The following is a 52360-nucleotide window of genomic DNA, read 5'->3' as shown; positions in this document are numbered from 1 at the left end:
ATTTTCAGAAGTTTTCAAAGTTTCGCTTGGAAATCTTTAACAACTTCAACCACTTGCGCTTCCGATCACTCGGTAGCGGGAGGCGAATTCTACAGTGATTCAATACTGCGTCAAGCCTCTTTTGAAACTTTCTTCACCACTTCAAACGTTTGTACATTAAGGACCTTTCCAGCCCTGCTTCAGCAAGGCTGCATCACTTGAAACGGCAGCCCTCCCAACCCGCCTTCGACTGGCGACCCCTACTCGGTCGTCCAGTCAAGATCGTCGTCCCACTCCTCATCATCCTCAAAGTCTTCCTCATCAACCTCCTCTTCTTCTGGGTGGTTAAGGAGAAAATCCTTACGGCTCTCAGTAATTGCCCGTCTTAGTTCCTCCCCCTTTACGGGGCAGTTGAGCATTTGGGCGATGCGATCGATTTTTTTCGCCACGGCTTCCTCCAACGCATCGGCTATGGCCCGATAGTGCGCGCTTTCGGGCCTTGATGCCAAATGGCTGACCACCTGGCAACTCAGTTTTTGCGTAAATCTCCGAGTCGCCCGATGAGGTTTTCGGTTGGGAAGCGAAGATGCAATGCCTTTAACAAAGCATCTGCCGCCGGGGCCTGACCGGCATCCTGCAGGCGAATCACCTCGCGCAATTGTTCATCCAGCTGATTCGGTGGCACCGCGGTACGTTTGCTGACTTTTGATTCCTCAGCCATTCCGGCGTTGATCGATTCGCTCTGCGCGGGCGCAGCAATATCCGCCATCGGCGCAGGGGCCGCCAACGCGCGAGCAGCAGGCGCCGCCTCTTTTTTGGCAACCGGCGCGGACATTTTGGGCGCAGGGGCGAAGTCATAGCTCGGCGCTTGCTCCGGCGTACGTTGCACCAATGCCACCATCAAGGCGACACCCACCAGACTGGCAAACACCACCTGCCAGCGAGGCTTCTGGCAAACCTGAACCCAACGTTGCCAGACGCTTGGCTTCGGCATCGGGGTTTCCCTGTGGGCCACGCCAAGGATCAATGAATCCAGATGAGCCGACGGTTCACCCACCGCATGTTCACGGTAGTGCTTCACCACTTCGTCTTCCGGTGTAGTACGGGCGTCAGTCATGTCAGTACCTCCTCGGCCAGCAGCCGACGCAGTTTTTGCTGGGCGTAGCGCAAACGGCTTTTGACCGTTTCCAGCGGTGTTGCGGTGAGTGTGGCGATCTGCGGCAGGTCGAGATCGCCATGTGTACGCAGCAGGAAGACCTCACGCTGTTCAGCAGGCAGATTTTGCAGGGCCGTTTCAAGACGCTGACTGTCGCGGCTCAGGCTCAACAGAAGCTCCGGATCGGTCGCCTCATCAAATAAGGCGTGAGCCTGTTCGTCATAGCTGTCGTGCAACGGATGGTGGATACCGTGTTTGCGCCAGTGATCGATGAGTCGGTTGCGGGCGATCTGATAAAGCCACGTACGAAAATTCGCCCGACCTTGTGGCTGACTGATACTGCGTATCAGGCTCAGCCAGGTTTCCTGATAAACCTCTTCGGCCAATTCGGTTTTACCGCTGAGGCCGAGCAGGAACCGGTAAAGTCCCTGCCGATGACGGGCGTATAAAATCTCGAACGCCGGCCCTTCGCCTCCGCGATATCGGGCCAGCAGCGCTTCATCGCTCGGTTCCGGCGCTGACATGTCAGTTGTAGCCTCCTTTAAGTGGCTCGCTGTTCAATGCCGTAGTGGTACGCAGGCTTTGCGCCAGCTCCACCAATTGCACGAACTCTGCACGCAGTCCGAATGGGTCCTCACCCCGCGCACCGCGAGCCAGCGCTTGCGTGTCCTTCAAACTGAAATCACCGGTGTACCGTCCATCCTTGAGTTGCTGGGAAAATGCCGCCACGGCCGCCGCAAATCTCAGGTCATCGCTGGCTTTGGCCGTTTGACTGTTAATGATAGGCCGCTCGATCAAACGACTATTCCCACCCTCCGGTAGCTGATACCGCACTCGTAATATCGCCAGTTCTGCGGTATTCGCCGAAACAACTGCCTCAGGCTGCCCATAACGCAGCGGCTCCAGCCAGCCTTTCTCGCCTTTGGGTACGATTTCATACAGCGCCGTTACCGTGTGTCCTGCACCGATTTCGCCTGCATCGACTTTGTCGTTGCTGAAGTCCTCACGCTTCAACGCCCGATTCTCATACCCCAACAACCGATATTCGCTCACCTGCGCCGGATTGAATTCCACTTGCAGCTTGACGTTCTTCGCCACGACCGCAAGGGTCGAGCCCAGCTGATCGACCAACACCTTGCGCGCTTCACGCAAGTTGTCGATGTAGGCGTAGTTACCATCGCCGGCGTCGGCCAGTTGTTCCATCAGGTGTTCATTGTAGTTATCCACCCCAAAACCCAAGGTCGTCAGAGAGACGCCGGACTTGCGTTTATCCACCGCCATCTGTTTGAGGCTGTCGAAGTCGCTGATGCCGACATTGAAGTCACCGTCGGTGGCCAGCAGGATGCGGTTGATTCCTTTGGGGATAAACGCTTGTTGTGCCATTTGATAGGCCAACTCGATGCCCGACGCTCCAGCGGTCGAGCCGCCGGCGGTCAATTGATCGATAGCTGTACGAATTTTCGCCTTTTCGCGTCCGGAAGTCGGCTCCAGCACCACGCGCGAATCACCGGCATAGACCACCAATGAAACCCGGTCCTGCTCGCGTAATTGATCGACCAGCAATTTCAGGGTGCTTTTGACCAGCGGCAATCCTTCGCGACGATCCATTGAACCGGAGACGTCCACCAGAAACACCAGGTTCGCCGGGGCCAGTTCCGCCACCGCGCGGTCCGACGCCTTGATACCGACGCGCAGCAGTCGGGTATGCGGGTTCCATGGCGACGGCGCCAGCTCAGTGGTCACCCCAAACGGTGAGCCATCAGTGGGTTGGGCGTAGTCATAGGGAAAATAATTGACCATTTCCTCCAGCCGTACCGCGCCTTCGGGGGGCAATCGCCCCTGATTCAACAAACGCCGGACGTTGGCGTAAGCGCCGGTATCCACATCAGCACTGAAAGTCGAGACCGGTGCCTCGGTCACGCTGTGGATGGGGTTGTCCGCCAGCGCTTGGTATTGCTCTCGCTGTTCATCCCGATACCCGGGCGGGAACGACTCAGGTGCAAAACTCGCAACCGGCGCCGGGCGAACGCTGCGCTTGGCCATTGACGCATCCGCCATGCCCACCTCGCTGCGCACCAACTCTTCAAGCTTTACCTCGCTTTGAGCCGGTGGCGACACGTGCGCGGAATCAGGTGTGGAGGAAACGCCGCAACCGGCAACAGCCAATAGCAATCCGCTGACGAATCCCAGGGCTGCCGGGCGAAGGTAAAGCAGAGGGAGGGACATGGGGGGCTGACCTCAGGAGGAAATTGATCCATTCATCCTCTGAGACGAGCCCCCTTTCAGGTTCGGGTTAAACCGGCTGAAAATTAAACTCAGCGGTGATAACGACGTACCACGCTGCTGTTTTTCAGCACATGACCTTTGATCTTTTCCAGCAGTTGCGCGCGCGTAAGCCCGGCGGGCAGGGCCTCTGGAGCAAGGTCCAGTGCGTACAGCTGAATTATGTAGTGATGTGCACTGTCGCCAACCGGCGGGCAAGGCCCGACATAACCGGTGGTGCCTTTGCTGTTGGTGCCACCGACGCCTTCGAGTGCCGACTTTGCCCCGACACCGGCGGGGATCTGGTGAGTGGTGGCCTTGATGCCGTAATGCACCCAATGATCGGCACCCTGCCCCTTCTGCCCATCGGGGTCGTGCATGACCACGGCATAACTCAAGGTACCCTTCGGCCCGTCGTTCCAGTTCAATGCCGGTGACGCGTTGTGTCCGCCACAACCCGGAGCATCGCTGGCCGCGGCCGAGGTAAACAGCCGGTCATCCGTGACACCTGGAATGTTCAGGGTGAAACGTTCTTGGGCTTGCGCCGGAAATTGCACACAAATGGCGACTGCAATGGCCGCCAGCCAAGGGTTCAGAGAGGTCAATCGGGTCATTCCGGAGCACCTTGTGGGGTAGGGCCGTCGTCGGCTTGCGAACTATAGCTGTACCGTTCGTGCGGTGGCAGTGGGAATTGGCTGAACCTCGCATTACGCACCAAACTCTTAAGTGAAACGTCTGTCTGGAGAGCCGTCATGGCACTGCATCGTGTCGCCCGTTTCGCCGATGTGTCTGAAAACCGGGGCCTCGAAGTCCAGATTGAAGACACCAAAATTGTTTTGCTGCGGGTGGGCGATCAATTACGCGCCTATCAGGGTGAGTGCCCGCATGCCGGGGCACCGCTGGCGGAAGGTGCGCTGTGCCACGGACGTTTGATCTGCCCGTGGCACAAAGCGGCGTATCGAATCGAGGACGGTGCGTTGTGCGAGCCGCCGGCTCTGGACAGCCTCAAGCGTTATCCGTTGGAAATACGCGATGGCGACATCTGGGTCGATGACCAGCCGTTTGCAGATGCACACACTCCACCGGCAGACGACGAGCGCACGTTTGTGATCATCGGTGCCGGGGCAGCCGGTACGGCGTGTGCGGCGGCGTTACGCGAAAAGGGCTTCGGTGGCCAAGTGCTGCTGATCGACCGTGAAGCCGACGCCGGATACGACCGCACCGTCCTGAGCAAATTTGTGATTGCCGGGCAGATGCCACTCGAAGAAGTCCCGCCGCTGCGCGATGACGCGTTTTATCGCGAACAGCGGATCGAACGCATGACCGGTGAAGTCGCCAGCCTGGATTCGTCGAATAAAACCGTGCGGCTAACCAATGGTCGATCGCTCAACTATGACGCGGCACTGCTTGCCACCGGCGGCAAGCCCAATCAACTCACGCTGCCTGGCGCCGATTTGCCGCAGGTGTTCGTACTGCGTTCAAAAGATCAGGCAAGCCAGATTCTGCAAGTGGCGAAACCTGGCCAGCGAGTGGTGATCATCGGTGACAGTTTTATTGCGCTGGAGTCCGCCTCAGCCCTGCGGGAGCTCGGGTTGGACGTCACGATCCTGGCCCGGCATGCCATTCCCTTTGCCGCACAATTGGGCGAAGCCGTCGGCAACGCCATTCGCGCCTTGCATGAAAGCAACGGCGTGGTGTTTCACACCGATGGCGAAGCCTTCTATATAGAAGGCACGGACCACGTAGAGGCGGTGTGCCTGGACAACGGTCAACGCTTGCCGGCGGATCTGGTACTGGCCGGCATCGGCGTCAGCCCCGCAACCGAGCCGTTTACCGATTTGCCCAAGGAAAAAGACCGGTCGCTGAAGGTCGACGGCGGCATGCGCGTCACCGACGGGTTGTGGGCGGTAGGTGATATCGCGACGTTCCCGCTCAACGGCCAGCCTCAGCGCATCGAGCATTGGCGTCTGGCCCAGCAACAGGCGCGGATCGCCGCCGCGAATATGCTGGGCGCTGACGAGCATTACCTCGACGTGCCGTATTTCTGGACCTGGCACTTCGGCAAAAACTACGACTACCTCGGCCACGCCGAAGCCTGGGACGAGGTCGAGTTCAAGGGGGATCCGAACCATCCACCCTTTATCGGCTTGTTCGGCAAAAACGGCGTGGTGGCTGCCGCAGTTGCCTGCGATGAAGAACGGGCGATGGCGCTGCTGGCCGAACGCATGAAACAGCCACTGTCGGTGGACGAGGCGTGGCAGTTGATTCGGGACATTGGGTAGCGGGCACACACCCGACAGCAAAACGCCCGAACTGCGGGAGTCGCAGAGGTCGGGCGTTTTATTCAGCCGTGGGATTTATTCCTGGATTTCGGCACCGCCACCGAGCTTGCTCATCACGAAACCGACAAACTCTTCAACGGTCATTTTCTGGCCATTGAATTCCACCTGATTGTTGGCGTAATGCAACTTGCTGACAACGTTGTTGCCGTCCAGTTTGGCGAGCTGCGTGCCGACCGCCATGCTGCTGAACATGTCGGCAGTGGCGGTGGCCTGGTCGGCGATGAGCTTGGCATCGGTCTGACCGTCCAGTTGGCTTTGCACGGTGAGTAAATCGACGAGCATCGGCTTGGACACCTGCACGTTGATATCCAGCAGTGCGATCAACTGTTGGGTCAGTTGATCAGGCGGCAAGTCCATGGACTGCGGTTTGGTCAGGTCAAGCACCAGGTTGGCGCGGCTTTCACCATTGGTCGTGTTGAACGACAGGTTTTCCAGCGCCACTTGCGGGCCAGCAGCCAATAGCTTTTCGAGACCGGTTTTGACTTGCGCCTCCTCGGCCGGAGTCAGGACCAGTTCAGGAGAGGGCAGACCCGCAGCAGCAGCCTCTGCGGCCGCTTTCTCGTAAGGCTGCAGTTTGGTCTGATAGATCTGCATCAGCGACATGGTGGCCGGGATATCGAGGTTCTTCAGGCTCATGGCCATTTGCGCAGAGCCGACGGTCTTGCCGTTCAACGACACTTCACCCACCTTGTAGTCGGCACGTCCCGAAGCGCTGGTGCCCGACTCCTCGGTCTGGTTCTTCATTTCAAATTTCTTGATGCCCAGTACCGATTGCTTGGGGCCGAAAGTAGTTTTGCTGTCCGTCAGCTCAAGGGTGTTCTCGCCGGTGTAGTAGCCGTAGGTGCTTTTAACCAGGTTGCTGGCCAGGGTCAGGCCAGTGAGCTCGACCTTCACCGGGGTTTGATCTTCAGCCACGGTGCTCAGTGTCAGGCTGTCCATGTAGCCGTTGGCCTTGAGCTTTTGGACCTGGGGGCTGGCGTCGACGTCGAGGTTCAAACCGGTGAATTTCAGGTTGGACTTGTCATCCAGCGCAACGTCCAGCGGCTGCAACTGGAGGGTGCCGCTGGTGGAGTTGTCGTAACCGATGTTGACCACGCCGGTGAGCGGCGATTTGTCTTTGGCGGCGGCAAACCACTTTTCGGTGAGCGACGTGCGTTCAAGTTCGTAGTGACTGGTGGCCATGACCGGCAACCACTTCAACGCGACCAGGCGCGAGAACGGCAGCGGACCGTGTTCGATGTGGTCGACAAACTGCAATTCAACCGGGGTTTCACCAAACATCTCGCCTTCGCCTTTAAGGCGGTAGTGCGCGGTACTGCTGAACACGTGGCGCTCAAGCGACACCAGCTCCAGCGATGCCGTGCCATTGGAACCTACCAGCGCGGCCTTCAGCTCTTTGTTAGCGTCGGCGATCGAGGTGTTCAACACGCCTTCGATTTTGCTCCCGGTGAACCAGGCACCCCCCGCGCTGATTGCGCCGATGGCTACGACAATTCCAAGAAGCACGCCTGCTGATTTATTCATGAATGACCCAGTCAATATCCGTTGTTTGAAGGTGTGGTCGTCTTCCCTGAACCCATGACGGGTTGCGGCTCGACTCCGCTAAATAGCTAAATAAAAGTGGAGTGGAGATTAGCACTCGGCGCGACGGGCGGCCCAATGATTAAAGGTTAAAGAGTGTCTATGGACTACTCAGGACGGTTGAGCGTTTCGACGGATATGAAATCGCCATCGCGAGCAGGCTCACGCCTACAAAGGTTATGTGTCGTTCACAGAACCCTTGTAGGCGTGAGCCTGCTCGCGATGGCGTCACTCCCGCCAACAAAAACTCAGGAATACTGCACTTCCATCTCATCCAGCTGATGATCAAAGCTCTTGAGCCGTGCCGTCCACGTATACACCAGCACTTCAAAATCCCGATTGATCACCGCCCCGCCCGTCACTTCGGCGCGCGGGTCGCAAACGTCCAGTTGATAGCGTTCTCGCGCCATGGCAGTGGCGACATCCGAGAGTTCACGGGCATTGTTCAGCCAGTGCCAGTCCTCCTCGGACACCTGTTTATCCAGTGCCAGGCATTGTTTCTTCAAGGTCTCGAGGCTTTTTTCCAACGGTGTGCCGGTGAGCTCGCCCATGACTTCCTGGAAGGTGCGCCCCGGCTGCCAGTAGCTGCCCCAGAAATATTGGTCAAACACCGTTTCGACACGACGCAACGCCACCTTGGTGTCCCAGATCAGCACCAGGGTTTTGCCTTGTTCGAGTTGTCTTTTTTTGATGCGCTGGCCCTGGACTGAAGCCCAGGCCACCACCACGATTGCCATCACGGCAATCAGCGCACTGGCGCTGTCGAGAAACACCAGAGCCTTGTCGATCTGGTGGGCCAGCATGATGCCGTAGAAATAGGTGGCCGACAGCAAAACCAATGCCGCAATAGCGCACCAAAAGCCAGGAGCATAAGGGTTTTTCATTATTAGAGTCCCCATGACCAACGCGAGCCTTGATTGATGAAATCAGAACGTGACTTCATCAAATCAAAGCATAGCAACGGCCTCAGGGTTTGCTGGTGTTCGAACCTTGCGTTCGTCCGCTTTCCCAGCCACCGCCCAGCGCGAGGAACAAATCGATCTGGCTGGCGGCAACCTGGGTGTTGGCCGCGGCCAGTTGCGCCGTGACATCCGTGTAGGTGCGGGTCGCTTGCAAGTCCGCCAGGAACGAAGCGCGGCCGGCCTGGAAGAAACGGTGCGTCTGGTCCGCTGCCAGTCTTGCCGATTGCTCGGCGTCTGCCAGGGCGTCACGACGCTGCAACAATGCGGTGTACTGGACCAGGCTGGTCTGGGTTTCGCGAATGGCGTTGAGCACCACCCCATCGAAATGCGCCAGTGTCGCCTGGGTCACCGCTTCGGCTTCGCGGATGCGTGCCCGGGCGCCGTTGGTCGGCACGTTCCAGGTCAGCGACGGACCAAAGCCCCAACGGTTGGTGGACGGGTCACCGAGATCGTCGAGGATACCGACGGTGCCGATGGTCGCGCCGATGCTGATGTTCGGGTACAGCTCACCCGTGGCGACACCAATCCCGGCCGTCGCGGTCGCCAGCCGGCGCTCGGCCTGCCGCACATCGGGACGACGCTTGAGCAACGCGGCGCCATCGCCCACCGGAATCAATTGCGCGATTTTCGGCAGCTCGTCGCAGGTGGCGGTGCCGGCCGGCAGTTGATCCACCGGCTTGGCCAGCAACATTGACAGGCGATACAGCCCGGCCTGACGCGAGGCCTCATAGCGCGGCATGTCGGCGCGCAAGGATTTGAACTGGGTTTGCGAACGGGTGACCTGTGTTTCATCACCACGTCCGGCATCGCGCAGACGCTGGATCAGCGTGGTGCTCTGGGCCTGCAGGTCGAGGGAGTGCTGGGCAATCTCTCGCTCTTCATTGGCGGCGCACACCTGGGTGTAGGCCCGGACCACGTCGGCCACCACGGTGATGCGAGCCGTATCGGCCGCTGCCTGCGTCGCATCGGCGTTGGCCTTGGCCGCTTCGATGCCGCGCTGCAACGTGCCGAACAGATCGAACTGGTACGACGCGCTGATGCCGATATCTCCGACGTTGGCCACCGGCACTTTTTCCGGAATCAGGAACGCCTGGCCGGACTCCTGCAATCTCTGGGCGCCCATCTTCACGCCGCCGCTCCAGCCACCCGCCGCTTCTGCCTCATCGACCTGAGCGCGAGACCGCAACAGACTGGCCGCCGCCACGCGCAAATCGGTGTTGGACGCCATGGCCTGCTGCACCAACTGGTCGAGTCGCGGGTCCTTGTACAGGCGCCACCAATCGGCCGGCACCGGTGCGGACACCACCGTTTTACCGTCGACCGCCAAATCACCCTGCAAATCGGGTCGATGGACCGCCGCCTCTTCGGGCAAATGATAATCCGGCCCGACCATCTGACACGCCGACAGCAGCAAGCCTAATCCGGCGACCGCCAAACCCGAGGCCTTGCTCATTGCGCCGGCTCCCGCTTCTGATCGTCGATGATCGATACCGTGGCGGTGCGCCCGGCGATCATGCGGAAATCTTCAGGTACATCATCAAAGACAATTCGCACCGGAATCCGCTGTGCCAGGCGCACCCAACTGAACGCCGGGTTGACGTTGGGCAGCAGGTTATTGCCGATGGTGCGGTCGCGGTCTTCGATGCCGGCGACGATGCTTTCCACATGGCCGCGCAGGCGCGCGCTGTCACCGATTACGCGGATGTCGACACTCTGGCCGACGTGAATGCCGTTCAGCTTGGTTTCTTCGAAATAGCCGTCGATGTGGAAAGAATTGCTGTCCACCACCGACAACACCGGCCGCCCGGCCGTGACGAACTCTTGCGCACGCGGCGCACGGTCGTTGATGTAGCCGTCGACCGGGCTGCGGATGGTCGAGCGGTCCAGGTTCAATTGAGCACTGTCCACCGCCACTTGAGCTTCCATCAACGCAACTTCAGCGCGCGCCACCCGGGACTGGCTTTCTTCCAGCTGTTCGCCAGGCACCAGATTGCCCAAGCCACGGTTACGCTTGGCTTCGCGTTGCGCCTGCGCCAGGGTTTCCTGACGGTCGGCGACTGCCGCTTTGGCTTGGCGCAGGGCCAGTTTGAAACGGTCTTGATCAATGCTGAACAGCACCTGGCCGCGTTTCACCCACTGGTTGTCGCGCACGTCCACTTGCTGGATCAGCCCGGAGACGTCCGGGGCGATTTGCACGATGTCGGCACGGATATGCCCGTCGCGGGTCCACGGCGCAAACATGTAGTACATCACCATGCGCCAGACCACGACGACGGCGAAAGTCACGATCAACAGGGTCAGCATCACGCGACCCAGGGTCAGAAAAGGTTTTTTCATGTCATCAGGTATCGACTGAGTGAGTCCACGGCGCCGAGCAGCAAAGCGTAGAGAGCCACGTTGAACAATGCCCGGTGCCAGACCAGACGGTAAAAGTGCAAGCGCATCAGCAACCCGTGCACCAGCAGGAACAACACATACGTAATGCCCATCAATACCAGCAGCGTGGGCAAAAACACCCCGCTGATGTCCACATCACCGATCATAAAGGCGCTCCATCGATGCCATGGGGCAGCGGTTCTTCGAGTTCACCCGCGCTGACGAATTCCACACCCGGCAACAACGCCAGACGCAGGCCGCTCAGGGCATGCAGCAAATTCAGACGGGTGTCCTCATCACAATCCACATCCAGCGATCGGCGGGCGCGGTCGAGGGTCATCAGCAACGGGCCCGGTGCCGGCAGACGCTCCCCGGCCTTCAGGCAGGCCTTGAAATACTCGCCGACTTCCGTCACTACCTGATGCAGCAGCGCTCGCGGCACTCCGTCCACTCGCGGTGTGTAAGCCAGCAGATCGAGCACGTTCAGCGCCACACGCACCTCACGCAACGCGATGCCGGTGTCCTGGCCGGTCATGGCCAGACGCGGCAAGTGCTGCATCAAACGATCGAGCACCTGTACGCCCAATTGCCGGTGCTCGGCCAGATTGGCCGGTTCTGTGAGGCTGACGATGTCGCGCCAACTGAACCGGGTCAGCCGCTTGGCCGCCAGCTCCGCACCGAACGGCCGGGCGATCAGGGTCCAGATAAAGGCAAACAACAGCCCGATGGGGCCGGCCAGGTTGGAGTTGGCGAAGCTGAGGAAGTCCGCATCGTAGGCGCCCTGAATACTGATAAAGGACGAGGTGTTGACGAGGGTCAGCAGCATGCCCAGGTAAAACTGCGGCTTGACCGTCAGGGTGCCGATGCAGATAAACGGCACGGCAAACGCCAGCACCAACATCGGGAAGTCGTGCAGGTTGGGCAGCACCAGAAACAGGTAAAGGCTGGCCAGCACCACCGACATCGCGGTCCAGAAAAAGAACCGGTAAATCTGCGGCGCCGGGTCATCCATCGAGGCGAAAAAGCTGCACGCCACGGCGGCGAGAATCACTGCCGAGCCGCCGTCGGTCCAGCCCAGCAGAATCCACAACACTGAAGCAACGATGATGGCCAGGACCGTGGATGCCGCCGAGTAGAGCATCAGGCCACGGTCGAGAAACGGCGACAGGCGACCGAGGCGCCAGTGGCGATACACCGCGCGCCAGCTGTCCTGGCTTTCGCACTCGATGGCGTATTGCAGGCTGCGGCAGTCCTGCCACACATCGATCCACTCGCCGAGGCGATACAGTGCGTTGGAGAACAGCAACTGCTTGCGATCATTCAGGGCTTCGGCGGACGGTTGCAGGGCTTCAAGTTGGTCTTTCAGCGCCTGCCAGCGCGCCAGATCGGCGTCTTTGTGATTGAGCCATTCGGTGGTGGCGGCCAACAGCGGCGCGAATTTTTCGACCAGCTCCGGCGTGCGCCGCTCAAGGGCATACAGGGCATCGTCGAGGGCGTCGATCACCGGTAACAGGTGAATCATCCGCCCGCGCAGCTCTTTGGTATTACGTACGGTCTGCGCTCGCGCGCCCTCGTGCGGCAGCTGGCCGATCATCAATTCCAGCGTGTTGAAGGTCGTCACCATGGCGGAACGCAGCGCGCTGACTTCGTCTGGCTGCACCGTGCGGCTAAGGAACCGCAAACTGTACGTCGAGGCATCGGCAAACCATTTGCTCACCGCATCGTTGAACACCGGCGCCAGCCGCCGAGGCCAGAACATGGCACCGACCACCGCCGCCACGGCGATGCCAAGAAAGATCTCTTCAGTACGCGCTTCCGCCACGTCCCAAACCCCCAGCGGGTTGTTCACCACCGGCAGGGCGATCAGCGGCAAGGTGTAACCGGCGAGCATCAAGGCGTAGTTGTTGGCGGTACGCAGGTGCAAGGACAGGAACAGCAGGATCCCGGTCCACAGCGCGATGACCACCACCAATACGTAAGGGCTCTGGACGAACATCGGCACGAAAAAAACCGCCGCCGCCGCCCCGAAAAAAGTACCGATCGCGCGGTACAGAGCCTTGGAACTGGTCGGGCCGACAAAGGGGCTGGAAACAATGTAAACCGTGGCCATCGCCCAATAGGGACGCGGCATTTGCATGAGCAGGGCGATGTACAACGCGATCATCGAGGCGGCAAAGGTGCGCACACCGTAGAACCAGTCCCGCGCCGAAGGCATACCGGTGAAAAATCCGCTCAAGGGTTGACCACCGACGGCGCATTGGCCGCTTCAAAGGCTCTCAATACCCGTAGCGTAGCTTCCAGATCGCTTTGGTCGATGCCTTCAAGCACTTCATGGCGCAATCGCACCAGCTCGATTTCGACGGCCTGCACCAATTCACGTCCGGTGTCGGTCAGGCTCAGGCACTTGGCGCGCCGGTCATGGGCATCTTCGGTGCGGCAGACATAACCGCTATGACACAACTGATCGAGCAACCGCACCAGGGACGGGCTCTCCATCCCGGCGGCATGGGCCACCGTCACCTGCCGCACACCCTCGCCCAGACGCCCGATCATCAAGAGCGGAACGGCGCAGGCTTCGGAGATTCCATAGTTGACCAGCGTGGTCTGGCAGATTTTTCGCCAATGCCTGGCGGCCACCACCATGGAGCTGCTGATGTTCATCTGGAGAGCGTCGAGGTTCTTCGGCACGAGGGAAAACACACACTGTTAGTTTGCTAACTATCAATATGGCATTTGGAGGGAAAGGCGGTCAAGTTTTGAAACAAATTGATGGTCATCCGTCGCAGGATGTTGAGCATGAAATCAATTTAGTACTGACGATGTATATACTTCGTCAGTATGTGATTTGAGGACATAGCGATGTCAAAGCAAGCCGTTTTTACGATGAAACTTGAATCTGAACTGCGCGAACAATTTATGGCCGAGGCAGAAGCCTCTCATCGCCCCGCTTCGCAAATCGTCAGAGATATGATGCGCCAGTACGTTCAAACACAACGAGAGTCGCGCGAGTACGAGGCGTTCCTGCAAAGGAAAGTCGACAGCGCGCGTATTTCCATGCAGGCCGGAGAGGGCTTGAGCAACGATGAAGTCGAAGCGCAGTTCGCGGCCAGGCGTGCACAGGCGGCCAAAAAAGGATGAGGATAATCTGGACGCCCGCAGCAGCACAGGATCGTGCAGAGATTTGGGATTACTTGTATGAACTCAATCCGATTGCCGCCATTGACATGGACAACCGCTTGCGCGATGCCATTGCTCGCCTTGCGCAACACCCCGAAAGCGGGCCAGCCGGAATCATTGCAGGTACTCGTGAGTTGATTCCCCACCAGAGCTATCGTGTGGTTTACCAACCAGAATCGGACGCTATCTGGATACTGGCACTGGTCCACACCTCCAGACTGTGGCCACCCAACAGTTAGATCTTCACACCCCCCGCCCCTTCCTCAACAACACATCCAGTTGATCCACCACTTCCGCCCAATCCGCGTCATCCAGAATATCGTCCCGCAAAAACTGCGCCTGGCTCTTGCTCCAGAAAAACGCATCCGCCAGGTGCAATTCGGGCTTGAGTGGTGAGTGGGTGGCGATGAATTTATCGATGCTCTCGGCGTCATCCGCCAGGCCGAGTTGTTTGAACAGATTGGGCAGTGTGTGGATGGGGGATTCCATGTCGGGCTCCTTTAGAAATGAATAGCTCGCTCCCACAGCAATTGCGTGAACCCTGTGGGAGCGAGCTTGCTCGCGATGACGGCAGCATTGACGACACAACACTCAATCACTCAATTCCCGCACCTCGGCATGCGGCACCATTCTCAGGAATTCCGGCATGTCCATGCGCAGCAGGTTGATGTGGTTTCCGGCTTCCACATAGACGTCTTTCTGACGGGTCAGCAGCGGGTCGATCACCACGTCCAGCCCATAGGCCTCGCCCAGGGCAGGTATGGCACCGCGTTCACAATCATCAAACAGGTGCGGCAAGTTGCTTTCCCGCGAGACCTGCCATTCGCCGCTGTTGCGGACTTTGCTCAGGTCCAGGTGACGGCTGGCGGGCAGCACCGCCATCAGGTAATGACCGTGGTGGTCGTCGAGGATGACCGACTTGGCCACCCGTTCTGCTGGAATGCCCGCAAGCCGTGCTGTTTCCAGGCTGCTGGCCGAATGGGGGTGGGCGACGATGTCATATTCACATTGAGCCGTTTCAAGGCTTTTCTGCACGGTTCTTGCCATTCGCATGATGCACCTCGGTGTCCGCACCCGTGACGGGCGGACGATGGTTAATGCTTTTCTCCGTAGTGAAAGTCTAGGCCCGCCGGCACAAACCGGGGTGAAATCCGCCCATCGGACGCCGTCCAAAACCGTGCAGAATCCAGATAAGCCGCAGCTCTACTAAACTGTATACAGAGCCACTTCAAGACTCTCGCGGAGGGTCACGTGAATACGCGTTGCTTCGCCGTTGCACTGCTGTTGGCGTTGAGCGGATCGGTGTTCGCCGCCGATACCGTCGTGCTGCTGATGCCAAACCCCATCGGGATCTGGCTGATCACATTCGGCATCGCGTTTCTGATTGCCGAGGCGGCGTTGCCCAATTACGGCGTGATCGGTTTGGGCGGCATCGTCATGTTCGTGATCGGTGCGGTGATTCTGACCAATACCGAGGTGCCTGTACCTTTGATGATCGGCCTGGGACTGGTGAGTGCCCTGTTGCTGATTTTCCTGCTGATCCACGCCCTGAAAACCCGACCGCGCCGCACGGTCAGCGGCGATGCGGGGTTACTGGGCAGTGTGACGCCGGTCCTGTCTTTATTGCCCGGCAATGCGTGTAGTGGCTGGGTGCATCTGCAAGGGGAGCGCTGGCAGGTTTCAAGCTCGACTCCGCTACAGCCGGGACAACACGTGCGGGTGGTGGCGCGAAAAGGACTACTGTTGCAAGTGGCCGCGACTGACGCGGCGCCAGCTGGAGAATAGTCATGGGCCTGCAAGTAGGTTTCGCCGCACTACTGCTTCTGGTGATTGCACTGGCGGGGTCAACCTTCCGCATCCTGCGCGAATACGAGCGCGGCGTGGTGTTCCAGCTCGGGCGCTTCTGGCAGGTCAAGGGCCCGGGGTTGATCCTGCTGATCCCGGTGGTCCAGCAAATGGTCCGCGTCGACTTGCGGACTATCGTCCTCGATGTACCGCCGCAAGATGTCATCACCCGCGACAACGTTTCGGTCAAGGTCAACGCGGTGCTGTATTTCCGCGTGCTCGACCCGCAGAAGGCGATCATTCAGGTCGAGGACTTCCTTACGGCCACCAGTCAATTGGCCCAGACCACGTTGCGGGCGGTGCTGGGCAAGCATGAGCTCGACGAGCTGCTGGCCGAGCGCGAACGGTTGAACATCGACATCCAGCAAGTGCTTGACGCCCAGACCGACGCCTGGGGCATCAAGGTCGCCAATGTCGAGATCAAACATGTGGACCTTAATGAATCGATGGTCCGCGCCATCGCTAAACAGGCCGAAGCCGAACGGGAGCGCCGGGCCAAGGTGATCCACGCCGAAGGTGAATTGCAGGCCTCGGAAAAACTCATGCAGGCCGCCGAAATGCTTGGCCGGCAGCCGGGGGCCATGCAGCTGCGTTACATGCAAACGTTGAGTTCGATTGCCGGGGACAAGAGCTCGACCATCGTCTTCCCGCTGCCGATCGAATTGCTCAAGGGGATGGCGGATTTGTCCTCGAAGCCATAAATACTTGCCATCGCTTCAATGCAATACGAACAACTGCGCGTCAGCCCCGCCTGCCCGCGTTTTGTCAACGCTCTGCCAGCCAGCGGGCAACGGCGAGAATTCGCCCGGCACATCGACGGTACTGATCAACCACACGCGATGAGTGCCTTTGGGCAAACTGTCGAGGCGGTCCAGATAAATGTCCTGGGTTACCAGCGTGCCAAAACCATAGGCATTCGGCCGACCCGACTTGCCATTGGCGTGCGGTGGGGTATACAGCAGTGGTTGAGTGGGCGCGCGGTTGTAATAGACGTAGCTGAGGTACCAGAGCATGTCGCTGGTCACGATTCGGTCACCCGCCACAAAGTGCCGGTTTACGTAATCGACCATAACGTTGATCTGATCGTTGGTGTCGACCCTGGTGTTGTTGTTCAAACCCACCAGTTCGATGCCGACAAACAGCATCAGCACGGTCAACGCCAGCACCCGCAAACCTGAATAGAGGCGATCAATGGCTAACGCGACAATCATCGGCAACCCCAGCATATAAGCCGTCAGGTAGCGTTCGACGAAGACGGGGGTGATGAACGAAACGCCAAACACCAACAGTAACGGCAGCGCCGCGTAGCTCACCAGCAGAACACTGCCGCGAATGACGCTACGGTCCCGCGCCAGCGCCACGCCGGTGATGGCCAGCAGCGCCAGCGGCATCGTGATAAAAATCGGCGTCGGCAGGGTTTCACCGTCGTCCTGGGTCAACATCGACCAGATCATCGACGGCAACGAGCCCAGCGTGACCGGCAACTCCCACCCCACATCGCCATTGGCCTTGAGCTGATCCAGGTGCTGGATCAGATCGATCAGGTTCGGCACCCAAGGCAGGTAAAGCAGCACAATCGCGCCATTGGCCAGCCACCAGCCGGGGCGTTGAATCACACGCAATCGGTACATTGGCAGGACACGAATCAGCCCAAGGTACAGCCAGTGGCACAACACGCACAGGGCGGTGAAATAGTGGGTGTAGAACGCGGCACTCATCAACAGCACGTACGCCACCAGATAGCGCGTGCGCCGGGGATACCTGATCCAGTAGACCAGCGCGATCGTGGCACCGATCAGCCACAGGCCCAGCAGCGAATACATCCGCACTTCCTGGCTGTATCGCACCGCCGTCGGCAGCAACGCCAGCAGAAAACCGGCCAACAACGCGGCACGCCGGGTGGCGATCAAGTCCATCAACCAGACGCCAAGCCACACCGTAACGATGCCGGGCAGAGCGCTGAGGCAGCGGATTGAGAAGATGCCGTCGCCGAACACTTCGATCCAGCCATGCAGCAAAAGGAAATACAGCGGAGGGTGCACATCATGGGCGGCATGCACCCAAATATCAGCCAGTGAATACTGGCTCAGCAGCAGGCTCGACCCTTCGTCACCCCAAATCGCTGCCGCCGTCAGGTCGTAAAAACGCACCAACGCGGCCAACGCCAGGATCGGCAACAGCCAGTGCTCCTGCGCCCAGCGTAACCAGCGCTTTACAACCGCCCACCCGCCGGGCACCGCGTGCGGTTCCTGGGTACCGCCAAGCGATGTTTCTCTGTGCGCTAGCATTCGCTCCCCCTGCAACTGGCTCGAAGTCACCAAGCCTGGTGATTACTTTAAGGCCGCGCAGGTTCGTCGTCGATGCTGGCTTTACGACCAACGCCGTCGCTGAACGTATCTCCCAGAGGGATGAGTGGAGGTTTGGACCGCACGGGTGACGTCAGTGGAGGTTGGTTAGTGGATGGAAATGTGTTGTTTAAAAAAGACAAACTTTTCAAAGTTATTGATTGTTCCCCTATCGAATCAGGTAATCGGTAAGGAATCCCACACAACAGTAGGAGCCCTCATTCAAATGACGTGCATGACGCACTCAATTTAGGGTCAGCCCACTACTCACCCCGCACGCAGAGATTCAGTTCTCTGGCAGCTGGGGTGAAAAAACCGGCTTCGGCCGGTTTTTTCGTTTCTGAGGATTGGAATTGTGCGTACTGCGTTATTCGTCGACGGTAACAACGTCCAGCGATTCCCCGGTCGAGTCCTCGACAAACTGCTCCTGAGTCGCCAGCAATGCGCCCTGCACGGTCATCTGAATGAAAAAGGAAAACCAGACACCGAAAAACTTAACGCTGCATCCCCCACCGCTTCACCGTCACCCGCTCCAACGTGTCGAACACCAGGTTCTCCACCAGCAACCCGATCAGGATCACCACCGCCAACCCGGCAAAGACCTTGTCGGTGTACAGCTCATTGCGGTTCTGAAAGATGTACCAGCCCAACCCACCCTTGCCGCTGGTGGCGCCAAACACCAGTTCTGCGGCGATCAACGTGCGCCATGCAAACGCCCAGCCGATTTTCAACCCGGCGAGAATTGACGGCAGCGCGGCCGGAATCAGGATGAACAGCACGAAGCGCATGCCCTTGAGGCCGTAATTGCGCCCGGCCATGCGCAAGGTTTCCGAGACGCCGAGAAACCCGGCATAGGTGTTCAGGGCCAAGGCCCAAAGCACCGAATGCACCAGCACGAAAATCAGACTGTTCTGCCCCAGGCCGAACCACAGCAATGCCAACGGCAGCAACGCAATCGCCGGCAGCGGGTTGAACATCGAGGTCAATGTACTGAGCAGGTCGCGACCGAACTGGGTCGATACCGCGAGGGTGGTCAGCGCGAACGCCAGGACGATGCCGATCAGGTACCCCTTGAGCAACACCACCAACGAAATCCAGACTTTGCCCAGCAGTTCACCACTGAGCAAGCCGTCGTACAGCGCACTAGCGGTTTGCACAAAACTCGGCAGCAACAGGTCGTTGCCTTGAACCCGGGCGACCACTTCCCACAGCACCGCCAACAACACAAGAATCAGGCTTTTACGAATCCAGCCCTGCTGCCACAGGCGTTGACCGAGCGGCAATTCACGCTCCAGCGGTACGCTTGTCAGCGGCTGTAAAACGGTTTCAAACTCTTCACGCGCAGATGATAAATGGCTCATCGGGCAGTCCTCTCAATGGCTCAATAAGCGATGCGAATGTCGGCGAAATCCAGCTCGCGTGCGGTTTCCGGCGACTGGCCTTCATCGAACAACAACCGATGAATGCGCCGCGCCGATTCCTGGAAAGCCATGCCGCCAAGGCTGTGCAAATCGTATTGATGGCTGTGGACTTCCGCCCGCACGCGCCCAGGGTGTGGCGACAGCAGCAGAATGCGATTGCCCACCACCAGCGCTTCTTCGATGGAGTGGGTGACGAACAGCAACGTGAAGCGCACCTCCTCCCAGAGCAGCAGCAATTCTTCCTGCATCTTGCGGCGAGTCAGTGCATCGAGAGCGGCGAAGGGTTCGTCCATCAGCAGGATTTTCGGTTGCATCGCCAGCGCCCGGGCAATCGCCACGCGCGCTTTCATGCCGCCGGACAACGTGTGCGGATAGGCATCGGCAAACGCCGCCAGACCCACCTTGTCGAGGTAGTGCAGCGCCCGTTCTTCAGCCTCTTTGCGCTTCAGGGTTTTAGACGCCAGCAGCGGAAACATCACGTTCTGTTTGACGGTTTTCCACGGTGGCAGTTGATCGAATTCCTGGAACACCACGATCCGGTCCGGCCCCGGTGCGCTGACGGTCTGGCCTTGCAGGCGAATCTCGCCTTCACAGGGCTCAATGAACCCGGCGACCGCTTTGAGCAACGTCGATTTGCCGCAGCCGGAAGGGCCAAGCAATACGAAGCGGTCCGCCGGGTCGATTTCAAAACTGACTTGATGGGTCGCCCGAACCACACGCTGCGGCGTGCGGTATTCGAGGCTGACGTTGTCGACCGACAGCAGCGCCTGGGCTGCCGTGGCCGGATTGCTGACCGTGTGGCCTTGCAAAGGGGCGTTCATTTCGATCAGCTCCCTTGCAGTGGCTTGGTGTCCTGGAAGAAGTAGTCCTTCCACGAATCCGGTTTGTTTTTGATCGCGCCGACGCGGTAGAGGAATTCCGCCAACGGATAGGTATTTTTCGGTGTGACGCTGAATTCGAACTGTGGGTTGTCGATGATTTTCAGCAGCGCAGCGCGGTCGATTTTCGCGTTGGTGACCCGGATGTAAGTGTCGGCGGCCGCGCCTTTATCGTTCTGCGCAAATTCAGCCGCTTCAGACAGCGCGGCAATGAAGGCCTTGTAGGTTTTCGGGTTCTCGTCTCGGAATTTCTCGGTGGCGAACAGCACCGTCGGCGAGTTCGGGCCGAGCACGTCATAGGAGTTCAACACCACGTGGACGTTGGGATTGGCCAGCTCCTGATCCTGGAACGGCGGGTTGGAGAAGTGCCCGGACAACTCGGTGCCCCCGGCCACCAACGCCGCCGTGGCATCCGGGTGCGGAACGGCGATGGTGTACTTGTCGAGGCGATTGAATTCCTTGTCGCCCCACTGCTTGGCAGCTGCGTATTGCAGGAACCGCGATTGCACCGACACCCCCACCGCAGGCACCGCAATGCGGTCCTTTTCGGTGAAATCGGCGATGGTTTTGACCTTGGGATTGTTGCTCACCAGGTAGTAAGGGAAGTTGCCGAGGGAGGCCACGGCCTTGACGTTCTGCTTGCCGTGGGTGCGGTCCCAGATGGTCAACAGCGGGCCGACGCCCGCGCCAGCGATATCAATCGAGCCGGAGAGCAGCGCATCGTTGACCGCCGCGCCGCCGGACAGTTGAGTCCAGTCGACCTTGATGTCGATGCCTTCCTGCTTGCCGTACTTCTCGATCAGGTTCTGATCGCGCACCACGTTGAGCAACAGGTAGACGATGCCGAACTGCTCGGCGATGCGGATTTCACCTTCGGCGTGAGCTGCGGTGGGCGCCACCAGGCTACCGGCGATCAGGCTGAACCCCAGGCCAATGGCCGCCGCCAGTGGTGCAAATGGAAGACGTTTGGACATGATCAAATCTCCGACAAATCAGAAAGGCGCGTCGCCCTGGATGGTGGTGCGATACAGCTTGCGGCGCAGATGGCTTGGGCATCCGGCGGCAAGGTGAATCAGCGAGCGGTTGTCCCAAAACACCAGGTCGTGGGGCTGCCACTGATGGCGGTAGATGTTTTGCGGCAACACGCTGTGGGCGTAGAGTTCGTCGAGCAGTTGCTGGCTCTCGTCATCCGGCAAACCGACGATGCGGGTGGTGAACCCTTCGCTGACAAATAACGCCTTGCGGCCGTTTTCCGGATGGGTGCGCACAATCGGGTGAACCACTTCGGCGACCTGAGCCAGTTGCTCGGGCGTCAATGTCGGACGCCAGTTGCCTTCGAATTTGGTCTCGCTGTAGCGCGCCGTGTAGGAGTGCGCCGCCGAGCGGCCTTCAACCGCATTGCGCAAGGCTTGCGGCAGGTTGTCCCAGGCGTTGTGCATATCGGCGAACAAGGTGTCGCCGCCCTCGGACGGCAGCTCCTGTGCGTGCAGCATCGAACCCAGGCTGGGCAGTTCTTTGTAGGAAAGGTCGGAGTGCCAGAACTTGCCAGCGTCGCCGAGACCGATGGATTGGCCGTTTTCGATGATGTTGGAAACGATGAGGATTTCCGGATGCCCGGCCAGCAGGAATTGTTTGAGCACGTGAATCTGCAACACACCAAAACGACGACTGAAGGCGATTTGCTGCTCGGGGGTAATGCGCTGTTCGCGGAACACCACGACGTGATGATCCAGGTGCGCGCGGTGGATGCGGGCGAAGTCCTGGTCATTGATCGGGCGAGACAGGTCGAGACCGATAATTTCGGCACCGACAGCGCCACTGAACGGGCGGATGTCGAAGGTTTGTGGCGCGATGCCTTGAGCGGCATGCCCTGAAGAGAAAGAGACGGCTGACATAAAAATCACTCCCACGCACGGCACGCTCAAGGGCGCGCACGTCGATCAAGAAACTCACGGAGGTCCCGTGTTGGTTCGTGTCGTGCGGCGCGCCGATTGGTCGGCAGGTACGCAGGAGAGTGACTTTATAGATATAAGAATTGAAATTTAAATACCGTTAGCGAATAACGATATGGCTTTTGAGGTGTGTTGTCCTTGGCGCCGCCATCGCGAGCAAGCTCGGCTCCTACAGGAATTACCGGCGGCATTCCCACGCAGAGCGTGGGAACGATCATAACGCGATCCCTGTAGGAGCCGAGCTTGCTCGCGATGAGGCCGGCAGCCACAACCGGGAACTACCGCTCGTGCAGCGCCTCAGCCCGCGCCCGAATGATCGGCTTGAGCAAATAGCTGAGCACCGACTTCTTGCCGGTGATGATATCCACCGACGCCACCATCCCTGGAATGATCAACAGCGGCTTTTCATCTGTCCCCAAGTGGCTGCGATCGGTGCGCAGCTTGATGATGTAGTACGTGGTTTTCTTGTCTTCATCGGTGATGGTGTCGGCACCGATCTGTTCGAGCTTGGCTTTGAGCCCACCATAAATGGTGTAGTCGTACGCCGTGAACTTCACCGTCGCCTCTTGCCCCGGGTGCAGGAAGGCGATGTCTTGCGGGCGGATTTTTGCCTCGACCAGCAAGGTGTCGTCCAGCGGCACGATTTCCACCAGGTCGCTGCCCGGCTGGATCACGCCGCCAATGGTGTTCACCAGCAACTTGTTGACGATGCCGCGCACCGGCGATGTCACCAGCGTCCGGCTGACCCGGTCTTCCAGCGCTTTGCCGGTGGCCTGGGCCTTGTTCAGATCGGTGCGCGCTTCGTTGAGTTGGGTCAGGGCTTCACTGCGGAATTTGCCGCGCGTCTCGTCGATCTTGCGCTGCACTTCCTTGATCGCCGATTCGGCGCGAGGAATGGCCAGCGTCGTGGCGTCCAGTTGCCCGCGGGTTTCGACTTCGGCGCGCTTGAGTCGCAACACCTCGACCGGCGACACCGCGCCCTGGGCCACCAGCGGCTCGGACATGCTGATTTCCTGACGTTGCAACGCCAGACCATTTCGGTACTGCGACTGCTTGGAGGTGAACTCGCGCAGCTCTTGCTGACGCTGGATCAACTGCTCCTGCAAACCACCGATTTCATCGTGCAGTTGCTGGCGACGGCTGGTGTACAGCGACTCTTCACTGGCGGCCTGACCGGGTACGGCTTTGAGCACATCGGCCGGAAAATTCAGCGGTCGGTCGTCGACTTCCGCGCTCAAGCGCTCCACCCGCAGCAACATCGACAAGCGATCCGCTTCGGTTTCACCGACATTGGAGGCAAAGCGCGTGTCGTCCAGGCGAAGAAGCGGCGCACCCGCCTCAACGATCTGCCCTTCCTTGACGAACAGTTCGGAGACGATACCGCCTTCAAGGTTCTGGATTTTCTGGATCTTGGACGAAGGAATCGCCTTGCCGTCGCCCTTGGTGACCTCATCGATCACGGCGTAATTGGCCCAGAGCATCAGGAACACGAAGAAGGCGATGATCGCCCAGATCGTCAGCCGCACCACACGCGGCGCGTCTTCGATCAGGGCTTTTTTAACCTCGGGCAATGGCTGCTCATGCAGCGACTCGGAGCCTTTGAAGTAACGACCGATAGAATCCTTGAAACCCGTCTTAAGCAACACTGATCTGCCCCTTCTTCAACGCTTCCATCACGGCGGCTTTCGGGCCATCGGCGAGAATCTGTCCACGGTCGATAACGATCAGGCGGTCCACCAACGACAACAGTGACGCCCTGTGCGTGACCAGCACCACGGTCTTGCTTTCAATCACCGCCGCGAGGCGTTGTTTGAGGCGTTCTTCGCCGGTGTTATCCATGGCGCTAGTGGGTTCGTCGAGCAGCAGCACCGGCGGGTCGAGCAGCAATGCGCGGGCCAGCGCAACGTTCTGGCGCTGACCGCCGGACAGGTTCTGCCCACGCTCACCGACTTGCAGTTCATAGCCTTGCGGGTGCAGGCGAGCGAACTCATGCACGCCTGCCAGTTCGGCGGCTTGCAGGACCAATTCGTCTTCGACATAACGTGCGCCCGACACCAGGTTGTCGCGCAAGGTGCCTGCCAGCAATTGGATGTCCTGGGCCACGTAGCCGATGTTGTGGCGCAATTCGCTCACGTCGATCTGCCGGATATCGACGCCATCCACCAACAGCGCGCCGTCGTCCGGCTGATACAGCCCAACCACCAGTTTGGCCAGAGAGCTTTTGCCCGAACCGCTGCGCCCGATGATGCCAATCTTCTCGCCCGGTTTGATGGTCAGGTTGATGTTTTTCAGCGCCAGGTTCTGCTGGCCCGGGTAGGTGAAATTCAACTGCCGGCACTCGATGGCACCTTGCAGTGTCTTGCGGCTCAGTGGGCGCTCTTCGAAGTTGCGCTCTTGCGGCAGCTCCATCATTTGATCGACCGAGGTCATGGTCACTCGCGCCTGCTGGTAACGGGTCAGCAGGCCGGACAACGAAGCCAGCGGGCTGAGGGCGCGACCGCTGAGCATGTAGCAGGCAATCAGGCCGCCCATGCTCAGGTTGCCGGCGATGATCTGGTACACGCCGAAGACGATCATGATCACCCCGGCCAGTTGCTGGATCAGCAAGGTGATGTTCATCGCCAGGCCGGAGAGCATTTTCACCCGCAGTTCGAGGCGACTGAGGGTGCCGATGGTCTGCTCCCACTGATACTGGCGTTCGCTTTCGGCGTTGTTGACCTTCACCGCGTCAAGGCCGGCAAGGGTTTCGATCAGGCTCGATTGCCGCTCGGCGCCCAGGGCCATGGTTCGTTCCATGGTCGCCACCAGCGGTTTCTGCAGGGCATAACCGATCAACAAGGCAATCGGGAATGCCAGCACCGGAATCCACACCAGGTGCCCGCCGAGAATGGCAATGACCATGAAGATCAGCAGCGTAAACGGCAGATCGATCAGGCTGGTCAGTGTCAACGAGGCGAGGAAGTCGCGCAGGCTCTGAAACTCATGGATGTTCTGGGCGAAGCTGCCGACCCGGGCCGGTCGGTATTTCATGGCCATACCGACGATGCGTTCGAACAACGTGGCGGAGATGATCAGGTCGGTTTTTTTACCGGCCAGGTCCAGGCACAGGCTGCGCAAGCTTTTGAGGATCAGGTCGAACAAATAAGCGCCAGTGATGCCGATGGCCAAGACCCACAGGGTCGATTCGGCCTGGTTCGGTACAACGCGGTCGTAGACGTTCATCACGAACAGCGGCGCGGCCATGGCGATGATGTTGATCAGGAAACTCGCGGCGATGGCGTCGGCGTACAGCCAGCGCGAGCGCTTGAGGGTGTCGCGAAACCACGAGCGCGCGCGCGGGATCAGCGTGCCGTGATTGACGTCGAATTTATGCTGGGGTTGGGCGAAAAACACTTTGCCGGTGTAGTCGTCGGCCAGCAATTGGCGGCTGACAACACTTTCGCCACCATCGCTTTCGCTGAGCAACACGCGAGCCTGATCGTCACCCTGCCAGCCGAGGAGAACGGCGCTGCGACCCTCCTTGAGTAACAGCAACGCCGGCATCGCGATCGCCGGGATCTGCTCAAGCTTGCGTTGCAACACCCGCCCTTGCAGGCCGGCGCGCGCGGCTGCGCGGGGCAGCAATTCGACGCTCAGGTGTTGCTTGGGCAACGGCAGGCCGGTGGTCAACATCGCGGCGCTGGCCGGCTTCTGATGCAGAGTGCAGAGGGCTAGCAAGCCATCCAGTAACGGATCGTCATGCAGCGTGCGTGGATCATGGATGAGTTCGACTCGACTGACTTCTGATTCCACGCTCGACACTCTTGGCTAACGGTAAAAAGGGAGGACTCAATTCATCCCGGGGAGCTGAACCTGCGGCTTCACGTTGTTCCGCACAATGGCGGCCAACAGTGCGACCACTCCCTGGCCCTTGAGCAACTTGCCCATGGTCGCCTTGATTCGGTATTGAGTAAATAAATGAATGTTTTTGATCTCCGCGGATTATTGACGCCCCACTTCACTGGACGTCGAAAAGCCGTCGAAAACCTTTTGTGACAAACGCAAATTCGACTCGCTACGGTTCAGTGTCTCCCAACGACTATTATTTGAAGCCTCTCGCGTAGTGACGTTGTCACTGTCGTCACGAACATAACCGCCCAGCAGGTCAACCCGTGGAAGGTATCCCCCTTTAACCGCCTTTAACTGATAATCCGCGGCTAATCGACTATTAACACCTGCCTGGATTTCCGAATGGACATCCAGCGCCTGTTGCATGGTCTGCGCAATGGCTGTGCCTCAACAAACGTGGCGGCTAGAGCAAAGGGTAAAGCCTTGAACAGTTGCAGACGGACGGTTCGAATTCCCGCAATTACTTGTCGTGAATCACCTCACAACGCACGGCCGCGGCGGATGATGGCATCTGGCGCGACCGTATGTCGGAAAGTTTAAAGTTCGAACTGGATCACACTCGGCAGGACAACTCCGCAGGCAAATATCAATGTGACATTACGGGGTCGAGTGTTTAGGATGACAACTGCAAGGTCAATAGTTTGGCATATAGTTAATAGCGAAAAAACATAGACGGTTTATTGACGAATAGCCGCGTCAAAGTTGCGTCTACCCTGTTTCAATGTACGCCAGGACTGGTCAGGCAAAAGAGCCGGCAGGTCATGGAAGTCAACTGAATGCGTTACCCGGAGAGTCTTCAATGAGCAGTGTTGTTGCCATCGTCAAAAGCATTGTTGGTCAAGTTTTCGCGGTGTCCCCTGAGGGCGTCCGTCGTGTACTCGTTGAAGGCGATCGGCTGTTGGTTGGCGATCAGATAGACACTGGCGCATCGGGTGCCGTAACGCTCGAACTGGCTGATGGCCGGACCCTGGACCTGGGCCGCGATACCCAGTGGAGCGGCAGCCAGCCAGACTCCGGCGCCGACCTTGCGCAAGCGACCGCTCAAGCCGCACCGTCGGTTGACGAACTGCAACAAGCCATCGTGGCCGGTGCCGACCCGACCACCGACCTCGAAGCCACCGCCGCCGGCCCTACCGCTGCCGGCACGGGCGGCGCGGCAGGTGGGGGCCACAGTTTCGTGATGCTGGATGCAACCGCTGGCCGGGTGGACCCGACCATTGGTTTCCCGACCGCAGGCTTTGGCACCGCGGCTTTGGCTGCACAGGACACCTTCGGCGGCCAGACAGCCGACACCAACCCGAACCTGCAACGTGAGTCGACCCTGAGCCTGAGCGCCACGCCGACCATCACCGAGGCCGGCGGCGTACTGGTTTACACCGCGACCCTGACCCAGGCGCCGCTGACCGACCTGACCATCACCTTGTCCAACGGCGCAGTGATCGTCATCCCGGCCGGCCAATTGACGGGCACCGTCAACGTGCCATTCGCGCCGAACGACACCGTTTATAACGACCCGACCCGGATCGACGTGACCGTTACCGGCACCACAGGCGGCAACGGCATCATCGTCACCCCGCCGACAACGCCAGCCGTGACCCAGGTCACCGACACCGTCGACACCACCACCGTCACCCTGAGCGCTGCCGCCAGCGTGACCGAAGGCGGCGTGATCACGTACACCGCGACCCTGACCAACCCGGCTCAGACCCCGGTGACCATCACCCTGTCCAACGGCTCGACCATCACCATCGACGCCGGCAACACCACGGGCACTGTCAACGTGCCTACCGCCGCCAACGACGTCTATAACAATGGCAGCACCGTCACCACCACGATTACCGGCGCCACGGGCGGCAACTTCGAGAACCTGGTGTCGAGTACGACACCGGCCGTGACCACCATCACCGACTCCAGGGACGACACAGGCCTCAGCCTGTCGGCGTCCTCCGAAGTGGCCGAAGGCGGCCAGATTCTGTACACCGCGACCCTGACCAATCCGGCCGGCACGCCAGTCACCGTGACCTTGAACAACGGCGCGGTCATTACCATCGCAGCGGGCGCGACCACGGGCAGCGTGAGCGTCCCGGCGCCAGCTGATGATGTCTACAAAGACGCTGGCAAAGTCGAAGTGACCATCAAGGACGCCACCGGCGGCAACTTCGAAAATCTGGTCAAAGACCCGGCGGCCGCGGTCACCAGCGTCACCGACACCCTCGACACTTCGACCGTCACCCTGACCGCCACCAGCAGCGTGGCCGAGGGCGGAACTGTGGTTTACACCGCATCGGTCGGTGCTCCGGTCACCGGTTCGCCCGTGATCGTGACCCTGGCCAACGGTCAGACCATCACCATCGACATTGGTAAAAGCAGCGGCACCGTCAATGCCGTGGTCTCGAACGATGTGGTCAATGGTCACGCACCGGTCACCAACTCGATCACCAACGTCAGCGGTGGCAATTACGAAAATCTGGTCGCCGACAAGACACCGGTCAGCACCAGCGTGACCGACACCATCGACACCACCACCGTATCGCTGACCGCTACCGGCAACGTCAACGAGGGTGGCTCGATTGTATACACCGCGACCCTGACCAACCCTGCCGGCACGCCAGTGACCGTGACTTTGAGCAACGGCGCGACCATCACCATCGATGCCGGTAAAACCACCGGCACCGTGAAGGTCGATGCGCCGAAAGATGACGTCTATAAAGACGCTGGCAAAGTGGAAGTCACCATCAAGGATGCCGCGGGTGGCAACTTCGAAAACCTGGTCAAGGATCCGGCCCCGGCCGTGACCAACGTGGCTGATACCACCAACACCACACGCCTGACCCTCAGTGCTGACATAGCGGTGCTCGAAGGCTCGCACATCACCTACACCGCCACCCTGACCAATGCCGCGCAAACCCCGGTGACCATCAAGCTGAGCAACGGCGAGACCATCACCATTGCCGCCGGCCAGACCAAAGGCTCGGTGACCATCGCGGCGCCTGCCGACGATGTCTACAGGGACCCGGCCTTGCTCACCGTGAAGGTGACCGACGCCAGCGGCGGCAACTTCGAGAAGCTCGACGTCAGCAAGGGGTCCGTCACGACCATCGTCCTTGACACCATCAACACGACGTCGCTGTCGCTGTCGGCGAGCCACACCGTCAGCGAAGGTGGCCAGATCACTTACACCGCAACCCTGAGCAATCCGACAGACACGGCCATGACCGTGAAGTTGAGCAACGGCGCGGTCATACAGATCGCCGCTGGCGCTGCCAGCGGTTCGGTCATCGTCGCTGCACCGGCTGACACGCCGTACGTCGATGGCGGCAAAGTCGCGGCGATCATTGTCGGCCAAAGCGGTGGCAACTTCGAAAACGTCGCGGTCAATTACGCGCCAGCGGTCACCACCGTTGCCGATACGAAAGACACCACCGGCCTGACACTGAGCGCCACCGGTTCGGTCGCCGAGGGCGGCTCGATTATCTACACCGCGACCCTGACGAATGCCGCGGGTTCCGCTATGAGTGTGACGCTCAGCAACGGCGCCGTGATCAACATTGCGAAGGGCGCCACCACCGGCTCGGTGAATTTCGCCGCGCCCAAGGATGATGTATACAAGGACGCCGGCAAAGTCGACGCCAGCATCACCAAAACCACCGGGGGCAACTTCGAAAACCTGGTGGTCGACAAGACACCAGCCGTCACCGACGTGACCGACACCATCAACAACAGCACCGTATCCCTGACCGCCACGGCGCACACGGCCGAAGGCGGCAACGTCGTGTACACCGCGTCCGTCACTGCGCCGGTCACTGGCCAGGCCGTGGTCGTCACTTTGGCCAACGGTGAAAAAATCACTATCGCGGTCGGTGAAAGCAGTGCCTCGATCACCGTCAAAGCCCCGAACGATGTGCTGGTCGGCCACGATCCATTGACCAACGCCATTACCAAAGTGACCGGTGGCAACTACGAGAATCTGGTCGCCGACAAAACCCCGACCTCGACCGCCATCAGCGATACCGTGGACACCACCAAGGTGACCATGACCGCCAGCAACTATGTGGTCGAGGGCGGCACCATCACCTATACCGTCAACCTCAGCAACGCCGCCGGCACTGACATGACGGTCAAGTTGAGCAACGGCGAGAGCGTCGTGGTCAAGGCTGGCGACAAGTCGGGTTCCATCACCGTTTCGGCGCCGGGCGATGACGTCTACAAGGACGGCAGCAAGATCACCGTCGGCATCGCCAGCACCAGCGGCGGCAATTTCGAGAAGCTCGACGTCAGCCAGACCACGCACACCACCACCGTCAATGACACCATCGACACCACGACGCTGAAGCTCAGCGCAGACGTGAGCACCGTCGGCGAAGGTGGCCAGATCATCTACACCGCCACCCTGAGCCACCCGGCCGACACGGCAATGACCGTGACGCTGAACAATGGCCTGGTGATCAACATCAAGGCCGGCGAATCCAGCGGTTCGGTGCCGTACACCGTGCCGAATGACATCTACACCGGCGCACCGGACGTGCGCGCAGCCATCGCGAACAGCACTGGCGGCAATTTCGAAAAACTCGACACCGACCGCTCGGCCGTCGTCACCAAAGTCACTGACACCGCCGACACCACCAACCTGACCCTCAGCGCCAGCGGTTCGGTGCAGGAAGGCGGGCAGATCGTCTACACCGCGACCTTGTCCCATGCCGCTGGCAGCGACATGACTGTGAAGCTGAGCAACGGCGCGATCATCACCATCCTCAAGGATGCGGTGTCTGGCCACGTCAGCGTGGACGCACCGAAAAACGACGTCTACCTGGATGCCGGCAAAGTCACCGCCAGCATCGACCAAGTCAGCGGCGGCAAGTTTGAAAGCCTGGTGCCGGACAAGTCCCTGGTCACCACGAACATCACTGACAGCATCAACGACGTGGTCGCCAAGCTGACGGTGGATAACGCCAGCGTCACCGAAGGCGGCAAGATCACTTACACCGTGACCCTGACCAACGCCGATGGCTTGCCGGTCAATAATCACGGTGACCTGACCTTTACTTTGACTGACGGCACCGTGGTCAAAGTGGCGGCCAACCAAACCAGCGGCAACACCGTGGTGACCACCCAGGACAACCACGTCATCAACCAGCCGGTGACAGTGGTCAATCAACTAACGGGCGTTTCGGGCACCAACACCTTCGAAAACCTGGTACTGAGTACCGACAAGACCAGCGTCACCCTCCTCGACAACGACCACGCGCCAGTGTCCATCGGTGGCGCTGTCACCGGCCTCGAAGACTCGACCATCACCCTGAGCTGGAACGATTTCAAGGTCACCGACGTCGATAACGACAGCCCGCTCGGCATCACCATCACTCAGGTATCGGGCGGTGGCACCCTGCTGTTCAATGGCGTGCAGGTCATCTTGGGCCAGACCATCAGCCAGGCGGATATCGCGCTGGGCAAACTGACCTTTGTACCCGCCGCCAATGAATCAGGCGCCGACGGTTATGGCGGTACCAGCGTTGGCAACAAGGCGTTGGACTACGCGCAGATTCAGTTCAAACCTACCGACGGCTTCAACCAGGGCACTGAAGCGACCTTGAAAGTCGACATCACCCCGGTGGCTGACGCACCAACGCTGAACGTCACCGGCAACAACGTTGCCTCGACGGGGTTGATCAAAGAGGTCTGGACCGGCCTGTCGGGCCTCGGCACCGATGGCAGCGGCGCGGCTACGGGCACGCTGAAAAGTGTCATCGATGCTGCAGGCACACCGAATTCCAGCAGCACCGTCAGTAACGTGCAATCCGGCGGTGATGTGGCCCAAGGCACGGCGTCGAAAACTTCCGGCCTGATCTATCTCGAAGCCGGTAAGACCTACACCTTCAGCGGCACTGGCGATGACAGCCTGCTGGTGACCATTGGTGGCAAGAACATCGCGGCCACTACATGGGGCGCCGGGGCCAACCTGAACGGTTCGTTCACACCGTCTGCCAGTGGCTACTACACGCTGGACATCTACCACCATAACCAGAATGGCCCGGGCAACTACGACGTCAACCTGTCGGTCAACGGCAGTCCGGCGATCGACCTGAGCAGCGCTGGCGTGCCGCTCTACACCGGTGTTACCGACCTTACCCATGCCGGCGTGACGGTTTCCGACCTGCACGGCAGCAAGGGTGAAGGCTACTACGACGGCTACAAACTCAACGAAGGCGCGCAGGGGACCAGCGTTCACCTGTCCGCCATCAACACGGCACTGACCGACACCGACGGCTCCGAAACCCTCAGCGTGAAGATCAGCGGCATTCCGGCCGGCTCGGTCCTCACCGATGGCGCCGGCCACACCTTCACCGCGACCGCGACCTCCGGCGAAGCCAACGTCACTGGCTGGAACCTCGGCACCCTGACCGTGACCCCGTCGGCGAACTACAACGGCCAGTTCAACCTGACCGTGACCTCAACGTCCACCGAGACCCTCGGCGGTTCGGCGCCAAGTACCGCGACGATCCCGGTCACGGTTTACCCGACGGCCTCCGTCAGCGAAGTGGTTGCGACCCTCACCGTGGATAAATCCACCGTGGCCGAAGGTGGCCAGATCACGTACACCGTGACCCTGGCCAACAAAGACGGGATCGCCATCGATAACCACGATGCGCTGACCTTCAAGTTGACTGACGGCACCATCATTACCGTTCCGGCCAACAGCACCAGCGGTTCCGCAACCGTGGTCGCCCACGACGATGTGTACAACGGTGGTCAGCCTTCGCTGGTCAATAAGCTGGAAACTGTCTCCGGTGGCAACGAGAAGTTCGGGCCGACGCTGGATAAAACTCAGTTGACCACCACCGTCACCGACGAGCCTTCGGGTCAGGGTGATCAGACCACCGTGGGTATCAGCGGCACGACGTCGGTGGATGAAGGCCACGCTGCGCATTACACGCTAACGCTGAGCAACACCGCTCAGACTGAAGTGACAGTCACCCTGAAATACAGCGGCACCGCGACCAATGGCGTGGACTACACCGGTGTGGTCAACGTCAAGATTCCGGCCAACAGCAACAGCGTCGGTTTCGATATCAACACCCTTCATGACAAGCTGGCCGAAGGCACCGAGAACTTCAAGATCGCCATTGACTCGGTCAGCGGCGGTAACTTTGAAAACCTGGTTATCGACTCGGCCCACCAAGATGTCAGCACCAACATCACCGACCACGACCACGCCCCAGTGGCAGTCGGCGGCGCTGTCACCGGTGTCGAAGATACGGCCATCACCTTGGCCTGGGACAACTTTCACGTCACCGACGTCGATAATGACAGCCCGCTCGGCATTACCATCACCCAGGTATCGGGCGGTGGCACCCTGCTGTTCAACGGCGTGCAGGTCACCTTGGGCCAGACCATCAGCCAGGCCGATATCGCGCTGGGCAAACTGACCTTTGTGCCCGCCGCCAATGAATCGGGCACCGACGGTTATGGCGGAACGGGTGTAGGCAACAAAGCGGCGGATTACGCGCAGATCAAATTCACGCCTACCGACGGTTTCAACCACGGCACTGAAGCGACGGTGAAAATCGACATCACGCCGGTGTCGGACACGCCGACCCTCACTGTCGACAGCAACACCGTCACCTCCACGGGCCTGATCAAAGAGGTCTGGACCGGCTTGTCGGGCCTGGGCACCGATGGCAACGGCGCGGCTACAAGCACGCTGAAAAGTGTCATCGACGGCGCGGGTTCACCGAACTCCAGCAGCACCGTCAGCAACGTGCAATCGAGTGGCGATGTGGCGGCTGGCACCGCGTCGAAAACGTCGGGCCTGATTTACCTCGAAGCCGGCAAGACCTACACCTTCAGCGGCACCGGCGATGACAGCTTGCTAGTGACCATTGGCGGCAAGAACGTCGCAGCCACAACGTGGGGCGCGGGGGCCAACCTGAACGGCTCGTTCACCCCGAGCACCAGTGGTTACTACACGCTGGACATCTACCATCACAACCAGAACGGCCCGGGCAACTATGACGTCAACCTGTCGGTCAACGGCAGCCCGGCGATCGACCTGGGCAGCGCTGGCGTTGCGCTGTATACCGGCGTTGCCGACCTTACCCACGCCGGCTTGACGGTTTCCGACCTGCACGGCAGCAATGGCGAAGGCTACTACGACGGTTACACGTTCAATGCGGGTGCCGAAGACACCAGCATTCAACTGTCTGCAATCAAGGCAGCACTGACCGACACCGACGGTTCCGAAAGCCTGAGCGTGAAAATCAGCGGCATCCCGGCAGGCTCGGTCCTCACCGATGGCGCGCCGGGCCACACCTTCACCATGAACGGCACCGGAACCTTCGGCGAAGCCAATGTCACCGGCTGGAACCTGGCCACGCTCAAACTGACACCGCCGACGAACTTCAATGGCGACATCAACCTGACCGTAACGGCCACCGCCCAGGACGGCACTGCCGCTCCAGCCAGCACCTCGGTGCCACTGGTGATACACGTGGCCCCGGTCGATGACCCGAGCGTCCTGATCCAGGACACCAGCACGGTCACTGAAGACCACGCAGCCACAGGCAACGTGCTCGAAAATGACCACGATGTCGACAACACGCTGAGTGTCGCGACATTCACCGTACAAGGTGTCACCGGTGTCTTTAACGCGGGTCAAAGCGCGCCAATTGACGGGATCGGCAAGGTGACTATCGGCGCCAACGGCGACTACACCTTCACCCCTGCGCAAAACTGGAACGGCACCGCGCCGACCATCACCTACGCCACTAACACTGGCTCCACCAGCACGCTCAACATCACCGTCACGCCGGTCAACGACGCGCCGACCGTCAATTCCACTTTCGCCCAAGGTGATGAAGATCATTTGATCGCCGTGCAGCTCGGCGGCAATGACATTGACGGCAACATCGATCACTTCACCCTGACCAGCTTGACAGCCAAGGGCAGTTTTTACGCGGACGCCGCCGGGACCATTGCGTTGACCACCAGCAGCGTGATCGCCGCCACCGGCAACGGCGCAACGGTTTACTTCAAGCCCACCGCCGACTGGAGTGGCACCACCAGCTTCACTTACAAAGCGACCGACGACGGTGGCCTGCCTTCTGCGTCTTCGGCGACCGGCACCATCGTAGTCGCCCCCGTAACCGATACCCCGAGCCTGACGCTGACCGGTGGCGGGACAGTCATCTCGACTGACCTCCAGGAAGTAGCGCTGAACACCTATGGCGACGTCAATGTCAGCCAGCTCGGCAACGGCGCATGGCACACAGACAACAACGGTGGCATGGTCGAAATCGGCAAGGCCAGCGTTTACGGTGCGGGTGGTGATAACCAGGTCATCGAACTGGAACGTAATGCGGGCGATGCCAGCAATCTCTACACCGAGATCGCTGCCAAGGCCGGCACCACCTATAACGTATCGTTCGACTATGCACCGCGTGCGGGTGTGGCTGATTCGCTCATCAACGTGTACTGGGGAAGCCAACTCATTGGCACCCTGAACACCGCGACCCCCGGCATGCAGCATTACAGCTTTGACATTCCGGTCACTGTCGATGGCACCCAGAAACTCGAGTTCCGCGCCGGGGACAGCAACAGTCTGGGCGGCGTTCTGGACAACATCAACGTCACTCAGATGCTCAACTCGGGCCTGGAAGACAACGCGATCCTGTTGTCCACCATCGTCGCCAAGACCACTGACGTCGATGGTTCGGAAACACTCAAGTCCATCACACTGAGCAACTTGCCTGCAGGTTCCACACTCACCGACGGTACGGGAAGCCACACCTTCAGCGCTGTCGATGGTAAGACCTCGGTGGACATCACGGGTTGGAACCTGTCCACGCTTAAACTGACACCGCCGGCGAACTTCAATGGCGACATCAACCTGACCGTAACGGCCATCGCCAAAGACGGCGATGCTGCACCCGCCAGCACCTCGGTGCCACTGGTGGTGCACGTCGCGCCGGTCGACGACCCTAGTATGCTGACTGCCGACCTCAATACCGTCCTCGAGGACAAGGTCGCCACCGGTAACGTACTGACCAATGACCGCGATGTGGATAACGTCCTGACCGTGGCCAAGTTCACGGTGGGTGGCACCGAGTACACCGCAGGGGGGACTGCCAACCTCGCGAACGTTGGCAAGCTGACCATCGGTGCCAACGGTGAGTACAGCTTTACCCCGGCCGACAATTGGAGCGGCAAGGTGCCGACGGTGACCTACACCACCAACACCGGCTCAAGCACCACGCTGGACATTAGTGTGACCCCGGTCGCGGATACACCGACCGTGTCCGCCACCACCACCCAAGTGGCCGAGAATGGCAGCATTGCGCTGGGCTTGACTGTAACGTCGGCAGACAAAGATGGCTCTGAAATCCAGACCATCACCAAGATCGGCGGCATCCCGGCTGGCGCGACGCTGACCGACGGCACGCACACCTTCACCAGCACAACCGCTAACGGTGCCATCGACAACCTCAGCGGTTGGGATATGAGCAAGTTGAGCTACACCCCGGCACCGTATGCCACCGGCACCAACACGCTGACATTTACGGCCGTCTCGACCGAGAGCCAGGGTGGTTCCGCCACCAGTACGACCCAGATTCCGATCACGATTAATCCGGCGACCTACAACGCCATTACCGCAACGTCCGGCAGTGACACCATCACCGGCACCGGCGGCAACGACATCATAGTCGCCGACATCGGCGGCCTGACCGTGGTCCCAGGCACCAACTACAACATCGCGTTCATGGTCGACAGTTCGGGCAGCATGAGTTCGTCGTCGATCAACGCCGCCAAAGACTCGCTGACGTCGGTGTTCAACACCCTCAAGCAGAGCATGGGCGGCAACTCAGGAACGGTGAACATCTTCCTGGTGGACTTCGATACCCAGGTCAACAGATCGGTATCGGTCGACCTGAAAAATCCGGATGCCCTGACCTTGCTCAAATCGGTACTGGACTCGATGTCGTCCGGCGGCGTGACCAACTACGAAGATGTATTCAAAACCACGGCCAACTGGTTCCAGAGCGCCGCCGCCGTGGCCAACACCGGGGCGAAGAACCTCACGTACTTCATCACCGACGGCCAGCCGAACTACTACCAGACGGGCGAGCAGCCCAACCCGACGCTGTACGGCAGCGTGAAGCTCGATGACGTGGTGAAAACCAGCAATTACAAGCCGGGCGATACCTTCTCCACGACAATCGACAGTACTCACAAACTGACCATCGACAGTGACGGGTTTGCGACGCTGTACACCTTGGTAGGCTCCAAGAACTGGAAAGCCAGCGACGTGGGCACCATTCACGCGCAGGGCGATGGTACTTACGAGTTGTCGACCCTGACGGACAGCGGCAATACACAGACCCTCGTCGATAACTCCACCTCCAGCTTCGCGCTGCTGAGCAATGTGTCCAACGTTGAAGCCATTGGTCTGAACAAGGGTGTCACCCTTACCGACCTGAAACCGTACGACTCGGACCATGCGCCGCAAACCAACATTGATCCGAGTAACCTGGCCAACTCGATCATCGGTCACACCGAAGCGACACAACCAGGTTCCGACACGGTCAATGGCGGTGACGGCAATGACATCCTGTTCGGCGACCTCGTGAGCTTCAACGGCGTTGCCGGCGAGGGTTATCAGGCGATGCAGGCGTTCGTTGCCCAGCAGACCGGCGTCGACGTCAGCAAAGTCACCACCAGCAACGTGCACCAGTTCATCACCGAGCACTACACCGCGTTTGATGTGTCCGGCGCCCATGACGGCAGCGACACATTGTTGGGCGGCGCGGGTAACGACATCCTCTTCGGCTCGGGGGGCAACGACAGCCTCGACGGCGGCAAGGGTAACGACATCCTGCTCGGCGGCACTGGCAACGACTCGCTGATGGGCGGCCAGGGCAACGACATCCTGATTGGCGGTTCGGGTGGCGACACCTTCGTGTGGAAGTCTGGCGACACCGGTAATGACGTGATCAAGGACTTCAAGGCCAGCGAAGGTGACCGCATTGACCTGGGTGATCTGTTGCAGGGCGAGAGCGGCAGCACCATCGACAACTTCCTGAAAATCAGCACCGTCGATGGCGTGTCGTCGCTGCAAGTCAGCTCGGGCGGCAAGTTCAACTCCGGCGACGCGGCAGCCGCGACACCGGACGTGACGATCAAGCTCGAAGGCAACAACTGGTCCAGCGCCAACATCAACTCGTTGATTGCCGGCAGCGACCCGACCATCAAAATCGACCACAACAACAGCTGATCAAACGAAAAACGGCCGCCCTTATGGGGCGGCCGTCACGTTTGCGACCTTCACCACGGTGACGATTTCGTCGCCGCACCGCATACTCGCGTCCAGTTGGCCTATGCTGCTGACAGCATGACGCTGGTCCATTTCTGAGGGATGCTCAATGTTCTACGTGCAACGCGATGCGCAAGGCCAGTTAGTGCGCGTGGAAGCCGCGGCCTACGCCGAGGCCACGGAAACGCTGCCGGCTGACCACCATGAAATCCAGGCCTGGTATGCCAACGAAGTGATGGAGACCAGCCTCAAACAGCTCAAGCAGAGCGACCTGGAAATGATCCGGGTACTCGACGACTTGATCCAGGTGCTGACCAGCAAAGGCGTGATCCGCGTCACCGACCTGCCGCCAGCGGCACAGGCCAAGTTGATGGACCGGACCCAGGCCCGTGAAGCCTTGGGCGGGTTGAGCCATTTGATTGATGATGAAGAGACGGGGTTGATCTAAGGCCCCGCCTTTTTTGGTGTCTGTTCTGGCGCCTTCGCGAGCAAGCTCGGCTCCTACAGGGATTTCGGTCGTTCCAGATCGTTCCCACGCTCCGCGTGGGAATGCCTCAAGGGACGCTCCGCGTTCCGGTTCCAGCCTCGCCACCGGCATTGCGCCTGGCACCGATGTGACGCAGAGCGTCACGGGCTGCGTTCCCACGCAGAGCGTGGGAACGATCAAGAACTAGCCTGGCAATCCTTCCGAACCCGGCGCCAACTCTGGCGATTCAAGGTGATCCAGCGCCCGCTCCACCAATAAATGAACCCCATCGGCTATCCGGCTAAGCCCCAGCGCGACACAGCGGCGTGAGTCTTCTACATCGTCTGCAAGATCGGCGGCGATGGCGCTGATGGAGCGCAGGTCTTCGGAGGCGTTGGCGAGAAGGGCTTCGGTGGGGATGTCGGGGGAGACGGTGAAGAGATGGCCTCTGCGGGGAGAAGGCGGATTGGGCGTTACTTTGAACATAAGAAAAACTCCTAAACAGTCAGTTGAGACCGTCACCGTTCGCTTGCACGCGAATAGGGTGGCGGCCATGCGCAGGTGTGCAAGACCGGGACTGTTTAGGACACCCAGCAGATCCGAAGATCTCCTGCGCGCAGCCGCCATAAAGCAGCGAGCATACAAATGCTCATCGTGAGATATGGCAATACGCAACCTAAACAGTTTGGTCGGACTTGCACGTCCGTGTCACCGAATTTTCAGTGACAAGGCCAGACTAGACCTGCCCATTACCCGGAACAAGTTCACCAAAACCGACGCAACTCGAAGGAAATCTCCTAGGAATTTGCCTTCAGATTTTCCGGTGACTGCACGGACGCCATCGCGAGCAAGCTCGGCTCCTACAGAGATTTTGGTCGTTCACACAGTCTGTGTTCACTGAAGATCTGCCGGCTCCGGGCGGCGTTCCGACGATGAGGGCATCAGCCTCACTGCCAAGGCTTGGGCTCACCAAACAACTGCCCCTGAACCCCATAAATCCCCATCTCCCGAATTACCGACAGCTCCCCTTCGGTTTCGACCCGCTCGGCAATCAGCGGCAAATCGATGCTGTGCGCCGCGCGCTGGATCGCTTCGATGAACAGGCGCTTGTCGCTCTCCTGATCGATCGCCCGGATGTAACCGCCATCGATCTTCAAGTAGGCCAAGCCAAGCCGCGCCAGGTTGCCGATCATGCTGAAGCGGCCGCCAAAGCGCTGCAGGCTCAAGGAGAAGCCGAGTTCTCGCAGGCGCCGCGTCAGCTCTTCCAGCATCGCTTGCTCTGGCAGTTGTTCCTCGCCGATTTCCAGCGTCAGGCGCGGGCCCAGATTGGAATGGGCGCGCAAAATCTCGAAGATTTTATTCAGCGCCTGCGGATCGCCCAACGTCGCCGACGACAGGTTCAACGCCAGCGACTCTTCGTGGTCGGCCATCTGCTCAAGCACCAATTCCAGCATCAGTCGATCCAGCCGCGCGGTCCAGCCAAAACGCTCCAGCCATGGCAGGAAGCGCCCGGCGGGAATGGTCTGCCCCTGTTCGTCGAGCAAACGCGAAAGCACTTTGTAATGCAGCACCAACTGGGTGTCCTGGCTGGCCACGACCGGCTGGAAATACAACTGGAACCGCCGCTGCTCCAACGCCTGGTCCAGCAAGTTGTTCCACGCATGATGGTCATCGCCGACACTGGCCGATGCGCTGTGATCCAGGCACGCCCAACTCGGCTCGCCCTGGGCTTCCGCCTGGGCCAACGCCTGATCACCCAGCCCGAGCACCGCTTGCGGCGAGTCGCCATGAACGAAAGGCGCCAACCCGATCGACGCCACCGAGGCCACATCGGTGGCGCCTGTCGCATGCAGGCTCGCCAAGGCACTGTCGAGGTTCTGCGCCAGTTGCAACGCTTCTTCACGCACCAGCCCCGGCGCCAGCACAGCGAACTCACCGCCGCGAATCCGCGTGACGAGGTTTTGGGTTTCGGGGTACTTGGCACACTCGCGGGACAACTGCTCGCCCACGGCTTTCAACAACTGGTCGGTACGCTGGCCGCCCAACCGCTGGTTCAATCCGGCCAGGTCCTTGACCCGCAACAGCAGCAGATATCCCGAACTGGCCTGCTCCGGGTTGCTCACCCGGGCGTTCAATTGCATCTCGAAATAACGACGGTTGGCCAGCCCGGTCAGGTTGTCCTGATAGCTCTCGACCCGCAGTTTTTCACTGCGCTCGGCCTGCTCCTGGAACAGCGCCTTGAGCTTCTCGACCATCTGGTTCATTGCCTGCACCACGCGGCGCAGTTCCGGGGTGCGTGGCAGTTCCGGCAGGCTGAGGAACTCGCGGCGGGCGATGGCGTGGGATTGCTGGACCATGTAGTCCAGCGGCTTCAATTGCCGGCGCAACAACAACGCGCCCAGCGCCGCGCTCACAGCGCCGCAAAGCAACAACCAGCCCAGACTGCCCAACGCGCTCTGCCACAACTTGGCCAACGCGAACATCGGGTGGCTGACCACCTCGACCCGTGCCGCCTGCTCCCAGCCCCGGCTGACAATCGCATCGCCGCCCGCGGCTTCAAGGCCGATCATTTTGACGAACCAGTCCGGCACGTTGTTCACCGCCGGAATCCCGCTGCGTTCGACAATGGTTTGGTCGTTGCTCAGGTCGACCACGCGAATATTTGCGTAGTAACCGCTGTCGAAAATCGAGCTCACCAACAGCTCGACCATCGCCGGGTCGTCGATGTTCGGCGTCAGGGACAGCGCCAGTGCCGTCGCGGCGTCCTGGGCGTGGGAGCGCAACTGGTTGACGTACTGCGTGCGCGAGCTTTCCAGACTGACCATGAAGCTACCGGTGAAGGCGACGACCAGGAACAGACAGATTGCGATCAACAGCTGTTTGAACAAAGACATCTGAGCGCGTGCTCCTAGTTAGTCGTTTCGACCGGGAAACCTTCGGCCTGCATTTTCTTCAACACGTCCTGCCAGCGGGACAGGCGCTTGGTGTCGCCGACTTTTTTATTGCCCTTGGCGCCGGGCAAATACAGACCTTCGGCATTGAAAGAGTAGACGGGTAACAGATCGGTCCGCTGGCTGGCTGGTTTTATCTCGTTGATCAGGCTGTCGAGCACCAGCGGCATGGCCTCGGGGCTCGAATAGTAGGTCAACACCATGTGCGCCCGATTCTGGCGCAACGCCTTGACGTAGGTGATGCGTAACTTGTCACTGGAGACGCCGAGATGACGCAGGCTGAAATACTTGGCAATCGCATAATCTTCGCAATCACCGGCGCCCTTCCACAGCGCTTCGATGGGCGTTTCCCAATAGTCGACCTCGTGCCACAGATCGATATCCTCGACGTAACGCACCTGCTTGTTGAAGAACAGGTTGACCACTTTGAGCTGTTCTTGCTCGCTGACTTGCTTCTGAGTGGCCAGCAAATGCTGCCAGGCATCGATCCGTTGCTGCCCTTCACCTAACGGTCCGTATAAGGCTTGCGCACGGCGGCTGATCAGCGAAAAATCCCAATCGGCCTGCAAGCCGCCCAGCATGAGGCCGGCCAGTAGCAGCGCACAGCACAGCCAGCGCAAAGTCCGTGGGATCGCGAAACGTACCGCCAATGCGAGGCATCCAGATCAGGCAAATGGTATTCGGCCGATGGTGCAGGTTAGCCCGATAAAAGACAATGGCACGGTGCAATCACGAACGGCACGCTAGACTTGTATTGTGATTGACATAAAAAGAGTGCGATTGAAAAACCTGACTTGTTTGACAAGCTCCATTGCAGTCTCTAGTGTCCATTTGGATCCAAATATTTCAGTCGAATAGGGTGCGTAGTAGTGCCACAAAAGACCAACCCTCTCAGCAGCATCAAGGTCAGCGGGCCTATTCCCGCCCACCTTGCACGTTCGGTGATCGAAGAAACGCTGCGCGCGGCGATTCTCGATGGACGCATCCCTTGCGGCACTGCATTGCGCCAGCAAGACCTGGCCGATTTGTTCGGGGTTAGCCGCATGCCCGTGCGCGAAGCCTTGCGCCAGCTCGAAGCCCAGGCGCTGCTCAACGTTGTCGCCCACAAAGGCGCCGTCGTCGCACCGCTGGTGCAGGGCGATGCGGTTGAAACCTATGCACTGCGGATTTTGTTGGAATCTGAAGCGCTGCGACTGTCGATTCCACTGCTTGAGAAAGAAGACTTCGAAGCAGCGGCCCGTCATATCGACGACATGGAGACAGAGCACGACTACTCGGAGATCGGTCGGCTCAATCGCCTGTTCCACATGTCGCTGTACGTCAAGGCGCCTAACCGTCGCCTTCTCGGTCTGATAGAAGAAGGGTTGAACGAGGAAGAACGCTTCCTGCGCTTCAACCTCGAAGCGATGGGCTTGGGCAAACTGTCCCAGGATGATCACCGAGCGATGTTACTGGCGGTGGAAGACCGCGACATCGAGCGCGCGGTAACGATGCTCGAGAATCACCTCAATCGGGGTGTCGAGGTCATTACACGCTACCTCGCCAGCCCTGAAGCGCTGAACAAGAAAACCTCCCGGTAAACCGTTCTGGCCAGTTGAGCGAGCAGATCAAACTGCTCGTTTTCGCTTGTCACGACGGCGCAGAACCCCACGCTAAAGCCTTGCCCTCGATTTCCCCCTCCCAAGCCCCGTTATTGCACTGAGAAGATGACATCTCAGCGATAGCGGCTGCCGTGATTTACGCTCACTCTTGGACTGCCAACAACCAATGAACGGGCGACGCTGCGCACCTGTGCAACAGTCCCCGCACCAAGAACCTAAGGAAGGAGTCTTGTCACGGGAACGGAAGCACCGGCGTTGGTCCCGGCCAACTTCCACCCTCTAAAGTCACCTCATTGATTTAACTAAGAAAGTTGCTACGAGTGAGGCATTCACTCTTCATTTGAATTTTGACTTTCATTAGTCGAAAGGAGCAACTACGTCCAAATAAAACTTAAACCCAAAGTTTTATCGGAACTTGTCACACTCGAAAAATATGAACTTTAATTTAATTAAAAAATAACTTGCCGGATACTTTATTCGTGTATTAGTTTTTGTTCGCCGCACTGAATACAGGCCTGCAACCCTTTATCTGCGGACCACTACTCACTCATACAGACCCATTAGCCTGAGGCCTTTGCTCGCCCACAGAAAACTTTAAACGACAGAGGCTTATTGGCCGAAACTTCCTTAATCGCACTTTCGACCACATATAGGTTCGCTCATGAAGCCGAATAAAGACCGCCTCAACCAGAAGAAAGCAGAACTTAGTGCGCACCCGATCTTTTCTGAAATACATTCGCTGTCGGTACTTCAACGCTTTATGGAAACCCATGTATTTGCCGTGTGGGATTTCATGTCGCTGACCAAGCGCCTGCAACAAGAACTGACCTGCGTTCAACTGCCCTGGCTACCGCCACGAGATCCGCAGGCCGCGCGCCTGATCAATGAAATCGTGTTGGGTGAAGAGTCCGATGATCGTCCTGCCCACGGTCATTACAGCCATTTTGAGTTGTATCTGGATGCGATGCGCGAAGTCGGCGCCAGTACGGTCGCGGTGGAGCGCTTTGTCGCGTTGCAACAAGAAGGCGTTAGCTACGACGTCGCGTTGCAAAGCGTGGACGTTGATCCGGCGGCGGCGCAGTTCGTGCGGCACACCTTGCACACGGCGTTGCATGCCCCGGGGCACAGTGTTGCCGCGGCGTTTTTACATGGTCGTGAGAGTGTGATTCCGCAGATGTTCCAGCGCATTCTCGACGATTGGGGTATTGGCATCGAACAAGCGCCGACCTTCCGTTACTACCTGGAGCGGCACATCGAAGTCGACTCCGAAGACCATGGCCCGGCAGCGGAAAAACTGCTCGCCCGGTTGGTCGATGGCAATCCGCAACGCGAAGAAGACGTCTATGCCAGCGCCATTGCCGCCGTAGAAAGTCGCATCGCACTGTGGGACGGCCTGCGTCTGAGCATGGGCGAGCCTTTGCCGGAGGTGAGCGCATGAACGCCGCCGACTACCAATCCTTCGCCGACGCCTGGGAGAGCCGCGCGACGATCCGCACTCGCCCACGGCGGATGTTGGAAAACGACGACAAGCTGATCTATCCCTTGAGTCGCCAACCGCTGGTGCTGAACGAAACCTTCCTGCGCGAATGCCCGGAGCAACGGGACTTCGCCTTGGTGCAGACGCTCTACAAGTTCATCAATGATGTGGTGATTTTCGAAACCGAGATCGTCGACAAGACCGCTCGCAGCATCGCCAAGAATCGCTTCGCCGTGGCGTTCCCGTTCGCCTGCCGTTACGACGCCATGACCGTGGTGGTGGACGAGGATTACCACGCCTTGGTCGCCATGGACTTCATGCAGCAGACCATCGCCCTGACCGGCATCGCGCCGATGGTGCTGCCAGATGAAATCGAACTCAGTCGAGCCATTCCGGCAGCCGTGGCGCTCGCGCCGGAGCGCCTGCGCAGCCCCGTCGAATTGATTTGCGTGGCCATTGCCGAGAACACCGTGACCGGCGATGTCGCGGCGTTTGCCAAGGACGACACGGTCAAGCAGTCGATCAAAGGCCTGATGGCCGATCACTTGCTCGACGAAGGTCGCCACTCCGGCTTCTGGGCGCGGCTGGTGTGCATCTACTGGCACACCGCGAGCGAAGACGATCGCCATTGCATTGCGCAGATTCTACCGGTGTTCATTGGCCATTACCTGACCAACGACATTCAGAAGTCCTTCGACTTGCGCCTGATCGAGTCCTTGCAGATCAGCGAGACGGCTCGTCAGGCACTCAAGCGCGAAGTCTCGGGACTGGCCTTCCCGATCAACCGTCATCACCCGTTAGTCGCCAACATCGTGCGGTTTTTCCGCAGCAGTTCGCTGCTCGATTCGCCGTGCGTGCAAGACGCCCTCTGCGACTACCTGGTCTAACGAGGAGAACACCATGAGACGTCTCGACATTTTGCTCATTGGGCAAAGCCAGGCCTTGACCGACCTGGCGCTGGAACTTGAACAGCACGGTCATTCGTTAGTGCGGTTCGACGCGCTCAACGAGCAGTCGTCGTTTGATTTGCTGATCGACGATGCGAGTCTGCCGTTTGCCGGTTTCGACGCAACACCGCGACTGACGCTGCAACTGGGTGTCGGCGCATCGCAGGTTTGCGGTTTGCCGCCGCTGGACGTGTTGTGCACGTATAACTCTGCCTTGTTCACTCGCATACCGATCGCCGACGAACCTGGCGGCAATGGCCAGGCATTGCGCCTGCGAGCCATGGCAGAGTTGCTGGATCACGTCGCGCTGCTGGTCAGCCGCTTCTCCCGCGATGCCGACTATTTCCTGCACACCGAACCGGCCGCTCCCGCTCATTTTGAGCGGGTGGAAAACCTGCTGTTTCTGGAACACCTGGCCTTCGTCCACGCGCTCAACCTGACCGAGCAATCCTGGCTGCTGAAGCTGGCTCAGATCTCGATGATCGAGCGTCTCGAACAACGCCTCCACCAGTCGGCCGAGCGCCCCGCGCTGACGATCGGCGAGACGACGCTGAGCTATCGGCAATTGCACGCGCACAGCCGTGCGATCCAGCAGCGTTTGCAACCACTGCTCGATCAACATGAAGGGCCGTTGGTGGTCGCAATCTGCCTGCCCAAATGCAGCGCGCTGTATGCGGGGATCCTGGCGATTCTCGGCAGCGGCGCGGTGTATTTGCCGCTGGAGCCGAGCCATCCTCTGCAACGTCAGCAGTACATTCTTTCCAATGGCGGGGCCGTGTTGTTGCTGCATGACGGCCAGCATCCACTTGCCGATGACACGCCGGGGCTGGACATCAGCCGTATCAACGCCGAAGACGCGGACCTCGAACAACCGTTGATGCGCCACCGACCCGATCTCGATGCGCCGTGCATGGCGCTCTATACCTCGGGCACCACCGGGCATCCCAAAGGCGTGCTGCTCAGTCAGGCCAACCTCGCGCATTTCACGGCGTGGTATGCCGACTACGTGCAACTCACCGAGCACAGTCGGGTGCTGCAGTTTTCTTCGTTGAGTTTCGACTCATCGCTGATCGACATTTTCCCGACCTTGCTTCAGGGCGCCGAACTGGTCGTGCCCAGTGACGATCAACGTCGTGACCCCTTGCAACTGGTCGAACTGATCCGCCACCGACAACTCAGCCACGGTTTTTTGCCACCGGCCTTGTTGAGCATTCTGCCGCTGGATCAGTTGCAGGTGCTGGCTCATGTGATGACTGGCGGCGACGTTTGCGAACCCTGGGTAATCGAGCAACTGACGCGCCAGGGCAAGCTCTACAACCTGTATGGCCCGACCGAAGCCACGGTGCTGATTACCGCGCGACAGTTGCGTACCGGTGACAGCAATCGAACCCTCGGCGCGCCAATTGCCAACAGCCAGGTGCTGATCCTCGATGAAGACTTGCAACCGGTCACCGACCACACGGTAGGCGAGTTGTACATCATCGGTCCGGGGGTTTGCCTCGGGTATCTGAACAACCCGCAGCAAACCGCTGAGCGCTATCTGAACCTGAATGTGTCAGGCGGCCAAACCCTGCGCGCCTACCGTACCGGCGACATGGCGAAGTGGACCGGCGACGGCGTCGAGCTGTGTGGTCGCCGGGATAACCAGGTGAAGATTCGCGGCTTTCGGGTTGAACCGGAAGAGATCGAGCGCTGCCTGCGCGACAGCCAGTTGTTCCGCCAGGTGGCGGTGGTCATCGACAGTCAGCGGCGCATTCTGGCTTTCCTCGCACAGCCTCAGGAAGACCGACCCGGAGCCGCTCGCGAAGCCTTGAAGGCTCACGCGGTGCAGTTTTTGCCGGACTACATGCAACCCGGCGCCTGGACCGAATTGCAAAGCATGCCGTTCGCCAGCAACGGCAAAGTCGACCGCAAGGCGTTGCTTTCAATGCCGGTCAGCGTCTTGGAAAACACCACGCGACGTTTGCCGGCCAGTGCCGATGAGGGGCTGCTGTTGGAGATCTGGGCCGAGTTGCTGGAGCTGCCGGTCAGCGATATTTCTACCGACGAAAGCTTCTTCAATCTGGGCGGCCACTCGATTCTGTTGTCGCGCATGTTGCTGCGATTACGTGAGGAGTTTGGTCGCAGCATCTCCATCAATCGCTTCATCGAGCTGCCGACCATTGCGAAGTTGGCGACCTTGGTGCGTGGCTCTGGTACTGAAGAAGTGCTGAGCGAAAAGGCACTGGCCGATGCTTTCCGTGAGCTGGATATTCAGCCGTTGCCGGTCAGCAAAATGGGCGATGTGCACAAGGTGATCGTCACCGGCGCCAACAGTTTTGTCGGTGTGCACATTGTCGAGGCGCTATTGGGTTGGGGCGCAACGGAAGTCGCGTGCCTGGTGCGCGATGGCGGGGGGCAAACGGCGGCTGAGCGCTTTGCTCATGCCTTGCGCGAAAACCGCTTGGAGCATCTGGACCTGAGTCGGGTGCGGGTTTACGCAGCGGACATTGCCCGTCCATTCCTGGGGCTTTCCTGTGAAGTTTACGAGCGCCTCGACCAAGAGTTTGGTGCACTGGTGCACAACGCGGCCAACGTCAATCACGTACTCGATTACGAGTCGCTGGCGCGGGACAACGTCGAGCCGATTTTCGAGTGTCTGAGGTTGTGTGAAGGGCGCAGCAAGAAAATTTTCAATTTCGTCTCCACACTCTCGGCCTCCAGCACGATTACCGCCGATGGCCGAGTCCTGGAGTTACCCGCCGCGCCGACCCCGCCGATCTACATCAAGAACGGCTACAACCTCTCCAAGTGGGTTGGCGAACGGATTCTTGAACGGGCGCGCGAGCGTGGGGTGCGGGTCAACCTTTATCGCCCCGGCAACATCAGTTTCAACAGCCTGACCGGCGTCTGCCAGCCGCATAAAAACCGCTTGATGCTGATGCTCAAAGGCTCGATCCAGCTCGGTCGTGTACCGGAGTTCGCGCTGAATTTCGACCTGATGCCGGTGGATTTTCTCGCCCGCTTCATCGCCTTCCATGCCAGCCGCTATCAGCCTGAAAAAGCGGTGTTCAACCTGCACAACCCCGAGCCCCTGAGCTGGGACGACTACGTGGCGTCCTTTCGCGAGGCCGGGCGGGAGTTCTCCATGGTCAGCGTCGCCGACTGGCAGCAGCAACTGGACCGGGTCGACAGCGACAACGCTCTGTTCGGCGTGCTCGGGTTTTACCTCAACGGCTTTGAAGAAGACATCGGCGACATCTCGATGATCGGCCACGACAACGCCCAGGCCGGCGTGCGGCAAATGGGTGCGCATTACCCGGAAAAATCCCCGGCGCTGCTGCGTCGTGGCTGCGACTACCTGAAAGAAATCAACTTCATCTGATTCAACCCAAACGGAGCAAAACCATGAGCACTCTGCAACCCGATACCCTGATCAAAAATCCTCAAGGCTGCCACGTCGTGTCCTCGGTGGAAGTGCCGGCCGATGCCAAGGAAGTCTGGGCAATCGTCGGCAACTTTGCCGGCTTCGATCGGTTCATTCCGGCGCTGTCGCACATCGAAATGACGGGTGAAGGCGTGTCGTCCTTGCGCAAGAAATTCTTCAAGGACGGCAACCTCGTGGTCGAACAACTCAACTCGCGAAATGACCACGCGTTGAACATGACCTGGACCACGATCTACAACACGTTGGGCGTGGCCAATTTGTGGGCAGCGATGAGCGTTGAGCCCCTGGGCGCGGGCAAGTCCCGCGCGACCTGGACCATCATCGCCGAGCCGGCGCAGGGAGGTGCCGAGGCACTGCCGGGCTTCAAGGACTTTGTGCAGGGGTTTGCCGATGATGCGATGAACAATGTGTTGAAGTTGTTTGCGTAGGGCTTTCGTTCGGTGGTGATTGATCTACCGCCATAGCGGGCAAGTCTGCTTCCACAGGGATCACCGGAAACCTGTGGGAGCGGCGGTGCGACTTGCCCGCGATTGAACGATAACGCGGTTTTGAATCAGATCTTGAAGCTATCAACCAACTGCTTCAACCGGTTCGCCTGCTGAGACAAGGCATCGCAATCCTTCAATGTTTCATTGAGGTTGGCCACGCTCTGCTGGTTCAGCAGGTTGATCTGATTGACGTCGACGTTGAGCGTTTCCACCACGGCGGTCTGCTCTTCGGTGGCCGCCGCGACTGATTGGTTCATACCGTCGATTTCGCCGATGCGCCGGGTCACGCTGACCAGTCGCAGGCCCGCCTGGTTAGCCACTTCGACGCTCTGTTCACTGGAGAGCTGACTGGCGTTCATAGTGGTCACCGCTTCACGAGAACCGATCTGCAGCGAGGTGATCATCTTGTGGATCTCCTCCGCTGACTCCTGCGTGCGGTGCGCCAGGTTGCGTACCTCATCCGCCACCACCGCAAAACCACGACCCGCTTCACCGGCACGGGCCGCCTCGATGGCCGCGTTCAGGGCCAGCAAATTAGTCTGCTGGGAAATACCTTTGATCACATCCAGAATGTGCCCGATGTTATCGGTGCTGGCGTTCAGGGTTTCGATTTGGGTGCAGGACAGGCTGATTTTCTGCGACAGTTCGGTCATCGCCAGAATCGTTCGCTCAACCACCTGACGACCATCGTCCGCCTGCTCGCTGGCACCACTGGCATGCTGCGAAGCGTCAGCAGCGTTGCGTGCAATTTCCTGCGTAGCAGCACCCAATTGGTTAATCGCTGCGGCCACACTGTTGGTGCGAGCGCTTTGCTCGTCGGAGCCGATGATCGAGGCGTTGGACGATGTCATGACCCGTTGCGACAGGTCATGAACCTGGCGGGTGGCCGAAGACACTTCGCTGATCGAGGCGTGAATGCGTTCCACAAACTGATTGAATGAACCGCCCAGCTCACCGAACTCGTCGTTGCTTTCGACGGATAGCCGTCGGGTCAAATCGCCGTCACCCTGAGCGATGTCTTGCATCGCGCGGCCCATGGTCGTCAACGGACGCATCAGCACATTGATCAGCAAGCTCAGCAGCACTGCAATGGCCGTCACGGCGATGAACATTGCGATCAATGCCGAGGTGCGGAACTGGCTCAATGGCGCGTAGGCCTTGTCCTTATCAATCGACAGACCGATGTACCACTGGGCATTCGGCAAACCACTCACCGGGGTGAACGAGAGGATGCGATCCTGCTTGTTCAACGTGACGTCCTGATTACCCTTCTCGATCCGCACACCGGCGTTCGGGTAGATGTCCTTCAGGTTCTTCATGACATGGTCTTTGTCCGGACTGACGATCACCTGGCCGTCGGCGCTGACCAGGAACGCGTGACCGATACCACCGAAGTCCACTGAGTTGATGATCTTCACCAAGGTCTCCAGGCTCAGGTCACCGCCGACTACACCAAGCAACTCGCCATTCTTTTTCACCGGCATGGCGATGGTCACCACCAGACCGCCAACGGCTGCCATGTAAGGTGGGGTCAGCATGGTCTTGTCGACCGCAACGGCTTGTTTGTACCAGGGACGCTGACGCGGATCGTAGCCGTCCGGCATCTTCGCGTCAGGACGCTGCGTGAACACGCCATTGGCCTGGCCAACGTAAGTGAACTGGAAGTTAGAGGTGAAAGCCGGTTGGTCGATCAGGCCCGCAAGGTCCGCGCTGGCGCCTTGGTGCGCGACGTTTTGCGCAAGGCTCTCCAGAACCAGCACCCGGCCACTCATCCAGTTCTGCACGCTGCTGGCGGTCAGATCACCGGCTTGCTGGACAGCGGTTTCGAGACTTTGCCGGATGGTGTTCCGCTGCAAATAGTCGTTGTACAAAGTGAACAACGCGAATGCCAGCACGACGACGCCGGAGGCGGCCAACAAGATTTTATGGCTGAACTTGAGATTCATTTCATAGGACTTCTTATGCAGAAAGTGGGGATGCGTTCCGAGTTGCAACATTCCATGTAACAGCGCAAACGGCATTCTGCGACCGCTCTACTTTGGTGCACGCATGTCTCAACAGTCTGTCGGCACCAGAGCGGGAAATCTTAGAAATTTGTATGAAATGCCCAGGACTTCGGTCGAACGGCGTACCAACGGGAATAGACACAAATAGAAAAGCCAGTCCCTGATTTCCAGAGGCTGGCTTTTTAGTTTCTGTGGTTTTTGGCGTCCTGAAACGACAAAACCCCTGTCTGCGTTAACAGACAGGGGTTTCGGAATTTAATCTTGACGATGACCTACTCTCACATGGGGAAACCCCACACTACCATCGGCGATGCATCGTTTCACTGCTGAGTTCGGGATGGGATCAGGTGGTTCCAATGCTCTATGGTCGTCAAGAAATTCTGTGACCAGCCCGTTACAGCCGTAACGTGCCAGCAAAATAGGTGACTTCTACTAAAACAAAACCCCAACTGCTTTCGCAATTGGGGTTTCGGAATTTAATCTTGACGATGACCTACTCTCACATGGGGAAACCCCACACTACCATCGG

General features: G+C 59.3%; 36 protein-coding genes, 1 rRNA gene and 6 pseudogenes. 16 read left to right on the top strand and 27 right to left on the bottom strand.

Features of this window, described 5'->3' with window-relative positions; genetic code table 11:
• Positions 1-201 (top strand): annotated as a pseudogene (locus tag C7534_RS32725) (hypothetical protein); the annotation flags it as partial.
• 38 nt (positions 202-239) lie between these two features.
• Here the strand turns inward: C7534_RS32725 and C7534_RS30620 are convergent.
• From C7534_RS30620 to C7534_RS30600, 5 genes are all read right to left on the bottom strand, one after another.
• On the bottom strand, positions 240-488 hold the full coding sequence (locus C7534_RS30620) for a hypothetical protein (protein WP_109788071.1): 249 nt from the start codon (positions 486-488) through the stop codon (positions 240-242).
• Between the two features lie 20 nt (positions 489-508).
• Complete coding sequence (locus tag C7534_RS30615) at positions 509-1096, bottom strand: hypothetical protein (RefSeq protein ID WP_109788070.1); 588 nt, start codon at positions 1094-1096, stop codon at positions 509-511.
• The gene (locus C7534_RS30610) at positions 1093-1659 is read right to left on the bottom strand and encodes an RNA polymerase sigma factor (protein ID WP_109788069.1); all 567 of its coding nucleotides are present in this window, start codon (positions 1657-1659) and stop codon (positions 1093-1095) included. Before C7534_RS30610 ends, C7534_RS30615 begins: the two co-directional genes overlap by 4 nt.
• 1 nt (position 1660) lies before the next feature.
• Positions 1661-3361: a vWA domain-containing protein gene (locus C7534_RS30605; protein ID WP_109788068.1), complete on the bottom strand. Its 1701-nt coding sequence runs from the start codon at positions 3359-3361 to the stop codon at positions 1661-1663.
• An 89-nt stretch (positions 3362-3450) separates the two neighbouring features.
• Positions 3451-4011, bottom strand: a complete 561-nt coding sequence (locus tag C7534_RS30600; RefSeq protein WP_046033227.1) for a YbhB/YbcL family Raf kinase inhibitor-like protein — start codon at positions 4009-4011, stop codon at positions 3451-3453.
• Positions 4012-4149: 138 nt separating this feature from the next.
• Here C7534_RS30600 and C7534_RS30595 point away from each other — a divergent pair, with 138 nt between their 5' ends.
• The gene (locus tag C7534_RS30595; protein WP_109788067.1) at positions 4150-5679 is read left to right on the top strand and encodes an apoptosis inducing factor family protein; all 1530 of its coding nucleotides are present in this window, start codon (positions 4150-4152) and stop codon (positions 5677-5679) included.
• A 75-nt stretch (positions 5680-5754) separates the two neighbouring features.
• On the opposite strand, the gene C7534_RS30590 is transcribed toward C7534_RS30595, so the two are convergent.
• From C7534_RS30590 to C7534_RS30560, 7 genes are all read right to left on the bottom strand, one after another.
• Entirely contained in the window at positions 5755-7263 is a 1509-nt protein-coding gene (locus C7534_RS30590; RefSeq protein WP_077430939.1) for a YdgA family protein, read from the bottom strand.
• 305 nt (positions 7264-7568) lie between these two features.
• A complete protein-coding gene (locus tag C7534_RS30585) occupies positions 7569-8204 on the bottom strand; it encodes an NADH:ubiquinone oxidoreductase subunit N (protein WP_109788066.1) in 636 nt (211 codons plus the stop codon).
• Positions 8205-8286: 82 nt separating this feature from the next.
• Positions 8287-9735 carry an efflux transporter outer membrane subunit gene (locus C7534_RS30580; RefSeq protein ID WP_109788065.1) on the bottom strand — a complete coding sequence of 483 codons (1449 nt, stop codon included), beginning with the start codon at positions 9733-9735 and terminating at the stop codon, positions 8287-8289.
• Positions 9732-10619, bottom strand: coding sequence for an efflux RND transporter periplasmic adaptor subunit (locus C7534_RS30575; RefSeq protein ID WP_109788064.1), 888 nt, complete (start codon positions 10617-10619; stop codon positions 9732-9734). The genes C7534_RS30580 and C7534_RS30575 overlap by 4 nt, the downstream gene beginning before the upstream one ends.
• A complete protein-coding gene (locus C7534_RS30570) occupies positions 10616-10825 on the bottom strand; it encodes a DUF1656 domain-containing protein (protein ID WP_046033221.1) in 210 nt (69 codons plus the stop codon). The genes C7534_RS30575 and C7534_RS30570 overlap by 4 nt, the downstream gene beginning before the upstream one ends.
• The gene (locus tag C7534_RS30565) at positions 10822-12894 is read right to left on the bottom strand and encodes an FUSC family protein (RefSeq protein ID WP_046033220.1); all 2073 of its coding nucleotides are present in this window, start codon (positions 12892-12894) and stop codon (positions 10822-10824) included. The genes C7534_RS30570 and C7534_RS30565 overlap by 4 nt, the downstream gene beginning before the upstream one ends.
• On the bottom strand, positions 12891-13319 hold the full coding sequence (locus C7534_RS30560) for a MarR family winged helix-turn-helix transcriptional regulator (RefSeq protein WP_046033219.1): 429 nt from the start codon (positions 13317-13319) through the stop codon (positions 12891-12893). The genes C7534_RS30565 and C7534_RS30560 overlap by 4 nt, the downstream gene beginning before the upstream one ends.
• Before the next feature lie 198 nt (positions 13320-13517).
• On the opposite strand from C7534_RS30560, the gene C7534_RS30555 reads away from it, so the two are divergent.
• Together C7534_RS30555 and C7534_RS30550 are read left to right on the top strand one after the other, a co-directional pair.
• Complete coding sequence (locus C7534_RS30555) at positions 13518-13796, top strand: antitoxin of toxin-antitoxin stability system (protein WP_109788063.1); 279 nt, start codon at positions 13518-13520, stop codon at positions 13794-13796.
• Complete coding sequence (locus C7534_RS30550; protein ID WP_046033217.1) at positions 13793-14074, top strand: type II toxin-antitoxin system RelE/ParE family toxin; 282 nt, start codon at positions 13793-13795, stop codon at positions 14072-14074. Before C7534_RS30555 ends, C7534_RS30550 begins: the two co-directional genes overlap by 4 nt.
• Positions 14075-14078: 4 nt before the next feature.
• Here the strand turns inward: C7534_RS30550 and C7534_RS30545 are convergent, their stop codons facing one another.
• Entirely contained in the window at positions 14079-14324 is a 246-nt protein-coding gene (locus C7534_RS30545; RefSeq protein WP_046033216.1) for a DUF2789 domain-containing protein, read from the bottom strand.
• Between the two features lie 102 nt (positions 14325-14426).
• A complete protein-coding gene (locus tag C7534_RS30540) occupies positions 14427-14888 on the bottom strand; it encodes an aminoacyl-tRNA deacylase (RefSeq protein WP_046033215.1) in 462 nt (153 codons plus the stop codon).
• 198 nt (positions 14889-15086) lie between these two features.
• Between C7534_RS30540 and C7534_RS30535 the strand changes: the two genes are divergently transcribed.
• On the top strand, positions 15087-15620 hold the full coding sequence (locus C7534_RS30535) for an NfeD family protein (protein WP_109788062.1): 534 nt from the start codon (positions 15087-15089) through the stop codon (positions 15618-15620).
• 2 nt (positions 15621-15622) lie between these two features.
• Complete coding sequence (locus C7534_RS30530; RefSeq protein ID WP_046033213.1) at positions 15623-16381, top strand: slipin family protein; 759 nt, start codon at positions 15623-15625, stop codon at positions 16379-16381.
• Between the two features lie 15 nt (positions 16382-16396).
• Here C7534_RS30530 and C7534_RS30525 read toward each other — a convergent pair whose 3' ends face one another.
• The 8 genes and pseudogenes from C7534_RS30525 to C7534_RS30490 form a co-directional block, all read right to left on the bottom strand.
• Positions 16397-17968: a glycosyltransferase family 39 protein gene (locus C7534_RS30525; protein WP_109788061.1), complete on the bottom strand. Its 1572-nt coding sequence runs from the start codon at positions 17966-17968 to the stop codon at positions 16397-16399.
• A 551-nt stretch (positions 17969-18519) separates the two neighbouring features.
• Positions 18520-19386, bottom strand: coding sequence for an ABC transporter permease (locus tag C7534_RS30520; RefSeq protein ID WP_077430941.1), 867 nt, complete (start codon positions 19384-19386; stop codon positions 18520-18522).
• Between the two features lie 20 nt (positions 19387-19406).
• On the bottom strand, positions 19407-20267 hold the full coding sequence (locus C7534_RS30515; protein WP_109788060.1) for an ABC transporter ATP-binding protein: 861 nt from the start codon (positions 20265-20267) through the stop codon (positions 19407-19409).
• A gap of 5 nt (positions 20268-20272) precedes the next feature.
• Positions 20273-21298: an ABC transporter substrate-binding protein gene (locus tag C7534_RS30510; RefSeq protein WP_109788059.1), complete on the bottom strand. Its 1026-nt coding sequence runs from the start codon at positions 21296-21298 to the stop codon at positions 20273-20275.
• 18 nt (positions 21299-21316) lie between these two features.
• Complete coding sequence (locus C7534_RS30505) at positions 21317-22219, bottom strand: TauD/TfdA dioxygenase family protein (RefSeq protein ID WP_109788058.1); 903 nt, start codon at positions 22217-22219, stop codon at positions 21317-21319.
• Between the two features lie 335 nt (positions 22220-22554).
• A complete protein-coding gene (locus C7534_RS30500) occupies positions 22555-23922 on the bottom strand; it encodes an HlyD family type I secretion periplasmic adaptor subunit (protein WP_046033207.1) in 1368 nt (455 codons plus the stop codon).
• Positions 23912-26068 (bottom strand): type I secretion system permease/ATPase, encoded by a 2157-nt coding sequence (locus tag C7534_RS30495; protein WP_109788057.1) that lies wholly within the window; start codon positions 26066-26068, stop codon positions 23912-23914. Before C7534_RS30495 ends, C7534_RS30500 begins: the two co-directional genes overlap by 11 nt.
• A 192-nt stretch (positions 26069-26260) precedes the next feature.
• Positions 26261-26616: pseudogene (locus C7534_RS30490) on the bottom strand (TolC family protein); the annotation flags it as partial.
• Between the two features lie 269 nt (positions 26617-26885).
• Between C7534_RS30490 and C7534_RS33430 the strand changes: the two are divergent.
• From C7534_RS33430 to C7534_RS30480, 5 genes and pseudogenes are all read left to right on the top strand, one after another.
• Positions 26886-31061: pseudogene (locus tag C7534_RS33430) on the top strand (retention module-containing protein); the annotation flags it as partial.
• Positions 31035-32999: pseudogene (locus tag C7534_RS33425) on the top strand (immunoglobulin-like domain-containing protein); the annotation flags it as partial. The pseudogenes C7534_RS33430 and C7534_RS33425, both read left to right, overlap by 27 nt.
• A 42-nt stretch (positions 33000-33041) precedes the next feature.
• Positions 33042-35270 (top strand): annotated as a pseudogene (locus tag C7534_RS33420) (Ig-like domain-containing protein); the annotation flags it as partial.
• Between the two features lie 801 nt (positions 35271-36071).
• Positions 36072-38429, top strand: a pseudogene (locus C7534_RS33415) (type I secretion C-terminal target domain-containing protein); the annotation flags it as partial.
• Between the two features lie 148 nt (positions 38430-38577).
• Positions 38578-38916 carry a hypothetical protein gene (locus C7534_RS30480; protein ID WP_007948790.1) on the top strand — a complete coding sequence of 113 codons (339 nt, stop codon included), beginning with the start codon at positions 38578-38580 and terminating at the stop codon, positions 38914-38916.
• A 222-nt stretch (positions 38917-39138) separates the two neighbouring features.
• Here the strand turns inward: C7534_RS30480 and C7534_RS30475 are convergent, their stop codons facing one another.
• The 3 genes from C7534_RS30475 to lapG form a co-directional block, all read right to left on the bottom strand.
• A complete protein-coding gene (locus C7534_RS30475; protein WP_408980971.1) occupies positions 39139-39489 on the bottom strand; it encodes a DUF6124 family protein in 351 nt (116 codons plus the stop codon).
• A 392-nt stretch (positions 39490-39881) separates the two neighbouring features.
• Positions 39882-41828 (bottom strand): cyclic di-GMP receptor LapD, encoded by a 1947-nt coding sequence (gene lapD, locus C7534_RS30470; protein WP_046033202.1) that lies wholly within the window; start codon positions 41826-41828, stop codon positions 39882-39884.
• A 14-nt stretch (positions 41829-41842) separates the two neighbouring features.
• Complete coding sequence (gene lapG / locus C7534_RS30465) at positions 41843-42535, bottom strand: cysteine protease LapG (RefSeq protein ID WP_109788053.1); 693 nt, start codon at positions 42533-42535, stop codon at positions 41843-41845.
• A gap of 219 nt (positions 42536-42754) precedes the next feature.
• Here lapG and C7534_RS30460 point away from each other — a divergent pair, with 219 nt between their 5' ends.
• The 5 genes from C7534_RS30460 to C7534_RS30440 all read left to right on the top strand — a co-directional run bounded on the left by C7534_RS30460 (position 42755) and on the right by C7534_RS30440 (position 49765).
• Positions 42755-43465, top strand: a complete 711-nt coding sequence (locus C7534_RS30460; RefSeq protein WP_046033200.1) for a GntR family transcriptional regulator — start codon at positions 42755-42757, stop codon at positions 43463-43465.
• A 682-nt stretch (positions 43466-44147) separates the two neighbouring features.
• Positions 44148-44924 (top strand): DUF3050 domain-containing protein, encoded by a 777-nt coding sequence (locus tag C7534_RS30455; RefSeq protein WP_046033199.1) that lies wholly within the window; start codon positions 44148-44150, stop codon positions 44922-44924.
• Positions 44921-45850, top strand: coding sequence for a diiron oxygenase (locus C7534_RS30450; RefSeq protein ID WP_109788052.1), 930 nt, complete (start codon positions 44921-44923; stop codon positions 45848-45850). Before C7534_RS30455 ends, C7534_RS30450 begins: the two co-directional genes overlap by 4 nt.
• 13 nt (positions 45851-45863) lie before the next feature.
• Positions 45864-49274, top strand: a complete 3411-nt coding sequence (locus tag C7534_RS30445; protein WP_109788051.1) for a non-ribosomal peptide synthetase — start codon at positions 45864-45866, stop codon at positions 49272-49274.
• Positions 49275-49297: 23 nt separating this feature from the next.
• A complete protein-coding gene (locus C7534_RS30440; RefSeq protein WP_046033196.1) occupies positions 49298-49765 on the top strand; it encodes an SRPBCC family protein in 468 nt (155 codons plus the stop codon).
• A gap of 125 nt (positions 49766-49890) precedes the next feature.
• On the opposite strand, the gene C7534_RS30435 is transcribed toward C7534_RS30440, so the two are convergent.
• Together C7534_RS30435 and rrf are read right to left on the bottom strand one after the other, a co-directional pair.
• Positions 49891-51771, bottom strand: a complete 1881-nt coding sequence (locus tag C7534_RS30435; protein ID WP_109788050.1) for a methyl-accepting chemotaxis protein — start codon at positions 51769-51771, stop codon at positions 49891-49893.
• A 319-nt stretch (positions 51772-52090) separates the two neighbouring features.
• Positions 52091-52206: ribosomal RNA gene (gene rrf / locus C7534_RS30430) — 5S ribosomal RNA — on the bottom strand.
• Positions 52207-52360: the final 154 nt, after the last annotated feature.

The organism is Pseudomonas sp. OV226 (assembly GCF_003148705.1).
Classification (GTDB): domain Bacteria; phylum Pseudomonadota; class Gammaproteobacteria; order Pseudomonadales; family Pseudomonadaceae; genus Aquipseudomonas.
Note: the sequence above shows the minus strand (reverse complement) of the source record. Positions and strands in the feature narration are given on the sequence as shown.

What these genes read in the sequence shown, in the direction of transcription:
- C7534_RS30545 (WP_046033216.1), bottom strand. Translation starts at nt 14,324, where the DNA reads ATGGAATCCCCCATCCACACACTGCCCAATCTGTTCAAACAACTCGGC.
- C7534_RS30560 (WP_046033219.1), bottom strand. Translation starts at nt 13,319, where the DNA reads ATGAACATCAGCAGCTCCATGGTGGTGGCCGCCAGGCATTGGCGAAAA.
- C7534_RS30605 (WP_109788068.1), bottom strand. Translation starts at nt 3,361, where the DNA reads ATGTCCCTCCCTCTGCTTTACCTTCGCCCGGCAGCCCTGGGATTCGTC.
- C7534_RS30530 (WP_046033213.1), top strand. Translation starts at nt 15,623, where the DNA reads ATGGGCCTGCAAGTAGGTTTCGCCGCACTACTGCTTCTGGTGATTGCA.
- C7534_RS30445 (WP_109788051.1), top strand. Translation starts at nt 45,864, where the DNA reads ATGAGACGTCTCGACATTTTGCTCATTGGGCAAAGCCAGGCCTTGACC.
- C7534_RS30515 (WP_109788060.1), bottom strand. Translation starts at nt 20,267, where the DNA reads ATGAACGCCCCTTTGCAAGGCCACACGGTCAGCAATCCGGCCACGGCA.
- C7534_RS30540 (WP_046033215.1), bottom strand. Translation starts at nt 14,888, where the DNA reads ATGCGAATGGCAAGAACCGTGCAGAAAAGCCTTGAAACGGCTCAATGT.
- C7534_RS30555 (WP_109788063.1), top strand. Translation starts at nt 13,518, where the DNA reads ATGTCAAAGCAAGCCGTTTTTACGATGAAACTTGAATCTGAACTGCGC.
- lapD (WP_046033202.1), bottom strand. Translation starts at nt 41,828, where the DNA reads ATGTCTTTGTTCAAACAGCTGTTGATCGCAATCTGTCTGTTCCTGGTC.
- C7534_RS30550 (WP_046033217.1), top strand. Translation starts at nt 13,793, where the DNA reads ATGAGGATAATCTGGACGCCCGCAGCAGCACAGGATCGTGCAGAGATT.
- C7534_RS30610 (WP_109788069.1), bottom strand. Translation starts at nt 1,659, where the DNA reads ATGTCAGCGCCGGAACCGAGCGATGAAGCGCTGCTGGCCCGATATCGC.
- C7534_RS30440 (WP_046033196.1), top strand. Translation starts at nt 49,298, where the DNA reads ATGAGCACTCTGCAACCCGATACCCTGATCAAAAATCCTCAAGGCTGC.
- C7534_RS30615 (WP_109788070.1), bottom strand. Translation starts at nt 1,096, where the DNA reads ATGACTGACGCCCGTACTACACCGGAAGACGAAGTGGTGAAGCACTAC.
- C7534_RS30480 (WP_007948790.1), top strand. Translation starts at nt 38,578, where the DNA reads ATGTTCTACGTGCAACGCGATGCGCAAGGCCAGTTAGTGCGCGTGGAA.
- C7534_RS30455 (WP_046033199.1), top strand. Translation starts at nt 44,148, where the DNA reads ATGAAGCCGAATAAAGACCGCCTCAACCAGAAGAAAGCAGAACTTAGT.
- C7534_RS30520 (WP_077430941.1), bottom strand. Translation starts at nt 19,386, where the DNA reads ATGAGCCATTTATCATCTGCGCGTGAAGAGTTTGAAACCGTTTTACAG.
- C7534_RS30575 (WP_109788064.1), bottom strand. Translation starts at nt 10,619, where the DNA reads ATGAAAAAACCTTTTCTGACCCTGGGTCGCGTGATGCTGACCCTGTTG.
- C7534_RS30450 (WP_109788052.1), top strand. Translation starts at nt 44,921, where the DNA reads ATGAACGCCGCCGACTACCAATCCTTCGCCGACGCCTGGGAGAGCCGC.
- C7534_RS30570 (WP_046033221.1), bottom strand. Translation starts at nt 10,825, where the DNA reads ATGATCGGTGATGTGGACATCAGCGGGGTGTTTTTGCCCACGCTGCTG.
- C7534_RS30585 (WP_109788066.1), bottom strand. Translation starts at nt 8,204, where the DNA reads ATGAAAAACCCTTATGCTCCTGGCTTTTGGTGCGCTATTGCGGCATTG.
- C7534_RS30505 (WP_109788058.1), bottom strand. Translation starts at nt 22,219, where the DNA reads ATGTCAGCCGTCTCTTTCTCTTCAGGGCATGCCGCTCAAGGCATCGCG.
- C7534_RS30510 (WP_109788059.1), bottom strand. Translation starts at nt 21,298, where the DNA reads ATGTCCAAACGTCTTCCATTTGCACCACTGGCGGCGGCCATTGGCCTG.
- C7534_RS30600 (WP_046033227.1), bottom strand. Translation starts at nt 4,011, where the DNA reads ATGACCCGATTGACCTCTCTGAACCCTTGGCTGGCGGCCATTGCAGTC.
- C7534_RS30435 (WP_109788050.1), bottom strand. Translation starts at nt 51,771, where the DNA reads ATGAATCTCAAGTTCAGCCATAAAATCTTGTTGGCCGCCTCCGGCGTC.
- C7534_RS30595 (WP_109788067.1), top strand. Translation starts at nt 4,150, where the DNA reads ATGGCACTGCATCGTGTCGCCCGTTTCGCCGATGTGTCTGAAAACCGG.
- C7534_RS30590 (WP_077430939.1), bottom strand. Translation starts at nt 7,263, where the DNA reads ATGAATAAATCAGCAGGCGTGCTTCTTGGAATTGTCGTAGCCATCGGC.
- C7534_RS30475 (WP_408980971.1), bottom strand. Translation starts at nt 39,489, where the DNA reads ATGGCCGCCACCCTATTCGCGTGCAAGCGAACGGTGACGGTCTCAACT.
- C7534_RS30525 (WP_109788061.1), bottom strand. Translation starts at nt 17,968, where the DNA reads ATGCTAGCGCACAGAGAAACATCGCTTGGCGGTACCCAGGAACCGCAC.
- C7534_RS30580 (WP_109788065.1), bottom strand. Translation starts at nt 9,735, where the DNA reads ATGAGCAAGGCCTCGGGTTTGGCGGTCGCCGGATTAGGCTTGCTGCTG.